The 57,671-nt window shown below is 54.3% G+C and carries 49 protein-coding genes, 10 tRNA genes and 1 rRNA gene; 53 read left to right on the plus strand and 7 right to left on the minus strand.

Annotated elements, in window-relative coordinates; genetic code table 11:
- Positions 1-10: 10 nt before the first annotated feature.
- The 11 genes from rrf (at position 11) to V3851_RS24115 (ending at position 1,089) form a co-directional block, all read left to right on the plus strand.
- Positions 11-127 (plus strand): 5S ribosomal RNA (rrf, locus tag V3851_RS24065).
- A gap of 7 nt (positions 128-134) precedes the next feature.
- Positions 135-210, plus strand: a tRNA-Asn gene (locus tag V3851_RS24070).
- A 4-nt stretch (positions 211-214) separates the two neighbouring features.
- Positions 215-286: transfer RNA gene (locus V3851_RS24075), tRNA-Glu, on the plus strand.
- A gap of 3 nt (positions 287-289) precedes the next feature.
- Positions 290-365 (plus strand) — tRNA-Val (locus V3851_RS24080).
- Positions 366-455: 90 nt separating this feature from the next.
- Positions 456-529: transfer RNA gene (locus V3851_RS24085), tRNA-Met, on the plus strand.
- 31 nt (positions 530-560) lie between these two features.
- Positions 561-637 (plus strand) — tRNA-Asp (locus V3851_RS24090).
- A 25-nt stretch (positions 638-662) separates the two neighbouring features.
- Positions 663-738: transfer RNA gene (locus tag V3851_RS24095), tRNA-Lys, on the plus strand.
- A gap of 17 nt (positions 739-755) precedes the next feature.
- Positions 756-830 (plus strand) — tRNA-Gly (locus V3851_RS24100).
- 6 nt (positions 831-836) lie between these two features.
- Positions 837-913, plus strand: a tRNA-Arg gene (locus V3851_RS24105).
- Positions 914-930: 17 nt separating this feature from the next.
- Positions 931-1,010 (plus strand) — tRNA-Leu (locus V3851_RS24110).
- Between the two features lie 5 nt (positions 1,011-1,015).
- Positions 1,016-1,089 (plus strand) — tRNA-Pro (locus V3851_RS24115).
- A gap of 126 nt (positions 1,090-1,215) precedes the next feature.
- Here the strand turns inward: V3851_RS24115 and V3851_RS24120 are convergent.
- Positions 1,216-2,070: a manganese catalase family protein gene (locus tag V3851_RS24120; protein ID WP_331848998.1), complete on the minus strand. Its 855-nt coding sequence runs from the start codon at positions 2,068-2,070 to the stop codon at positions 1,216-1,218.
- Between the two features lie 179 nt (positions 2,071-2,249).
- On the opposite strand from V3851_RS24120, the gene V3851_RS24125 reads away from it, so the two are divergent.
- The 8 genes from V3851_RS24125 to yajC all read left to right on the plus strand — a co-directional run bounded on the left by V3851_RS24125 (position 2,250) and on the right by yajC (position 10,014).
- Positions 2,250-2,939: a BofC C-terminal domain-containing protein gene (locus V3851_RS24125; protein ID WP_331848999.1), complete on the plus strand. Its 690-nt coding sequence runs from the start codon at positions 2,250-2,252 to the stop codon at positions 2,937-2,939.
- A gap of 205 nt (positions 2,940-3,144) precedes the next feature.
- Positions 3,145-3,648 (plus strand): crossover junction endodeoxyribonuclease RuvC, encoded by a 504-nt coding sequence (gene ruvC, locus V3851_RS24130; protein ID WP_331849000.1) that lies wholly within the window; start codon positions 3,145-3,147, stop codon positions 3,646-3,648.
- Positions 3,645-4,265 carry a Holliday junction branch migration protein RuvA gene (gene ruvA / locus V3851_RS24135; protein WP_331849001.1) on the plus strand — a complete coding sequence of 207 codons (621 nt, stop codon included), beginning with the start codon at positions 3,645-3,647 and terminating at the stop codon, positions 4,263-4,265. Before ruvC ends, ruvA begins: the two co-directional genes overlap by 4 nt.
- Positions 4,266-4,301: 36 nt before the next feature.
- Positions 4,302-5,309 carry a Holliday junction branch migration DNA helicase RuvB gene (gene ruvB / locus V3851_RS24140; protein WP_331849063.1) on the plus strand — a complete coding sequence of 336 codons (1,008 nt, stop codon included), beginning with the start codon at positions 4,302-4,304 and terminating at the stop codon, positions 5,307-5,309.
- 62 nt (positions 5,310-5,371) lie between these two features.
- A complete protein-coding gene (locus tag V3851_RS24145; protein WP_331849002.1) occupies positions 5,372-7,459 on the plus strand; it encodes a SpoIID/LytB domain-containing protein in 2,088 nt (695 codons plus the stop codon).
- Positions 7,460-7,470: 11 nt separating this feature from the next.
- Positions 7,471-8,499 (plus strand): tRNA preQ1(34) S-adenosylmethionine ribosyltransferase-isomerase QueA, encoded by a 1,029-nt coding sequence (gene queA, locus V3851_RS24150; RefSeq protein ID WP_331849003.1) that lies wholly within the window; start codon positions 7,471-7,473, stop codon positions 8,497-8,499.
- Between the two features lie 24 nt (positions 8,500-8,523).
- A complete protein-coding gene (gene tgt / locus V3851_RS24155) occupies positions 8,524-9,663 on the plus strand; it encodes a tRNA guanosine(34) transglycosylase Tgt (RefSeq protein WP_331849004.1) in 1,140 nt (379 codons plus the stop codon).
- 36 nt (positions 9,664-9,699) lie between these two features.
- On the plus strand, positions 9,700-10,014 hold the full coding sequence (gene yajC / locus V3851_RS24160) for a preprotein translocase subunit YajC (RefSeq protein ID WP_331849005.1): 315 nt from the start codon (positions 9,700-9,702) through the stop codon (positions 10,012-10,014).
- An 84-nt stretch (positions 10,015-10,098) separates the two neighbouring features.
- Here yajC and V3851_RS24165 read toward each other — a convergent pair whose 3' ends face one another.
- Entirely contained in the window at positions 10,099-10,491 is a 393-nt protein-coding gene (locus V3851_RS24165) for a TIGR04086 family membrane protein (protein ID WP_331849006.1), read from the minus strand.
- A gap of 196 nt (positions 10,492-10,687) precedes the next feature.
- On the opposite strand from V3851_RS24165, the gene V3851_RS24170 reads away from it, so the two are divergent.
- Positions 10,688-11,392 carry a YetF domain-containing protein gene (locus V3851_RS24170; RefSeq protein ID WP_414859354.1) on the plus strand — a complete coding sequence of 235 codons (705 nt, stop codon included), beginning with the start codon at positions 10,688-10,690 and terminating at the stop codon, positions 11,390-11,392.
- A gap of 15 nt (positions 11,393-11,407) precedes the next feature.
- Here the strand turns inward: V3851_RS24170 and spoVB are convergent, their stop codons facing one another.
- On the minus strand, positions 11,408-12,997 hold the full coding sequence (spoVB, locus tag V3851_RS24175) for a stage V sporulation protein B (protein WP_331849008.1): 1,590 nt from the start codon (positions 12,995-12,997) through the stop codon (positions 11,408-11,410).
- A 165-nt stretch (positions 12,998-13,162) separates the two neighbouring features.
- Between spoVB and V3851_RS24180 the strand changes: the two genes are divergently transcribed.
- From V3851_RS24180 to V3851_RS24205, 6 genes are all read left to right on the plus strand, one after another.
- The gene (locus tag V3851_RS24180; protein ID WP_331849064.1) at positions 13,163-13,420 is read left to right on the plus strand and encodes a post-transcriptional regulator; all 258 of its coding nucleotides are present in this window, start codon (positions 13,163-13,165) and stop codon (positions 13,418-13,420) included.
- A gap of 128 nt (positions 13,421-13,548) precedes the next feature.
- Positions 13,549-14,802 carry a protein translocase subunit SecD gene (gene secD / locus V3851_RS24185; protein ID WP_331849009.1) on the plus strand — a complete coding sequence of 418 codons (1,254 nt, stop codon included), beginning with the start codon at positions 13,549-13,551 and terminating at the stop codon, positions 14,800-14,802.
- Positions 14,792-15,691 (plus strand): protein translocase subunit SecF, encoded by a 900-nt coding sequence (gene secF, locus V3851_RS24190; RefSeq protein ID WP_331849010.1) that lies wholly within the window; start codon positions 14,792-14,794, stop codon positions 15,689-15,691. Before secD ends, secF begins: the two co-directional genes overlap by 11 nt.
- A 91-nt stretch (positions 15,692-15,782) precedes the next feature.
- Positions 15,783-16,739 (plus strand): cation diffusion facilitator family transporter, encoded by a 957-nt coding sequence (locus V3851_RS24195; RefSeq protein WP_331849011.1) that lies wholly within the window; start codon positions 15,783-15,785, stop codon positions 16,737-16,739.
- Positions 16,740-16,780: 41 nt separating this feature from the next.
- Entirely contained in the window at positions 16,781-19,174 is a 2,394-nt protein-coding gene (recJ, locus tag V3851_RS24200) for a single-stranded-DNA-specific exonuclease RecJ (protein WP_331849012.1), read from the plus strand.
- 65 nt (positions 19,175-19,239) lie between these two features.
- The gene (locus tag V3851_RS24205) at positions 19,240-19,758 is read left to right on the plus strand and encodes an adenine phosphoribosyltransferase (protein WP_331849013.1); all 519 of its coding nucleotides are present in this window, start codon (positions 19,240-19,242) and stop codon (positions 19,756-19,758) included.
- Positions 19,759-19,870: 112 nt separating this feature from the next.
- Here V3851_RS24205 and uraA read toward each other — a convergent pair whose 3' ends face one another.
- On the minus strand, positions 19,871-21,160 hold the full coding sequence (uraA, locus tag V3851_RS24210) for a uracil permease (protein WP_331849014.1): 1,290 nt from the start codon (positions 21,158-21,160) through the stop codon (positions 19,871-19,873).
- A gap of 286 nt (positions 21,161-21,446) precedes the next feature.
- Here uraA and V3851_RS24215 point away from each other — a divergent pair, with 286 nt between their 5' ends.
- The 16 genes from V3851_RS24215 (at position 21,447) to V3851_RS24290 (ending at position 42,485) form a co-directional block, all read left to right on the plus strand.
- The gene (locus V3851_RS24215; RefSeq protein ID WP_331849015.1) at positions 21,447-23,624 is read left to right on the plus strand and encodes a RelA/SpoT family protein; all 2,178 of its coding nucleotides are present in this window, start codon (positions 21,447-21,449) and stop codon (positions 23,622-23,624) included.
- Between the two features lie 45 nt (positions 23,625-23,669).
- On the plus strand, positions 23,670-24,116 hold the full coding sequence (gene dtd / locus V3851_RS24220) for a D-aminoacyl-tRNA deacylase (RefSeq protein WP_331849016.1): 447 nt from the start codon (positions 23,670-23,672) through the stop codon (positions 24,114-24,116).
- 114 nt (positions 24,117-24,230) lie between these two features.
- The gene (locus tag V3851_RS24225; protein WP_331849017.1) at positions 24,231-24,404 is read left to right on the plus strand and encodes a hypothetical protein; all 174 of its coding nucleotides are present in this window, start codon (positions 24,231-24,233) and stop codon (positions 24,402-24,404) included.
- Between the two features lie 148 nt (positions 24,405-24,552).
- Positions 24,553-25,059, plus strand: coding sequence for a type 1 glutamine amidotransferase domain-containing protein (locus V3851_RS24230; RefSeq protein WP_331849018.1), 507 nt, complete (start codon positions 24,553-24,555; stop codon positions 25,057-25,059).
- A 67-nt stretch (positions 25,060-25,126) separates the two neighbouring features.
- On the plus strand, positions 25,127-25,600 hold the full coding sequence (locus V3851_RS24235) for a hypothetical protein (protein WP_331849019.1): 474 nt from the start codon (positions 25,127-25,129) through the stop codon (positions 25,598-25,600).
- A 636-nt stretch (positions 25,601-26,236) separates the two neighbouring features.
- Entirely contained in the window at positions 26,237-27,481 is a 1,245-nt protein-coding gene (gene hisS, locus V3851_RS24240) for a histidine--tRNA ligase (RefSeq protein ID WP_331849020.1), read from the plus strand.
- 130 nt (positions 27,482-27,611) lie between these two features.
- Positions 27,612-29,390, plus strand: a complete 1,779-nt coding sequence (aspS, locus tag V3851_RS24245; protein WP_331849021.1) for an aspartate--tRNA ligase — start codon at positions 27,612-27,614, stop codon at positions 29,388-29,390.
- A 144-nt stretch (positions 29,391-29,534) separates the two neighbouring features.
- Complete coding sequence (locus V3851_RS24250; protein WP_331849022.1) at positions 29,535-30,557, plus strand: LacI family DNA-binding transcriptional regulator; 1,023 nt, start codon at positions 29,535-29,537, stop codon at positions 30,555-30,557.
- Positions 30,558-30,726: 169 nt separating this feature from the next.
- Positions 30,727-32,055, plus strand: coding sequence for a sugar ABC transporter substrate-binding protein (locus V3851_RS24255; RefSeq protein WP_331849023.1), 1,329 nt, complete (start codon positions 30,727-30,729; stop codon positions 32,053-32,055).
- 91 nt (positions 32,056-32,146) lie between these two features.
- On the plus strand, positions 32,147-33,457 hold the full coding sequence (locus V3851_RS24260) for a carbohydrate ABC transporter permease (RefSeq protein WP_331849024.1): 1,311 nt from the start codon (positions 32,147-32,149) through the stop codon (positions 33,455-33,457).
- The gene (locus V3851_RS24265) at positions 33,454-34,296 is read left to right on the plus strand and encodes a sugar ABC transporter permease (protein ID WP_331849025.1); all 843 of its coding nucleotides are present in this window, start codon (positions 33,454-33,456) and stop codon (positions 34,294-34,296) included. The genes V3851_RS24260 and V3851_RS24265 overlap by 4 nt, the downstream gene beginning before the upstream one ends.
- Before the next feature lie 54 nt (positions 34,297-34,350).
- On the plus strand, positions 34,351-36,114 hold the full coding sequence (locus tag V3851_RS24270) for an alpha-glycosidase (protein ID WP_331849026.1): 1,764 nt from the start codon (positions 34,351-34,353) through the stop codon (positions 36,112-36,114).
- 60 nt (positions 36,115-36,174) lie between these two features.
- Complete coding sequence (locus tag V3851_RS24275; protein WP_331849027.1) at positions 36,175-38,634, plus strand: glycoside hydrolase family 31 protein; 2,460 nt, start codon at positions 36,175-36,177, stop codon at positions 38,632-38,634.
- A 75-nt stretch (positions 38,635-38,709) separates the two neighbouring features.
- Positions 38,710-39,462, plus strand: a complete 753-nt coding sequence (locus V3851_RS24280) for a tRNA threonylcarbamoyladenosine dehydratase (RefSeq protein ID WP_331849028.1) — start codon at positions 38,710-38,712, stop codon at positions 39,460-39,462.
- A complete protein-coding gene (locus V3851_RS24285; RefSeq protein WP_331849029.1) occupies positions 39,459-40,112 on the plus strand; it encodes a YdeI/OmpD-associated family protein in 654 nt (217 codons plus the stop codon). Before V3851_RS24280 ends, V3851_RS24285 begins: the two co-directional genes overlap by 4 nt.
- 207 nt (positions 40,113-40,319) lie before the next feature.
- On the plus strand, positions 40,320-42,485 hold the full coding sequence (locus tag V3851_RS24290) for a HelD family protein (protein WP_331849030.1): 2,166 nt from the start codon (positions 40,320-40,322) through the stop codon (positions 42,483-42,485).
- Between the two features lie 33 nt (positions 42,486-42,518).
- Here V3851_RS24290 and V3851_RS24295 read toward each other — a convergent pair whose 3' ends face one another.
- Entirely contained in the window at positions 42,519-43,232 is a 714-nt protein-coding gene (locus V3851_RS24295; RefSeq protein WP_331849031.1) for an HNH endonuclease, read from the minus strand.
- A 206-nt stretch (positions 43,233-43,438) separates the two neighbouring features.
- Positions 43,439-43,738, minus strand: a complete 300-nt coding sequence (locus V3851_RS24300; RefSeq protein ID WP_331849032.1) for a CD3324 family protein — start codon at positions 43,736-43,738, stop codon at positions 43,439-43,441.
- A gap of 396 nt (positions 43,739-44,134) precedes the next feature.
- Here V3851_RS24300 and V3851_RS24305 point away from each other — a divergent pair, with 396 nt between their 5' ends.
- Positions 44,135-45,445: a replication-associated recombination protein A gene (locus V3851_RS24305; protein WP_331849033.1), complete on the plus strand. Its 1,311-nt coding sequence runs from the start codon at positions 44,135-44,137 to the stop codon at positions 45,443-45,445.
- A gap of 274 nt (positions 45,446-45,719) precedes the next feature.
- Here V3851_RS24305 and mnmA read toward each other — a convergent pair whose 3' ends face one another.
- Entirely contained in the window at positions 45,720-46,853 is a 1,134-nt protein-coding gene (gene mnmA, locus V3851_RS24310; RefSeq protein ID WP_331849034.1) for a tRNA 2-thiouridine(34) synthase MnmA, read from the minus strand.
- 294 nt (positions 46,854-47,147) lie between these two features.
- Here mnmA and cymR point away from each other — a divergent pair, with 294 nt between their 5' ends.
- The 10 genes from cymR (at position 47,148) to V3851_RS24360 (ending at position 57,569) form a co-directional block, all read left to right on the plus strand.
- Positions 47,148-47,567 carry a cysteine metabolism transcriptional regulator CymR gene (gene cymR / locus V3851_RS24315; RefSeq protein WP_331849035.1) on the plus strand — a complete coding sequence of 140 codons (420 nt, stop codon included), beginning with the start codon at positions 47,148-47,150 and terminating at the stop codon, positions 47,565-47,567.
- 150 nt (positions 47,568-47,717) lie between these two features.
- Complete coding sequence (locus V3851_RS24320) at positions 47,718-48,599, plus strand: glycosyltransferase family 2 protein (RefSeq protein WP_331849036.1); 882 nt, start codon at positions 47,718-47,720, stop codon at positions 48,597-48,599.
- A gap of 182 nt (positions 48,600-48,781) precedes the next feature.
- Entirely contained in the window at positions 48,782-49,933 is a 1,152-nt protein-coding gene (locus V3851_RS24325) for a cysteine desulfurase family protein (RefSeq protein ID WP_331849037.1), read from the plus strand.
- A gap of 82 nt (positions 49,934-50,015) precedes the next feature.
- Positions 50,016-50,549, plus strand: a complete 534-nt coding sequence (locus V3851_RS24330) for a PRC-barrel domain-containing protein (RefSeq protein WP_331849065.1) — start codon at positions 50,016-50,018, stop codon at positions 50,547-50,549.
- 6 nt (positions 50,550-50,555) lie between these two features.
- On the plus strand, positions 50,556-50,762 hold the full coding sequence (locus tag V3851_RS24335; protein WP_331849066.1) for a hypothetical protein: 207 nt from the start codon (positions 50,556-50,558) through the stop codon (positions 50,760-50,762).
- A 247-nt stretch (positions 50,763-51,009) separates the two neighbouring features.
- Complete coding sequence (locus tag V3851_RS24340; RefSeq protein WP_331849038.1) at positions 51,010-52,446, plus strand: PTS mannitol transporter subunit IICB; 1,437 nt, start codon at positions 51,010-51,012, stop codon at positions 52,444-52,446.
- Between the two features lie 117 nt (positions 52,447-52,563).
- The gene (locus tag V3851_RS24345) at positions 52,564-54,693 is read left to right on the plus strand and encodes a BglG family transcription antiterminator (RefSeq protein ID WP_331849039.1); all 2,130 of its coding nucleotides are present in this window, start codon (positions 52,564-52,566) and stop codon (positions 54,691-54,693) included.
- A gap of 33 nt (positions 54,694-54,726) precedes the next feature.
- On the plus strand, positions 54,727-55,164 hold the full coding sequence (locus tag V3851_RS24350) for a PTS sugar transporter subunit IIA (protein WP_331849040.1): 438 nt from the start codon (positions 54,727-54,729) through the stop codon (positions 55,162-55,164).
- Entirely contained in the window at positions 55,161-56,327 is a 1,167-nt protein-coding gene (locus tag V3851_RS24355; RefSeq protein ID WP_331849041.1) for a mannitol-1-phosphate 5-dehydrogenase, read from the plus strand. The genes V3851_RS24350 and V3851_RS24355 overlap by 4 nt, the downstream gene beginning before the upstream one ends.
- A gap of 174 nt (positions 56,328-56,501) precedes the next feature.
- Complete coding sequence (locus tag V3851_RS24360; protein WP_331849042.1) at positions 56,502-57,569, plus strand: AI-2E family transporter; 1,068 nt, start codon at positions 56,502-56,504, stop codon at positions 57,567-57,569.
- The last annotated feature ends 102 nt before the right edge of the window (positions 57,570-57,671 follow it).

Raw genomic sequence — 57,671 nt, forward strand, 5'->3', positions numbered from 1 at the left:
CTTGAATATGTTTGGTGGCGATGGCGGAGGGGTTCCACACGTACCCATCCCGAACACGACCGTTAAGCCCTCCAGCGCCGATGGTACTTGGACCGAAGGGTCCTGGGAGAGTAGGACGCCGCCAAGCGCAATATTCCCTGATAGCTCAGTTGGTAGAGCACTCGACTGTTAATCGAGTTGTCACAGGTTCGAGTCCTGTTCGGGGAGCCATTATGGCCCGTTGGTCAAGGGGTTAAGACACCTCCCTTTCACGGAGGTAACAGGGGTTCGAATCCCCTACGGGTCATACGGAGGCTTAGCTCAGCTGGGAGAGCATCTGCCTTACAAGCAGAGGGTCGGGGGTTCGATCCCCTCAGCCTCCACCATATACTTCACCCCAAAAAGTGAAGTTGAGTCTCTGAAGCTTAGTCCGATTACTTTTCAGGGACCCCATAACGAAATAACCTTTTTACTGACGCGGGGTGGAGCAGCCCGGTAGCTCGTCGGGCTCATAACCCGAAGGCCGCAGGTTCAAATCCTGCCCCCGCAATTATCCCTTAACCGGGATACAATCATAGTGTGGAGCCGTGGTGTAGAGGCCTAACATGCCTGCCTGTCACGCAGGAGACCGCGGGTTCGAATCCCGTCGGCTCCGCCATTTTCATCTTAGATTTAACTTATGAGAGCCATTAGCTCAGTTGGTAGAGCACCTGACTTTTAATCAGGGTGTCGAAGGTTCGAGTCCTTCATGGCTCACCAGTTATGTTTATCTTTTTGCGGACGTGGCTCAGCGGTAGAGCATCGCCTTGCCAAGGCGAGGGTCGCGGGTTCGATTCCCGTCGTCCGCTCCATCATTTGCGCCCTTAGCTCAGCTGGATAGAGCGTTTGACTACGAATCAAAAGGTCAGGAGTTCGAATCTCTTAGGGCGCGCCATTTTTTCAATTGAATATGCCGGTGTGGCGGAATTGGCAGACGCGCGCGACTCAAAATCGTGAGGGAAACCGTGGGGGTTCGAGTCCCTTCACCGGCATACATCGGGACGTAGCTCAGCTTGGTAGAGCACCTGGTTTGGGACCAGGGGGTCGCATGTTCGAATCGTGTCGTCCCGATAGAAACAGTCATCGTTAGATGGCTGTTTTTTCTTTTGTTTGTGAAAGTCCTTCTCGATCCCTTTAGCATGAAGCATGGAGAATGGAGAAATGAAGACTCCCTCAAATACGAGGGAGTCTTTTACCTTAAGCATTTAAATCGTGAAGGCCTGGGCTGTGCTCATTGGGCAATTCCGGCAAGACAGGAAGTGGGAAGCCTTCCGGCGGAGCCGTAACCTCCAGTGTTCCACCGTTCCGGCTTGGCGTGACTCCGCTAAAGATTTCGCCTATTCTGGTAGGGTCGAGTCTGAAATTGAATTGAGCGTTATGGAACCCTTGATCCACATATTTACGGCACTCCGGATATTTATTAATATCGTAATTGGGTACCGGGAACAACTTACTCCACTGTACGCCTAATGTTTCAAGCGCTTTGGCAAATGCGTTTTGATGCGCATTGTCCCGGACAATCAGGAACGCGAGCGTCTCCCGAAACGTTTTATTGGAGCTCATTTCGTAAATACGCGATTTTTGCAGCACTCCTGTAGATTCCAGCACAAGATTATCCAGCAGATCGCTGATTAGATTGCCATGGCTGTACACGTAATTCCCATTCCAAGGATTGCCCGCGGCATCAACCGGAAGCGAGCTTTGGGCGCCCATGATGAAATGGTGGGGATTGGCGAATTTGATCGCTTCGTCAAGAGGAGCCGAGTCGAGCCCGGCATTACCGGGCATAGGGTCGCCGGAACCGGTTAAAAGCTGGTTGATCGTATGCTGTACAAGCTCCACATGGCTGATTTCTTCCAAAAATACACCGCGGATCAGGTCGCGAAATTGTGTTGCATTTCCCCTAAAATTATTACTTTGGAAAAAAAACTGCATCATCGTACGCATTTCTCCGAATCGTCCGCCCAATGTTTCCTGCAATACTTTAGCGGCGGCCGGATCAGGCTTATCGGGAACTATTCTATTTATTAAATCCTCTTTATAGAAATACATACAGAACGCCTCCTACTTTTGGTTTATCGGTTTATAGGATGGCTGTTGGTCTGTTCTTTTATCCCATATTATTGATACTGTGAACTTTATAAATTCTTGACTTAACGACTTGGGATTTGTATATTTGCCGGCTTTGACGGTCACAATATTCATAAAACTCCGATAGAAGGGGATTCTTTGTGAATATATTCCGTACCAAGAAACAGCTTAGAAAACGGTTGAGACGATGGCGGAGAGCCATTTGGACGATCGGCGCTTGTGTCCTTGTCGCCTTAATGGCTTGGCTCGGTTTGTTATTATCGGACCAGATGGAAAAGCTGATGACGGAAGAACCGATGTCCATGGAAACGCTGGTTCATCTCCGAGAAGCGGAGTGGGCAGACGATACCGAGCAAGAATGGCTCGGGCAGCTTCAGAAGTCCGAACAGGTCCGAATCGTCCATTTGAATAGAATTTATACTTGCGGGGAAGAGAGCACGGTTCTCGGCCTGATGAAACCGCGGGAAATCGCCGAGCTGGCCAAAGAACATCCGGCATGGAAGGGAAGGCTGGCCGCGGGGGGCGATGTGTGGTTTGACGAGCATGTTCAAGGCTTGTCGGAAATTTGTCAGCGGGACGGATACGTGGGAATAGACAAAAACGGGAATCTAAGCCTTTTCGACGGGCCGCCGAAACAAGAGAAGGTGATCCGAACCTTTTTTCAATTGGATGTAGAAACGATGGAAAGCGCGCTTCCGTCCGAGGTGCTGAAAGAGCTGCAAAACGGTATCCGTGTCCAGGATGTGGAGGAGTATAACAGCGTTTTGTCCACATTCAGCGATTTTGCGGTGGAGGATTCGCAGAGAACAATGGGGCAGAATAAACAATAAAGTAAATTGGCCAAACAGGGACGTTAAATTTAACGTCTCTTTTTGTTGTCCTGACGAAATGCCGCTTTCCAAACTTTTTCCTCAACAATACCAATCTTTTGATATAATAAAGTGAATACATATGTTCGCTTCTGGGACATAGACCCGGGGTTCCGCAAAAATGCCGGATAACCGGAAGAATTGAGCAGGCTGGGAGAGTTGAACGGTGCGGATATTGGGAATCGACCCCGGAATCGCCATTGTCGGCTTCGGGTTCATTGATAAACAGGGCAGCAAATGCGTCCCCGTCCAATACGGTTGTATTCAGACGGAGGCTCATACGCCCGAAGAAGAACGTTTGCTTCATGTATATGAAGGCATGATTCAACTGATCGACAAATATAAACCGGATGCGGTGGCTTTCGAGAAGCTGTTTTTTAACCGTAATGTGACGACGGCCATGTCGGTTAGCCAAGCGAGGGGCGTTCTGGTTCTGGCTGCGGTACAAAAAGGACTGCCCGTAGCCGAATACACACCAATGCAGGTGAAACAGGCGATCGTCGGTTACGGAAAAGCAGAGAAGCGGCAGGTCCAGGAGATGACGAGGATGTTCCTGAAGCTTCAGGCGATCCCGAAGCCGGACGATGTGGCCGATGCGCTCGCCGTGGCGATTTGCCACGCCCATTCTTATACGTTAAATTCCAAATTAAATGAGGTATTGCGGTCATGATTGATTTTTTACGGGGCCAAGTTGCCCATCTTGAAAGCGAATATGTCGTCCTGGACGTGCAGGGCGTGGGGTACCGCGTGTTCTGTCCGAATCCTTATGCCTTTGCCGCCAAACATCAGGAAACTGTAACCATCTATACCCATCATCACGTTCGCGATGATGCGATATTGCTGTTCGGGTTTCCGACCCGGGAGGAGCAGAAGCTGTTCCGCAAGCTGATCGAGGTGTCGGGGATCGGCCCGCGCGTGGCGCTGGGCATCCTTAGCGGCGGCAATCCGGATACGGTGGTGGCTGCGATCCATCAGGAAAATATCTCGTTCTTGACGAAGCTTCCCGGCATCGGCAAGAAGACGGCTCAGCGGATGATCCTCGACTTGAAGGACAAGCTGGAGGGCATGGGAGGCACCGCATCCCTGTTTGATCCTGTGCCGGCTGCGGCCGCGGGGTTCGAGGACAGCGTTCCGGGCTGGCCGGAAGCGAGGGAAGGCCTCCGGGCGCTCGGTTATACCGACACCGAGCTCGATCGCGTATGGAACCAATTGAAGGATCAGGTAACCTATGACGAAGCGGTTGATTCGGTGATGAAAAAGGCGCTCAAGCTGCTGTATGCGGGTTGATAACAGGCTGGGAGAAAGAGGTGCTGGATAACGATGATGGAAGACCGGATTATCTCCGCGAATTTGATGATGGAAGACCAAGCCGTCGAATTGAGCCTGCGCCCCCGCTATTTGGCGGAGTACATCGGGCAGAATCAGATTAAAGAGAATTTGCAAATTTATATCGAAGCGGCAAAAATGCGCAAAGAGGCACTGGATCACGTCCTGCTTTACGGGCCGCCGGGGCTGGGGAAAACGACGCTCGCCAACATTATCGCCAACGAGCTTGGCGTTAATTTACGGACGACATCGGGACCGGCAATCGAGCGGCCGGGAGATCTCGCCGCCCTGCTGACAAATCTGCAGGAAGGCGATGTACTGTTTATCGACGAAATCCACCGGCTGCACCGGACGGTAGAGGAAGTGCTGTACCCGGCGATGGAGGATTTCGCGCTGGATATCATGATCGGCAAGGGACCGAGCGCCCGTTCCGTCCGGCTCGACCTGCCGCCGTTTACTTTGGTGGGGGCGACGACCCGGGCCGGGCTGCTCTCCGCGCCGCTGCGCGACCGGTTCGGCGTCGTCAGCCGCCTGGAGCTGTATACGAAGGAGGAACTCAGCTTCATCGTCTCCCGGGGGGCGGATATTTTGGGAATTCCAATCATCGGGGATGCCTCCGATGAAATCGCCCTGCGGTCAAGAGGGACGCCGCGGATCGCCAACCGTCTGCTGAAGCGGGTAAGGGATTTCGCCCAGGTGCGCGGTGACGGCATGATTACGCCGGAAATCGCCAGGGAATCGCTGCAGATGCTGCAGGTTGACCCGATGGGGCTGGATATGATCGACCATAAAATGCTGCGGGCGATGATCACGAGCTTCCGCGGCGGGCCTGTCGGACTGGATACGATCGCGGCGTCGATCGGTGAGGAGAGCCAGACCATCGAGGATGTATATGAACCGTACCTGCTGCAAATCGGATATTTGCAGCGTACGCCACGGGGCCGGATAGTAACGCCGGCGGCTTACCAGCATTTAGGGTTGCCGCTTCCCGATCAGGATAAGTAACAATCGGGACAATAGACGTATAAACGTGAACACCCTAGAAGCCTATAAGGAGGAACACCCAGATGAAAAGAATTATTCCGCGCATCATGCAAAGCAGGTGGGGCAAAGGGGTTATGGCCGGTCTGTTGCTGACCGGCGCCCTTCAGCTTCCGGCGTCCGCAGATTCGGCATCGTCCACCGATCTCAGGGTCGCCATGTATCTGGATCTCGGCAGCACTTATAAATCGACGGTTCCTGCGGTGACCTTAAAAGGAGATTCCGCCTGGGGAGCCGGACCGGAGGGTGAGGGCGACTGGGTCGATTTTTCGCCGGGACAGTCCGCCCGCTTCAGTGTGGACGGATATAAGGTGAAGGCGCTGGAAAGCTCCGACTGGAAAACGGCGGCGGCAGCGGTAAAAATCCTCAAAGATACGGCCGACAAGCCGGTAGCCTTCGTCCAAAACACCGCGGAAGGCAAAGTTTATCAGGTTTATACGGGTCCTTACGCCAGCGAGGCGGACGCCCAGTCTGCCGCGAATAGAGTTGCAGGGTCGATTTCGGCTCAGTTAAAGGGGCAGACCCCTGCCGTACGCGGCAATTATTACGTAGGAACGGGTACATACGGCAGTAAAGACGAAGCCGAGTCGGTGCGTTCCACGCTGAACGTGAACGGCGCGGAAGCTTCGGTCGTGATGACGGGCCCATGGGAATATGCCGTGTGGGTTGGCGGGGCCGCCAGCGAAGCCGAACAAGCTGCGTTGCTGGGGCAGCTTCTTCAGACGTATCCTTACATTTCATGGTCGATGGTAGCTTCCGACAGCGCCGCCCTGCTTATTCACAGCGACGTGACATTGAACCTCGATTCCCCTTCCCCTGTCGATCATTACGAGCTTAGCGGCGATGCCGCGCTGCTTATTCGTGATAGCGGGGACGCATTTATACAGCTCGCCGAGCGTTCGGGGCGCAAATACCGCGGTGACTTTGAAATCAGCCGTTACAACGGGCAGCTTGCCCTCGTCAATGAGGTTCCGCTGGAGCAGTATCTGTATTCGGTCGTTGGGGCCGAAATGTCCGCCTCCTGGCCTCAGGAGGCCTTGAAGGCGCAAGCGGTGGCCGCCCGGAGCTTCGCGCTTTATAACGCGGAACTCAATAAATTCAAAGTTGCCGGACTGGTGGACACTACGCTGAGCCAAGTATACAACGGCGCAGAACAAGAGGCCGACAGCGTGATCCGGGCCGTCGACAGTACGGCCGGGGAAGTACTTACGGCCAGCGGCAAAATCGTCGAAGGGATCTTCTCCTCGAATAGCGGCGGCGTAACGGCGGATTCCACGGAAGTATGGGGCAATGTGAATACCGTCTACTCCAGTGTGCCTAGTACGGAGGACGAGGTGACGCAAGCCTCGCTTAAATCGTGGTATCATGTGCTTCTGTCGAACGGGAAATCCGGCTATGTCCGGGAAGACAATATCGCGACGACGGGTAAAACGGCCGCCGGTTTGCAAAAAATGACCGTAACGACCAGCTCGGTCAACGTACGGCCTCTGCCGTTGATTCAGTCGGATGTGGAACCCGTTGCGAAGCTGAACCCGGGCGATGAAGCTGTCGTTCTGGAGATCGTGGACGAATCGAGCGCCTATTCCTGGATTCGCGGGCCCTACAGCTCCGCGGAGCTGCTGAAATCGCTAGACGGGAAAACGGCGACCCCGGTACCGTCACCGATTACGAATCTCGAAGTGACGCAAAGAGGGCCATCAGGCCGTGTAACCCAGATTAAAGCAAACGGGCAAACCGTTGACGTGAGATATCCGGATGCGTTCCGTTCCGCCTTGAACGGATTGCCAAGCACCCTGTTTGATATTGCCGCTACCGGAAGGTATACTGTACAGAGTGCGGGAGGCGCTCAGGCTACCGGCACGGCGGCTTCGGGAACATCGGTTCAGTCCGCATCGGGACTGAAAACCTGGAGCGGCGGCAATATGGTCGTGATGGGCGCGGACGGTACGGCGCGCGTGATCGACCAAAGCAATGAGTTTCTGTTTATAGGCAAAGGTTACGGCCATGGCCTGGGCATGTCCCAATGGGGCGCCAAAGGAATGGCGGAAGCCGGGTATGATTACCGGCAAATTCTGCAACACTACTATCAAAATGTGACAATTATCGAAGAATGAAGGCGTAAAATATGAATGTTGATCTGTATGATTTCGAGCTGCCCGAAGAGCTGATTGCCCAGACTCCCCTTGCGGATCGGAGCTCATCCCGGCTGCTGACTTTAAATAAAAGCGACGGAAGCATCGAGCATCATGTGTTTTCCGAGATTGTAAATTACCTGAACCCCGGGGATACGCTCGTGCTCAACGATACCCGGGTCATTCCGGCCCGTTTATTCGGCATGAAGGAAGATACCGGGGCAAAGGCGGAGGTGCTTCTGCTTAAGAGTTTGGGTGAGGACCGTTGGGAAGCGCTCGTTAAACCGGGCAAAAAGCTGAAGACCGGCTCGGTTATCGTGTTCAGTGAGGAGCTTCTAGCCACGATCGAAGAGGAAGGCGATATGGGCGGAAGAGTGCTGCGCTTTTCCTACCAAGGCATCTTCAACGAAATTCTCGATCGGTTGGGGCAAATGCCTTTGCCTCCTTATATCAAGGAGAAGCTGGATGACCGGGAGCGGTATCAGACCGTCTATTCCAAGCATGAAGGCTCGGCGGCGGCGCCGACGGCGGGCTTGCATTTCACCGAAGCCCTGCTGGAGGAAATCCGGGCCAAAGGAGTAAACATCGCTTTCGTCACCCTGCATGTCGGTCTGGGTACATTCCGGCCGATGTCCGTCGACCGCGTCGAAGATCATGTCATGCACGAGGAATATTATGTGCTTCCTCAGGAAACGGCGGATATCATTAATCAAACCAAAGCCAACGGCGGCCGCGTCGTCGCGGTGGGCACGACATCCTGCAGAACGCTGGAAACGGTAGCCCAGGCTTGCAAAGGCGGACAGGTGGTCAAAAGCAGCGGCTGGACAGGCATCTTCATTTATCCCGGATATGAGTTTGGACTCGTTGACGCGCTGATTACAAATTTTCATCTTCCGAAGTCGACGCTGGTAATGCTGGTAAGCGCGCTTGCGGGACGGGAAAATATTCTGGAGGCGTACCGGGTGGCGATTGAAGAACGGTACCGCTTTTTCAGCTTCGGCGATGCAATGTTTATTTATTAAGGCTATAAAGGATGGATGGATATCATGGCAGCAGCGGTAACTTATGAACATATCAAAACCTGCAAGCAGTCCGGAGCCAGATTGGGGCGGGTACATACCCCCCATGGCTCGTTCGATACGCCGGTGTTTATGCCGGTCGGAACGCTGGCCACGGTCAAAACGATGAGCCCGGAAGAGCTGAAGGAGATGGATGCGCGAATTATCCTCAGCAACACGTATCACCTGTTCCTGCGTCCCGGGCATGAACTTGTCCGCGAGGCAGGCGGGCTTCATAAGTTTATGAACTGGGATCGGGCGATTTTGACCGACAGCGGGGGTTTTCAAGTATTTTCGCTCAGCGAAATGCGGGACATTACGGAAGAAGGCGTCCATTTTCGATCTCATTTGAATGGGGATAAATTGTTCCTGTCGCCGGAAGTAGTGATGGAAATCGAAAATGCGCTCGGGCCGGATATTATGATGGCCTTTGACGAATGCGCCCCGTACCCCGCCGATTATAATTATGTGAAACAATCGATGGAGCGGACGACCCGCTGGGCGGAGCGCTGCCTGAAAAGCCATGCCAGACCGCATGATCAGGCGCTGTTCGGTATTGTTCAGGGCGGCATGTTCGAGGATTTGCGCAAGCAAAGCGCCAGAGATTTGACTTCCCTGGATTTTCCGGGGTATGCTATTGGTGGACTGAGTGTAGGCGAGCCTAAGCATCTAATGTATGAAATGTTGGAGCATACGCTGCCGCTTCTGCCTGCGGACAAGCCCCGCTATCTGATGGGGGTCGGTTCTCCCGACGCGTTGATCGAAGGATCGATCCGGGGAATCGATATGTTTGACTGCGTATTGCCGACACGAATTGCCCGGAACGGGACTACGATGACCAGTCAAGGCAGATTGGTTGTCCGCAACGCTCAGTATGCCAAAGATTTTGGGCCATTGGATCCGGAGTGCGGATGCTATACCTGCCGGAACTACTCCCGTGCGTACCTCCGCCATCTTATCAAAGCGGATGAAACGTTTGGTCTTCGGTTGACTACATACCACAATCTGTATTTCCTGATCAATCTGATGGGTAAGGTCCGCCAGGCTATTATGGATGACAGACTGCTGGACTTCCGGGACGAGTTTTTTGAGCAGTATGGTCTGATTGGCAATGAAAAAGGATTTTAATGGGACCAGCCTATAAAACGAAAGGAGGAAAAAGGAATGTTTCCATTAGCAGCATCAGGCGGTGCAGCGGCAGGAACCGGCGGGTTGATTTCGTTTCTCGTTCCGCTTATCATCATGTTTGCCGTATTCTACTTCCTGTTGATTCGTCCTCAGAAGAAGAAACAGCAAACCCGCAATAATATGCTCAATGCGCTTCAAAAAGGCGACAAGATCGTCACGATCGGCGGCTTGCACGGCAAAATCGTCGAATTGGCCGACGATACCGTGGTTCTGCTCGTCAACGACGCCACCAAGCTGACATTTGACCGGAGCGCCATTAGCCATCGCGTTGAAGCGGAGGCTCAAAGCTAGAAAATAGAGAGCTTCCTTAATTTAAAGGCTGTCCGAAAGCGGTGATATCTGCTGACGGGCGGCTTTTTTGCGCTAAAGGCATTGCTACCTTCTCTTTAAATTTACCCCGAAAACACCGCCGATCGCCCCCAGAAGCAGCGCGGGCAGCACCAGAGCCACCTCGGTGAGTCCCAGCGAATTGTCCAATGCCAGGAAGCTGATTACCAGCAGCAATATCCCATAGAAAAGGCCGGTTAATGACCCTTGGTACAGGCCCTTTTGCCCGGCCCTTTTGCCCGAAACGAGCCCCCCTGCCAGCAGCGACACGCTATGGACCAGATACGTATACAGCGTCAGGTTTTCCTCGTCCATAACGCCGGATTGCAGCAGCAGGGACAGAATCAAAGCGCCGATCATCATCCAGAGAAACGCATACCACAAACCTGAAAAGGTGGGATGGGAAAGCCGGAAAGAAAACAAACGGCGGATAAAATGCATAACCGAGACCTCCAATCGGGTTATCGTTATCTCATTTTATGGTCAAGCCCGTACGGTTATGACAGGAATATCGGTAAATCAGGAATATATTGTGCCGCATGCAACGGGGGGGCCGTGGTCAGAATACCAGATACACCCTTGACATTGTGAACTTTACCTGCGGGAGGGAATTGCCGTGGTGGCTCATCTATCCGTCATGATTTTTCGTACGGTGCTCATGTATATCATGGTATTTGCGGTTATGCGAATTATGGGGAAAAGAGAAATCGGCCAGCTCTCGATCTTCGATCTGGTCATTTCCATCATGGTTGCCGAGATCGCCGTTTTGGTCCTGGAGGACTCCAAGCGGCCGTTGTACGACGGTATCGTGCCGATGCTTACTCTGCTGCTGATACAGATCGGCATCGCCGTATTGTCGCTGCGTTACCGGAAGCTGCGGCTCTGGTTCGACGGGAAACCAAGCGTCATTATTCGCGACGGAAATATCGATCAGGAAGAGATGAAGAAACAGCGTTATAATATGGACGATCTGTTGATGCAGCTTCGCTCGCAAAAGGTCGACAGCGTAGGTGATGTGGAATTTGCCGTGCTTGAAACGAGCGGTCAACTCAGCGTCTTCCCGAAGGAAAAAAGCGGAGCCCCAAAAGGCGATGCCAAGGAGATGAGAAGGAGGGAGGCTCCGTTCTCTTCCGTTGTTTCGAAAGTAAGATACGAGCCGCTGCCCCTGCCGCTCATCGTGGACGGGAAGGTTGAGGATAACAATTTGAAGCAGATCGGCAAAACGAGATTTTGGCTCAAAAACCAAATCCAAGCCAAAGGGGTCGGCGACTTCAAGGATATTTTCTTCTGTTCGATCGACCATAAGGGCAAACTGTACATTATTCCCAAAAAAATAAAATGATGAAAAAGGCAAAGCTTATCCTCTGAACCATCTGCGGACAAACGGGATCCGTTTCAGGTCATGCAGATCGATTAAACCCATGATTCCGATGAGCAGAAGATATAGAGCTCCCGAAAGCGCGGCTGCGGATAAGAACTGAATCCATATGCTGCCGCCGAACGAAATTTCATGATATAAGTAGCTGGCCGTGCCGGCCATAATGATCATGCCGCAGCATACTTTGACGAGATCAAACAACGGCATCCGGTAGTTTAGCGCTTTGGTTACGCTGTATCCGTGCAGGAAAGTGACGATCACAAAATTGGCAATGATCGCGAGGACGGCGCCGTAAATTCCGAACTGCGGATTGGATGCCAGGTAGAAGATCAGAACGATCTTGACGATAGCACCGGTCAATGTATTGATTAAAGCACGCCCCGGTTTATCCAGCGCCTGCAATGTCGCCTGGAGCGGGGACTGTACATAGAGGAACAGGGCGAAGGGGGCCATGATTCTCAGCATTCCGGCGATCTCGCCGTTATTGTAAATCAACACGCAAAGGGGCTCGGCCAATACATACATAATCGCGGCAAACGGCGCGCCTGTGACCAAGGCAAGCCGGATCGACTGGTGCAGCCGGAGATGGATCGTTCTTTCGTCGCCTCTGGCCTGAGCTTCCGCCAGCGAAGGAACGAGCGAAACGGCCAGCGAGGTGGTCAGCGCGCCCGGCAGCGTGAGGAGCGGGATGATCATCCCTTGCAGCGCTCCATATTGCGCGGTTGCAACGGCGGTGGCGATCCCCGCGATCGCGAGACTTCTGGCCGTTGTGATCGATTCCAGTAAGTAGGATAAGGAGCCGACCAGCCGGCCTCCTGTTACGGGAATTGCGATCGTTAAAATGTTGCGCAGGGTGGGTAGAAACGTTTTTCGCGGGGAATCCGGAGGGGACTTCTCAGCTACAGCGGGCAAATCTGTGTTTAGGCCCTCATCCCGCTTCCGCAGCCGGCGATATTGCCACAGCAAAACCGCAAGCCCCGCGATTTCGCCGGCGAGAACTCCCAGCATCGCTCCGGCGGCCGCATATTCGATCCCGAAAGGGAGCAGCAAATAGGAAAACCACAGTACGCAAATGATCCGCGCTACCGTTTCCAAAATGGAGGACAGCGCCGAGGGAATCATGTCCTGTTTACCTTGGAAATAACCGCGGTAAACGGAGGACACGGCGACGACGGCGATCATCGGGCTCATGGCGACAAAAGTCTGATAAACCCGGGCGTCAGTGAGAATATAGCGGCTGGCCCAGGGGGCACCGATTATACATATTACGGTAAACAGCAAGCCGGCAAGGATAGCGAAAATAAGGCTCGTCCGAAGTACGGCCTTGGAGCGTTCCGGTCTACCCGCGGACTCCGCTTCCGCGACAAGCTTGGCGATGGCCAGCGGCAGACCGCCCGTAATGATGGTAACGAGTACGAGAAAAAAAGGATAGCCAAGCTGATACAGCCCCACGCCTTCCGCTCCGATGACCCGGGGCAAGAGAATTCGCGGAATAAAGCCGAGGATGCGGTTGATGATGCCTGCGGCGAGCAAGATCATGGTGCCCTGGATAAAGGTTTGCTTGTTCAAAATGGTCCCCTCTTCCCCGAATGAGCGATGGTTGTTACTAAAGATATGCAGGACCTGTCCCGCTTCATGACTTGTCTTTTTTAAGAGATCATTCTTATGGCGGTGCAGGAATCGTAAAAATAAGGTAGAATACAATAAGACGGGGAGATGGAAGGAGGCATCATGATGGCCGAAGACGAATTGGGCGAGAAACAGTTGAACGAGGCGATCGAAAATTTGTGCCTGAGCAAAGCGGAGGAGTTCCGGCTGATCGGTTACGAGCATGTCACGGGGCCGGAAATTTGGGAGTGCGTCAGTCAGAAGTATGAGAAGGACGGCTACCCGCCTTTGTATCAACTGGTGAATGATATCCTTTCATTAAAAGCAACCCAATTTATGAACTATATGACGATTTCCGCATTTCGTGGATCCCGTTTCGATTGAAAGGGGTCTTTTTTGTGACCGGATGAAACGCAGCCGTTAATAAACCGACAATATTTGATAAATTGACGCTCAATTCTCGCATGGCTATAATAGGACTATTGAGAACTGAAAGGGGAAGTAAGTACGGGATGAAAAGAATCTTCGCATTCATAACCGTCGTGGTAGTCATGTCAGGCATTATGGTCTGGACAACCCCCGGTCTGCTGAACAATGTACATCTCGGCCTTGATTTAAAAGGCGGATTTGAGATTTTGTACGAAGCAACACCGCTGGAAGGCGGGGCTAAAGTAACCAAGGAATCGCTGCTTCAGACGGCAAAAAGTCTCGAAGACCGGGCGAACAAGCTGGGAACCAGCGAACCGGAGGTAACGACCGAAGGAACGAACCGCATCCGCCTCAAACTGGCGGGCGTGACGGACGAAGCCGAGGTCCGCAAGCAAATGAAGGAGCCGGCCTCCTTGACCTTCCGCAGTAAGGACGGTACGGAGAAATCGGCCGACGAGTACAACAAAATCGAAATGATCGGCACGGACTTTGCCGAAAACGGAGCCAAGCTCGAATTCAACCAGATGAACGAGCCGTTGGTCAGCATCAAGGTCAAGAGCAAGGAGAAATTTGCCGAGGTGACCAAACGTCTGCTTGGTCAACCGCTGGCGATTTATATGAATGACCAATTGATTTCCGATCCTGTCGTACAAGCCGTTCTGACCGACGGAACCGCTTCGATCAGCGTCGGCGGGGATCTTAACAAGGCCAAGGAATTGCGCGACACGATCAATTTGGGCGCTCTGCCGCTCAAACTGACCGAGAAATATTCGCAAAGCGTCGGCGCAACGCTCGGGAAGCAATCGCTGAACCAAACGATCGAAGCCGGTCTGATCGCTTCCGTATTTATTCTGATCTTTATGATCGGCTTATATCGGGTTCCCGGCCTGGTAGCCTCGTTTACGCTGATCATTCATACCTGGCTCCTGATCCTGGTCTTTGTCTGGGCGGACTTCACCTTGACATTGCCGGGGATCGCGGCGTTCATTCTCGGGATCGGGATGGCCGTGGACGCCAACATTATTACAAACGAACGGATTCATGAAGAAATGCGGAGCGGCAAAAGCGTCATGTCCGCCGTCAAAGCGGGCGACAAGCACTCGCTGCGCACCGTATTGGACTCGAATATTACCACCATCATCGTCGCCGCCGTTATGTACTGGTTCGGGACCGGCGCGGTCAAAGGCTTCGCGCTGGTACTCATCGTGGAAATCGTGCTCAGTATCGCTACGAATGTTTACCTCTCCCGCTGGCTGCTGAACTTGCTGCTTAAAGCCGGCAAGCTGCTGAAGCCGAAGTACTTCGGTGTAAAGGAGAGTGAAATCCGTGAGCTTTAAGAAAAAAAACATTGACTTTGTTCATATAAGCAAATACTTCTACATTGCTTCCATCGCGCTCACGATTATCGGGATCATCTGCCTATCCTTTTTGGGATTGAATTACAGCGTCGATTTCAGAGCGGGTTCCAATGTGGATATTACACTGTCCAAGAGCCTTACCGCGGATGAAATCAAACCGGTGCTTGATAAGCTTGGCGTCGCAGAAGGAACAACGGTAAATCCCGGGGCCGACCGCATGACGATTCGCTTTACCAATGTACTGAATGAAGACCAGGAATTGCAATTGAAGCAGGAAATTGCGAAGCTGGACGAGAAGGCCTCGTTCGAAGTCAACACCGTCGATCCGGAAATGGCTAAAGAGTTGGCCCAAAACGCGATTAAAGCCGTATTGATTTCGTGCCTGGGTATCATTATTTATGTCAGCATTCGGTTCGAATGGCGGTTTGCCGTTGCGGCCATTGTCTCGTTGCTGCACGATGCTTTTCTGGTTATCGCGGTATTCTCCATCTTCCGCCTGGAAGTGGATTTAACATTTATTACGGCAGTCCTAACGATTATCGGTTATTCCATTAACGACACGATCGTTATTTTTGACCGGATTCGCGAGAATTTGCGGTTCAGCAAGCTGAAGACCCGGGAGGATTTGGCCGAACTGGTCAACCGAAGCATCTCCCAGACGATCAAGCGGTCCATCTATACCGCGGTCACGGTCTTCGTTGCCGCATTCTTCCTGTTCCTGCTCGGCGGGGAGTCGATCCGGATGTTCTCGCTGGCGATGGTCATCGGTCTCTTATTCGGGGCCTATTCCACGATCTTTATTGCCAGCCCGCTGTGGTATGTTCTTAAGGGAGATCCCAAAAAGAAAAAGCCGGCCAAAGCGTCTTAAAAGAGCGAACGCCTTTGTTTGGAGATAGAGCCGCGTCAATATGTGACGCGGCTCTACCGCTCTATATGTTTGTTTTTCAGGAGGATTTGCTATGTCGCGCAAACATGACATTACAACCGATTCCGCAGCCTGGCTAGGCATCGCCAGCCATATCGTTTTGGCCGCGTTCAAGGGCGCTATAGGCTTACTGTTCGACAGCCGGGCATTGCTGGCCGACGCTTTGTACTCGGCCGCGGACGGTGCTGCCATGATTCCGGATAAGTTCAAATTCCGCCGGCAGCCCAGAATGACAACGACCCAGGCACTGCCTGTTCCCGGGAAGGTTGGAGAATCGCTTGCGGTTATTTTCTTATCCGTATTTTTGCTGATGGGAAGCTTCCAGATGGGAATTTCCTCGATCACCGCCGTATCGACGGGGGAGATCGACCCGCCGGGTTATTGGGCCGGGGTGGCGATCGTCATTTCCATAGCTTTGAAAGAGGCCGTATTCCAGGTTCAATACCGCAAGTACCGCGTAGGGCGAAGGGAGCGGCTCCAATCGCTGATCGAAGCTCACCGCAATTCGCTGTACTCTTCGATCGCCGTTCTGATCGGCGTGTTCGGCGCCATGACAGGTCAAGCGATGGATGTTCCGGCATTGCTCTACCTGGATCCGGCCGCGGCGCTGGTCGTAGCGCTCCTGGTGCTCTGGCGGATATATCGTCTCGTGCGGAATTCCGTCTACGGTTCCCTGATTTCCGAAATCGAAGAAGAGGATACCGCCCGATTTATCGAAACCGTTCAGCGAGTGCACGGCATCATTACCGTAGATGAATTAAAAGCGCATGAGAACGGCCATTATGTGACCATTACTGCGAGAATCAGCGTTAATCCGCGGATTACGGTCATGGAGGCGAATGAAATCGCCGCCAGGGCGAAAGTTTTGCTTATGAACCGCTTTTCTCATGTCAGCGAAGTCAGCATTCAGGTTTTGCCGTATGATCCCGGGTACCCTTATAAAAGCAATTACGAAAGTTCCGGCGACGACCACCCGACTTTGATCCAATAGTCACCAAGGAAACAAATTCGCCGGGAAAGAAGGTGTTATTTTTGCTTCGTCCGAAATATGAGTGGCAGACTCCCCCGTACAACAGGGAAGCCGCTGACGCGCTGTCGCGGCAACTGGGCATCCACCCGGTTCTGGCCTCCCTGATGGTTACAAGAGGCATCGACAGCCCCCAGAAGGCTGCGCCGTTTCTGGACGGCTCCGGGGAAGAGCTTCATGATCCGTATCTCCTTAGCGGAATGAAAGAGGCGGTCCCGCGCATCAAGCGGGCCCTCGAAGCCGGGGAGCGCATTTTGATTTACGGGGATTACGATGCGGACGGGGTTTCTTCCACGTCCTTGATGATTCATCTGATGCGGCGGCTAGGCGCCGATTTCGAGTATTATATTCCGCATCGCTCCAAAGAAGGCTATGGACTACATATTCCGGCGCTGGAGCAGGCCCGGGAACGGGGAATTACCCTCATCGTCACGGTGGATACCGGGATCAGCGCCGTCGAACAGATCGCTTACGCCGCCTCGGCGGGCATGGATGTGATCGTGACCGATCACCATGAACCGCCTCCCGTCCTGCCTGAAGCGTTCGCGCTGATCAATCCCAAGCTTCCTTTCTGCCCTTATCCGTTCAAAGGTTTGGCCGGAGTCGGGGTGGCTTACAAGCTCGCGGTCGCTTTGCTCGGCGACGAAGTTCCGCCGGAATGGACCGAGCTGGTCGCGCTCGGCACGATCGCGGACCTCATGCCGCTGATCGGGGAAAACCGCGCCATTGTCCGCCGCGGCCTTGCACATATGGCGGATTCCGCTTTTCCCGGCATGACCGCCCTGCTTCGTACCGCCGGCTGGAAATCCGGCGAGGTGACGGCGACGAACGTCGCCTTCGGCCTCGCTCCGCGAATTAATGCCAGCGGCCGGATGAGCCATGCTCAGGAGGCGGTAGAGCTTCTGACGGCGCAGAATATGGAGGTAGCCGAAGCCGCGGCTCTGGAGCTGGATCTATTGAACAGAGAGCGGCAGGGACTGGTGGACGACATCGTTCAGGAGGCGATGCTTCAACTGGAGGCGAAGGAGGCCGCCGGTAAGCTGCCGGATGTGCTCGTCGTTGCCGGTGAAGGCTGGAATGTCGGGGTCGTCGGGATTGTCGCCTCCAAAATATTGGAGCGGTATTACCGGCCGACGCTCGTGCTCGGCATTCACCCGGACAGCGGCGAATGCAAAGGCTCGGCCCGCTCGATCCCGGGCTTGGACATCTACGAGGCGCTGACGCACTGCGCGGATTTGCTGGATCACTTCGGCGGCCATCCGGCGGCGGCTGGCATGTCTCTGCACAAGGACAAGCTGGCCGAGTTTGACCGGCGCTTGAACGAGTTTGCCGCGGGGGTGCTGAAGCCGGAGCATTTTATGCCGGTCATGCAAACCGATCTGGAGTGCACTTTGGGGGACATCACGCTGCCGGTTATCGAACAGCTGGAATCGATGGCGCCGTTCGGGATGGGCAATCCTTGCCCGCGTCTTTTGATCCGCGGCGCCAAGCTGCTGGAATGCCGTCAGATGGGCAAGGACGGCAAACATATGCGGCTGACGCTCCGGCAAAACGGCAAAACGGCGGAAGCGGTCGCCTTCGGCAAAGGCGATCTAGCCTTTCTTCTCACGGAAGAAACGGAACTGGATATCGTCGCGGAGGCCGGCATCAACGAATGGAACGGTTCGCGGCGGCCGCAGCTTCTGATCCAGGATCTCGCCGTTCCGCACCTTCAGGTGTACGATTATCGCGGCGACGCGAGCCCTGCGGCCAAACTGTCCGAGCTGAAGTCGAACCTGGCGGCGTATCCGTTCTGCGGCCCCGGAACAGTGGCCGGTCTGATCAACGCCGACTCGAAACTTTTAAATGATTATGAATTGAATGAAACCTCGCTTTGGGTATATGATAGGAGAGTCGGCGCACGGCCTGCGGACTCCGCATCGGAACAGGCGGGAACGGATGGAATAGGCACGCTGTTTATCCTTGAACTGCCGGAGACCCCCGTGGAATGGAACAGCCTATTGACCCGGTTTGGAGCGCTGGAGCGAATATTCCTGCTGCATCCGAAGCCGGCGGCGCAGGAGCGGCTCGAGCCGCCATCCCGCGAACAGTTCAAGCGGGTTTATGTGCTGTTGAGAAGCCTGGTATCCGAGGCTCTGCCCGAAGAGGAGCTGCTCGCGGGATTGAAGGCGCGCACGCCTATGTCGAAGCGGATGCTCAGCTTGGCGCTGGACGTTTTTGAGGAGCTTGGCTTTATCGCGAGATCCTCGGGAATCGTAACCGTGAATCCCGCCCCCGCGAAGCGGCCGCTGGAATCTTCAACGCGGTACAGGGAGCTTGGACGGCTGGCCGAAATGGAGCAGATGCTGTTGTACGGCCGGGTTCCGCAAATCACGGAATGGCTGCAGACCGCAACTTAGAGGATTCATTACTTATATATTTCATCAGGAAATCAGCTTCGCATATTTTCTAGGAGGAGATTTTATTGGATTTCAAAGACTATATCCGGGTGATTCCGGATTTCCCGCAACCCGGCATCAGCTTTAAAGATATTACCACTTTGCTGAACGACGGGGAAAAATACCGGCTGGCGATCGACGAGCTGAAACGTAGGGTGGCCGATCTGAAGATCGATCTGATCGCAGGCCCCGAGGCCCGCGGCTTTGTCGTCGGGGCACCGCTGGCTTATGCTCTCGGTGTCGGGTTCGTGCCGATTCGCAAAAGCGGCAAGCTGCCTTATGAAACGATCGAAGCGGGCTATGATCTCGAATACGGCAAGGATAAGCTGGCAATGCACAAGGATGCCATCAAACCGGGACAAAACGTGCTGATCGCCGACGATCTTCTCGCCACGGGCGGCACGATTTCGACCTCGGTAAATCTTGTCCGTCAGCTCGGAGGGAATGTAGTCGGCACCGCCTTTCTGATTGAACTCGGCGAATTGAACGGGCGCGCGAAGCTGCCGGGGATCGAAGTAATCTCCCTGGTTCATTACGATTTCTAAAGTTCTAATCAGACTTGCAATAAAGACAAAGAGCCGCCTCCCGGCCATCTTGACCTTGGGAGGCGGCTCTTTGGTTATAGATTATAAGTCTTCGGCGGATAAACGCGAAAGCCTAGTGGGAGGCTTCCTCATTGTCGTTGGACCAGCCGAGCACCTGAATCAGCTTGAAGAACAGGCTTAGCAGAATGCCGACGATCGTGGCCAGAGCCATCCCTTTCAATTCCACATGGCCCATCGTCAATTTGGTGCCGCTGAGGCCGATAACCAGAACGACGGTGGCGAGCAGCATATTGGTAGGCTTGGAGAAATCGACCTTCTGCTCCACGAAAATCCGCAGACCGGACGCGGCAATGACGCCGAACAGCAGCAGGGAGACGCCGCCCATGACGGGCGAAGGAATATAGGCGATAATCGCCGAGAATTTACCGGAGAAAGACAGCAGGATGGCAAAGATCGCAGCCCCGCCGATGACGAAGATGGAGTACACTTTCGTCAACGCCATAACGCCGATGTTCTCGCCGTAGGTCGTGTTCGGCGTCGATCCGACGAAGCCGGACAGGATCGTGGATATCCCGTTACCGAGCAGCGAACGGTGCAGACCCGGGTCTTTCGATAAATCTTTGCCGACAATATTGCCGGTAACCAGCAGGTGTCCGATATGCTCCACGATCACGACCAGAGCTACGGGAACGATGGTGATGATCGCCGAAACGTCCCATTGCGGAGTGGTGACCGTCGGCATGGAGAACCATTTGGCCTCGGCAATCGCCGCCGTGTTGACTACCCCCATGAAATAAGCCAGGACATAGCCGACGACGATCCCGATCAGGATGTGAATGATCTTGGGAAATCCGCGGAACAACACGGCCCCGAGCACGGTGACACCGAGCGTAACGAGCGACAGCGTGATGCTTGTCGAATCCGGTACAAAAGGTTGAGAAGCGTCGGATGAAATCCAGCCTGCCATCCCGGCTGCCACCGGAATCAGTTCCAGACCGATCAAGGCGACGATGGCACCCATCGCGGCCGGCGGGAATACGATATCGATCCATTTGGTGCCCGCATATTTGACGATCAAACCGACGGCGACAAAGATAATACCGGTGACGATAAATGCGCCAAGGGCGAGAGCGTAGCCGTTGCCCGGATGCGAAGCCAGAACCATGGTTACCGGGGAAATGAAGGCGAAGCTGGAACCGAGGTATGCGGGGATTTTGCCCTTACAGATCAAAATGTAGAGTAAGGTTCCGATCCCGTTCATGAGGAGAATCATACCGGGGTCGACCCCGAACAGATTCGGTACGAGCACGGTGCTGCCGAACATGGCGAACAGGTGCTGCAGACTCAGCAGTATGCCGGGTCCGAATGGAACTTTTTCATTCACTTGAATTTCGCGCTGCAAGCAAGGTCACTCCTCTATTATTAACGCTTATTGATGGCTATCCTTAATAGAGTAAATAGATTGAAGACATTTTTCAACAAGAAAATTAGGCAAAATTGGCTCTTTTTCAGATTTTCCTGAAACAATACCCCACATACGTGAAATCAGCGGGCAAGGCGATCCTCCGATTAGACAAGCCCGTTTTAGAGCGGCTGGAAACCGTCAATAGTTGACGGAAAGAGGTGCAAGAGTCATAATTATAGGAAATCCAAAATTGCGGATATAGAAAGGAATCGAGCAGCATTCAATGGGCATAGAGCGATTACTTGAAAAGGCGTCGGCCTATATCAAAGAACCGGACCTTCAGCGTATCCGCGAAGCGTATAATTTCGCGGAGCAGGCCCATCACGGGCAATTGCGGAAATCCGGCGAACCATATATTTTGCATCCTTTGGCGGTTGCGGAAATTGTCGTGAATATGCAAATGGATGTCCTGTCCATTATTGCAGCGTTGCTTCACGATGTCGTAGAGGATACGACCGTCTCCCTGAAGGAAATTGAAGAGCATTTCGGCCGGGACTGCGCCATGCTTGTGGACGGCTTGACCAAGCTGGAACGGATCAAATTCCAGTCAAAGGAAGAGCAGCAAAACGAAAATTACCGCAAAATGTTTATTGCCATGGCGCAGGATATCCGCGTCATTGTCATTAAACTGGCGGACCGTCTGCACAATATGCGCACTTTGAAATATCAATCGGAAGAAAGCCAGCGGCGCATCGCGTACGAAACGCTGGAGATTTTTTGTCCGATTGCGAACCGGCTGGGGATTTCGGCGATCAAATGGGAAATGGAGGATATTGCCCTGCGGTACTTGAACCCGCAGCAGTATTACCGGATCGCCAATTTGATGCGCAAAAAAAGAGCGGAACGCGAGGAATACATCGAGAGCGTCATTTCCCGCATATCCGAGAAGCTGGATGAGATGGGGATCGAAGCCGACCTGTCGGGGCGACCTAAACATATCTACAGCGTATATAAGAAAATGACGACGAAAAACAAACAGTTCAACGAAATTTATGATCTGCTTGCGATTCGGATCATCGTCGACAATATCAAGGACTGCTATGCGACCCTGGGCATCATCCATACCTTGTGGAAGCCGATGCCGGGCCGCTTTAAGGATTATATTGCAATGCCCAAGGCCAATATGTACCAGTCGCTGCATACGACGGTCGTAGGGCCGAACGGCGAGCCTACCGAAGTGCAGATCCGCACCTGGGAGATGCACCGGACGGCGGAATACGGGATCGCCGCGCATTGGGCCTACAAGGAAGGCTCGGACAGCGGCGGCCCCGAGAAACGAATGACGTTTTTCAACGAAATACTGGAGCTTCAGCATGAGGCCAAGGATGCCTCGGAATTTGTGGAATCGCTCAAAATGGACTTTTTTACGGATTTGGTATTCGTATTTACGCCTTCCGGCGAGGTCATCGAATTGCCTTCGGGTTCGGTGCCGCTGGATTTTGCTTACCGGATTCATACCGAGGTCGGGAACCGTACGATCGGAGCCAAGGTCAACGGCCGCATCGTGCCATTGGATCACCGGTTAAAGACCGGGGATATCGTGGAGATTCTGACGTCCAAGCATTCCTATGGCCCTAGTCAGGATTGGCTTAAAATCGCCCAGTCCTCCCATGCGCGCAGCAAAATCAAACAATGGTTCAAAAAGGAAAAACGCGAAGAGAACGTCGAGAAAGGCCGCGAGGCGATCGAGCGCGAGCTGAAGCGGGCAGGCATCGACCCGTCGGGCTGGATGACGGACGACAAGCTGATGGAAGCCTGCAAGAAGTTCGCCTTCAACGATATCGACGATATGCTGTCCGCCGTCGGCTTCGGCGGAATTACCGCCGCCCAGATCGCTACCAAACTGACGGAGAAGCTCAGAAAAGAGCAGGAAGAGAGCAATTCGATCGAGCTCACTTCCGAGATCAAAGAAGTCAAGGCTCCTCCGGAGGAACGGAGACACCGTCCGACAAACGGAGTTGTCGTCAAAGGCATCGACAACCTGCTTGTCCGGTTTGCGAGATGCTGCAATCCGGTTCCGGGCGACGATATCGTCGGGTACATTACGCGCGGACGCGGCGTCTCCGTCCACCGCAGCGACTGTCCGAATATTCCGAACGGTAATGACGGCAATGAAGCCGCACGCGTGATCGACGTGGAGTGGGAGGACGCCATCGAGGCCAACTACAGCGTCGATATCGAGATCACCGGCCACGACCGGCGCAACTTCCTCAACGAGGTGCTGCAGGCCGTATCGGAAAGCAAAACGAATATTTCGGCGGTGTCCGGACGGTCGGACAAAAACAAAATGGCGCTTGTGCATATGACGATTCTGATCCGGAATACGGATCATTTGCAGTCCGTCGTGGAAAAGATCAAGCGGGTGAAGGATGTTTATACGGTGCACCGGATTATGCAATAAATAAACCGGTGCATCCTTTATTTTGGAGCAAGAGGAGCGGGAAGCATGAGGATCGTCGTTCAACGCTGTAAACAGGCGAAGGTAACGATTTCGGGAGACACCGTCGGGTCCATCGAGCAGGGACTTGTCCTGCTTGTCGGTATTACACACGAGGATGCGGAGAGGGACGCCGCATACCTTGCCGACAAAATCGCCGGGCTGCGTATTTTTGAAGACGGGGAAGGCAAGATGAATCTCAGCATCGCGGACATCGGCGGCGCCGTCTTGTCGGTTTCGCAATTCACGCTTTACGGAGATTGCCGTAAGGGCAAGCGCCCGAGCTTCACGAACGCGGCTAGACCGGAAGTTGCTGAGCCGCTGTATGACCGGTTCAATGAACTGCTGCGTCAGAAAGGCCTGGTCGTCGAGACCGGCCGGTTCGGTGCCGATATGGATGTGGAGTTTACAAACTGGGGGCCGGTCACCCTCATTGTCGAGCATCCCTTCGCATAAGTTTTTCATGACGCGGGGCCGATAAGCAAAAGGGATAAGAGCCCCGGTATTTGGACAACCTGATGGCAAAGAAATCAGGCGGGCGAACGCTTACGCTTCCGCCGGAGGGAGTCCATGATACTTATGCGCCAATCGACGAAATCGCGGGTCTGGCAAAGCCTTCCGCTGCTGTCTCCCGGCGGTCGCGGCGAAGCCCAGGCGCTGGCCCGCACCGAGCAGGCCGATGAAATACAAGCGATTCGGGAAATCAGACCATCCGGAGAATATAATCCCCGGCCGGGAAGCTGATATCGCCCAAAATAAGAGCGTAGCAATACGGCTGAAAGCCGGGTCGCTGCGCTTTTTTCTATGAAGCAAGCCAAGTGCGCTTTTTGTTATAAAGCCGGGCCTTTCGGGTAATAACAAGCGAAGGAAACTTCGAAAGGAGAATGCAATCATGAGCAAAGTCGCTTTTTTACTTGCGAACCAGTTCGAGGATTCGGAAATGCAGGTTCCGTACGAAGCGGTCAAAAATGCCGGCCATCAGGCCGATATCATCGGGCTTAAAGCCGGGGAAACCCTGAAGGGCAAACAAGGCAAAACCGAATATACGGCGGACAAAGGGATATCCGAGGTCAAAGCGGACGACTACGATGCCGTCGTAATTCCCGGCGGATCCTCCCCGGAAAATCTGCGGCTGGACAAAGGCGTGCTGGAGTTCGTAACCCGGGCCGATTCCCAAGGCAAGCCGATCGCGGCGATTTGCCACGGTCCGCAAATTCTGATCAGCGCCGGGCTGCTGAAAGGCAGAACGATCACCAGCTATCCGCCGTTAAAGGATGACATGGTGAATGCGGGGGCTGCATTCCGCGACGAGGAAGTCGTTGTCGACGGCAACTACGTGACCTCGCGCACCCCGAAGGATGAGCCCGCCTTTGTGCGGGAGCTGCTGAAGAAGCTGTAATTTTGCGGATATGGATGATCTCGAGAAGGTTGAATAAACTAAATGCGACTCCAAAGGAGGGTTCGACATGACCAAGCATATTCAAGCGTATTTTCAAAATGAAGATCAGGCGGAGAGCGCAAGAACCAGCTTGCTTCCGTTTGAGATGGATCTGGTGGAGGTCAGTTCGCTGGACCATTCGATCGGCAGAAATCACAATCTCCTCGTTCCGCTGCTTCCGCTTAATAACGGCTACAGCACGGCCAACGGAGTCGGAGTCGTAGGAATGCCCAACACGATCTCCGCGCAGGGGGTCATCCCGGTAGCGGCGCTGGGAGACTCGGACGACGAAGAGCGGATGATCAACGGAGAACGCGCCGATACGGAAAAGGATCGGCCCGATTTTGACTCCGAGCTGAGCCCGGTTGTGGATGTGACTGCGGCGGACGATGATTATGAAAACTTGAAATATGTATTGACCGCGAAGGTGAAAGATGCCGAATATGACGATATCGTCCATAAACTCCGCACGCATGGGGCGTATGTGGAACATTTGGATTAAGCAGGGCGACCGGTGGGATTTTGTAACATCGGCCCAAGCTCTGTAATGTAACTGTAACATTAGATTCATGTTCCTTTAACATAGCCTGTTTATAATAACAACATGACCCCCTTTTTAATATATTAACTTTTGGACCTGTGCCCCGTTGGTGCAGGTTTTTTTCTTTGCCTTCCCACTTGACTTTGTTACTGCAATTCCTTAAAATCAACAAATATACAGTTTCATACCGATTCGATGAAGGGACAAAGTAATTCAGCCCCACACCCGCAGAGAGGAATCCCTGCCTTTACGGTTTTGCAATGTGATTAGCGATGCTGACGATTGCAGCCCGGACTAGGTTGGCTGGAAGGATTCCGGTGATGATTGAACGAAAGACTTCCCCGAGAACCTGCGTCAAAATGACCGGAGACCTGCCTTTATCGTCCCGGGCCAAAGTAGACGTAAGGCGCGGGCGGGCGTTACACCGCTTAGAGCGAATGCCTATGGCATTCGGAATGTGGGTGGCACCGCGGGTAAATTGGACAACCAATCTCTCGTCCCTGTTTAAGTTGAAACAGGGACGGGAGTTTTTTTATTTTCCGGGGCGTTATGAAATGAAAGCACAAGAATGAATCTACAGAGACGGAGGAGACGAATATGACGTTTCAGAAACCGACGGGTACGCAGGACTTGCTGCCGGGTACGGTCGAAAAATGGCAGCTGATCGAGGAAAAGGCCCGCGATTTGTGCCGGCGTTTCAATTACCGGGAAATCCGGACGCCGATCTTTGAACAGACCTCGCTGTTTGAGCGCGGGGTGGGCGAAACGACGGATATCGTGGAGAAGGAGATGTACACCTTCATAGACAAAGGCGAACGGTCGATGACGCTGCGTCCGGAAGGGACGGCCGGGGTTGTCCGTTCTTATGTGGAGAACAAATTGTACGGCGAGCCCGATGTAACCAAGCTCTATTATATCGGACCGATGTTCCGGTATGAGCGGCCGCAGGCGGGGCGCCAGCGCCAGTTCCATCAATTCGGCGTCGAGGCGTTCGGCGCGACCGATCCGGCGATCGATGCGGAGGTTGTGGCGCTGGGCTTCCAATTCTGCCGCGAGCTGGGCCTCAAGGAAGTCAAGGTGGAGATCAACTCGGTAGGCAATCCGGCCAGCCGGGCCGCCTACCGGGAGAAGCTGCTGGAGTTTCTGCTGCCGATGAAGGAGACCTTGTGCAAGGACTGCCAGTCGCGGATGGAACGCAATCCGCTGCGTGTGCTCGACTGCAAGGTCGATCAGGACAAATTCGGCGGCGCGCCGTCGATCCTGGACAGCCTCGATGAAGAATGCACGGCGCATTTCGCCAAGGTGCAGGAATTGCTGACGGCAATGGAGGTCGACTACGTCATCAACCACCGGCTCGTCCGCGGACTTGATTATTACACGCACACCGCGTTCGAATATAAAGCCCAAGGAATCGGCGCCATCGATACGATCGGCGGAGGCGGACGCTACAACGGCCTCGTCGCCGAGGTGGGCGGCCCGGATCAGCCGGGCATCGGGATGGCGCTCGGTCTGGAGCGGATCGCGCTCATTCTGGAGAAGCAGGAAATCGGCCTCAGCGGAATAAAACCGCTTGATGTGTATTTTGTCGCTCTGGGAGAAGCCGCGGACAAAGAGATCACACCTCTGATGTTCAAGCTGCGCCAAGCCGGGTTCTCCGCCGAGCGGGATTATCTCGGCCGCAAGATGAAGGCTCAGATGAAATCCGCGGACCGTATGCAGGCGCGCTACACGGCCATTCTCGGCGACGATGAGCTGGAGCGCGGGGAAATCGCCCTGAAGTCCATGGAAACGGGCGAGCAGCGCACCGTAAAGCTTGTGAATCTGGCGGATGAACTGAAGTAGAGGCGATTTTGTTTTTTAAATCGCGTGCTGCCGAGCGGCGGCCGATTGTGCAGTGGCACGGCCATGAAATGAAGCGACTCAAGGCATATACGCCAAAAAATACATTGTTATGAAGGAGTTATGTATTACCATGAAACGTACTCATCAATGCGGCGCGCTCAGCACCGCCAACATCGGAGAGACCGTAACCCTGAACGGCTGGGTGCAAACCCGCCGCGACCTTGGAGGCGTCCTGTTTATCGATCTTCGCGATCGCAGCGGGCTGGTGCAAATCGTGTTCAACCCGGCTTATTCCGGAGATGCACTAAAAATTGCGGATAGAGTCCGCAGCGAATATGTGCTGGCCGTCAGCGGTAAAGTAGTCAAACGGGATGCCGAAACCATCAATCCGAATTTGCCGACAGGCGAAATCGAAGTGCAGATTACCGAAATCGACGTGCTGAACGGAGCGAAAACGCCGCCGTTCTTCATCGAAGACGGCATCGAAGTGGACGAGTCGCTTCGGTTGAAATACCGCTATCTGGACCTGCGCCGTCCGGAAATGCAAAAAACGTTGTGGCTCCGCTCCAAAGCGGCTAAAGTATTCCGCGATTTCCTGGACGGTGAAGGCTTTATCGAAGTGGAAACGCCGATTCTGACCGCGAGCTCTCCGGAGGGCGCGCGCGACTATCTCGTACCGAGCCGCGTGCATCCGGGCGAATTTTTCGCCCTGCCGCAGTCTCCGCAGCTCTACAAGCAGCTGCTGATGGTCAGCGGCATCGAGCGCTATTATCAAATCGCCCGCTGCTTCCGCGACGAGGACTTGCGCGCCGACCGTCAGCCGGAATTCACCCAGGTCGACATCGAGACCTCCTTCTTGAGCCGGGACGAGCTTCTGGACATGATGGAAAAATTGGTCGTCCGCCTGTTCAAGGAAACGAAGGGCATCGACATTCCTACGCCGTTCCAGCGGATCAGCTATGCGGATGCGATGGGTAAATACGGCTCCGACAAACCGGACCTGCGCTTCGGGCTGGAATTGATCAACGTCAGCGATCTGGTGGCCGAAAGCGGCGTGAAGGTGTTCGCCTCCGTCATCGAAAAAGGCGGCGAAGTCAAAGTGCTGAACGCCAAAGGCTGCGGCACCTGGAGCCGGAAGGAGATCGACGATCTCGGTCCTTATGCGGCCCGCTACGGTGCCAAGGGGCTGGCCTGGATCCAAGTGAAGGAAGGCGAATTCCGCGGACCGATCGTCAAATTCTTCACGGAGCAGGAGATTGAAGCGCTGAAAGAGCGCACGGGCGCGGAAGAAGGAGACCTGCTGCTGTTCTCGGCGGACAACAAAAAGGTTGTAGCCGACGTGCTGGGCGCGCTGCGTCTGAAGATCGGCCGCCAGCTCGGCCTGATCGACGACAGCGTCTACAAGTTCGCCTGGGTTGTCGACTTCCCGCTGCTCGGCTGGGACGAAGAGCAAAAACGCTATGTGGCGGAACATCATCCGTTCACCCGTCCGCGCGAAGAAGACCTGCCGCTGTTCGACACCGATCCGGGACAAATTCTGGCGCAGGCATATGACCTTGTTCTGAACGGCTACGAAGTGGGTGGCGGTTCCATGCGGATTTACAAGCGCGAAGTGCAGGAGAAAATGTTTAAAGCGATCGGCTTGTCACTGGAAGAAGCCCAGGAGAAATTCGGCTTCCTGCTGGATGCGTTCGACTACGGCACGCCTCCGCACGGCGGTATCGCCTTCGGCTTCGACCGTCTGGTCATGCTGCTGGCGGGCCGTTCGAACCTGCGCGAGACGATCGCCTTCCCGAAAACGGCGAGCGCGACGGACCTGCTGATGAACGCGCCGTCCGAAGTGGACATGGCTCAACTGGATCAGCTTCATATCAAGCTGGCCAAGAAGCCGGCCGACGAGAAAAAATAAAGTTATTTTGCGCCTTAGCATAAAAGTTAGGCTGAATAACCACCGGACCCGAGGGTCCGGTGGTTATTTTTGTATTGACAAAATTTAACGCCGATGATTTAATCAAACTAAAAAGATGTAACGTTTAATCATATGGAGAGTACAATGTCGAATAAGGTTTCAATTAAGGATATCGCCAAAATCGCCAACGTATCCATCGCTACGGTGTCCAACGTGATCAACGGGACCGGCAGAGTATCCGCGGATACGAAAAACAAGGTCAATAAGGTGATTCAAGAGCTGCAATTTGTCCCCAGCGCTTCGGCAAGAAGCTTAAAGGATAAAAATTCCCACCTTATCGCCGTCGTCGTTCCTTTTGTCGAAAAAGGCATCCTTCAGGACAACCCGTTCTATTGGGAACTTGTCCGCGGGGTGGAGAACGGGGCACGCAATCACGAAGTGCAGGTCATATTGCTGGGGATTGACGAGCACGAGGATTTTTCGTTCGTGAGAGGCCGCCATCTGGACGGGCTCATCGTGGTCGGTGTATACGAGCAGTCGCCGGCCTACCGGAAAATTTTATCCCTCGGCGTTCCATGCGTATTTCTTGACAGCTATTTGTCGGACCCTGCTCTGTACCAAGTGGACCTGGATGATGAAGCCGGAGGTTATTTGGGAACGAAGCACCTCATTGGCTTGGGTCATCGGGCGATCGCCGTTCTAACCGGCAGGTTGGAGCAGGGCGGAGTCAACTATTTCCGGTATCAGGGCTATTTGCGGGCGCTGAGAGAATCGGGAATTCCGGAGAATCCGGACCTGGTGCTGGAGATCGATTCGTCCATTCAGGGCGGATATCAGGCGGCCCAAAGGCTCGGCCACCATAAGGACGGAATAACCGGAGTGTTCGCTTTTTCGGATGTGTCCGCGATGGGCTTGATCCGGGGGATGCACGATATCGGGATGCGCGTCCCGGAGGATGTCTCGGTGGTGGGGTTTGACGATATTTTTTATACCCAATATATGATTCCTTCGCTGACGACGATCCGGCAGGATATTGTGAGCAAAGGGCAGGCCGCCGTAACCATGCTGCTCGATCAGATCAACGGAACCGCTACAACCAGCAGGAGAGTAACCGTTCCGGTCAGCTTGATCGTCCGTCAAAGCACGAATTCTTTTAGAAAAATATAGTTAATAAACTATATTTTTTTGACCGTTGATTAAACGTTTAATCTATTTAATAGATTTAAGGAGGTGATTCTCAAAAAAACCGTTTGTTTGGCTAAACATTTGAATGGGAATTTGATTAAAAGTTTCATTGAAAGCGGTTTAATTATTTGTCGAAGGGTGGTTTTATTGCATGCGATTGAAAAAATGGGCTCTTTTGATGCTCGCCTTTGTTCTGGTGTTGAGTATGGCGGCTTGCTCCCCGAGTAAAGGAAACGTGACAAATGCCGGTCAACAACCAAACACGGAGAATAAAGCCGGTGAAAATGGGGGAACGAACGTTGCCGGTGCAAATGCGGTTACCGACGAACTGACTCCGGAGCCCGGGGCGCAGTTGATCGTTTGGGACGGAAAGGACGGACTGCCGTTCCTGGCGGAGATCGCCAAGAAGTTTTCGGAGGAGTACAACATCCCGGTCGAGGTGCAGGAACAAGGGGCGCCGGAGCAAATGCAGAAGATGAAGACCGACGGTCCGGCCGGACTGGCCGCCGACGTACTCGTTCTGCCGCATGATAACTTGAGCGAGGCCGTGGCCGGAGGGTTCGTCCTGCCGAACGACTATTTCGAAGAAGAAACGAAGGTCGAGTTTCAGGAGACGGCGGTGCAAGCCGTTACCAAGGACGGTATTCTTTACGGCTATCCGCGAAATATGGAGACTTACGCCCTGTTTTATAACAAAGAATTGGTTCAAGAAAGCGACCTAGCGAGCTGGGACGATATTATCGCTTTCTCCAGAGGGTTCAACGATATCGACAAGAAGCAATACGGGTTCATGATGCAATTGAATAATTTCTATTTCGCCTATCCGTTCTTCTCCGGCTACCACGGTTACGTATTCGGCAGCAATAACACGGATCCGAACGATATCGGGCTCAACAATGAAGGCTCGGTGGAAGCGATGAAATACTTCCAGTCGATGCGCGAAATCCTGCCGATGGAGGCTGCCGACGCCACGACGGATGTCAAGACGGCGCTGTTCCAGGAAGGGAAGCTGGCGATCAATCTGGACGGCGTATGGAATATCGGCAACTTCTCGTCACTGCCTTTCGAGGCCGGCATGGTTCCGCTGCCGAAGTTTCCGAACGGGGAGGTTCCGAATACGTTTGCCGGCGTCAAGGCCTATTATGTAAGCGCCTACTCCAAATACCCGAACGCGGCCAAGCTGTTTGCCAGATACGTGACGACGCAGGAGGCGCTGCTGCAAAACTTTGAAATGACCGGATTTATTCCGGCCCGGAAAGGGATGGAGAACGAGCCCGCGATCAAGGATAACCCGATGGTAAGCGGCGCGATACAGCAATTCGAGCATTCCGTCGCGATGCCGTCCATCTTCGAAATGCAGCAGGTATGGGCTCCGATGGCCAACGCCCTGGAACTGATCTGGAAAGGCGAGGATCCGCAGCGGACATTGGACAGCGCGGTAAGCAGTATCCGGGAAGGCATTGAAACTCTGCATAAATAGGTGATCTTCCCTATGCATTCAACGGCGTCGTCCGCCGGTAACAGATGAGCGGATGGCGCCCCACTTCTGACTTATGGGAGATGATTCGCATATGATCCAGCATCGGAAGCGGGCGGCCGTCTTGTCGCTGCTCGCGATGGGCTTCGGTCAGCTTTATAACCGCCAGTTCGCGAAGGGAATTTTATTTTTTCTGCTGCATCTTGCCGGCATCGGGCTGGCCACGCTACTCCCCAAAGCGGTATGGGGCATCGTAACCTTGGGCGAACAGGCGGATCGTTTGGAGCGGGTCGGAAAGGTATATGTCAACGTCCGCGGCGACCATTCGATCTTCTTGCTGATCGAGGGCATGATCGTGATTTTGGCGATGATCATTATGATCGGCCTGTACGCCGCCAATGTCCGGGATGCCTATTCGACCGGAAGACGGCGGGAGCAAGGATACCCGGTTCCAACCTTTAAAGATACGCTTCATCGTCTTGCGGACGCCAATTTTCCGAAGATGGTCATCTCCGTACCCGTGCTGCTGGTCGTGTTTTTTACGGTGATGCCGATCTTGTTCATGATTCTGCTGGCGTTCACGAACTATTCCGCGCCCAATTATTTGCCGCCCGCCAAACTGGTCGATTGGATCGGCTTCGGCGGCTTTAAGGACATCTTCACGATCAAAGCCTGGAATCAGACCTTCTTCGGTGTGGCGTTCTGGACGCTGGTCTGGACGGTTTGCGCCACGCTGACCACATTTGCCGTTGGCTTCGCGGTCGCCCTGATGGTGCAGAAACAAGGGATTCGCTTCAAGGGCTTCTGGCGCACGCTGTTTATTATCCCGTACGCCATTCCGCAATTTATTTCTTTGTTGATTATGCGCAACATGTTTAACGGCGAATTCGGTCCGATCAACCAATATCTCGGGTACTTCGGCCTCGGCGGGCTGCCTTGGCTGACCGATCCGTTCTGGGCGAAATTTACGGTCATTGTCGTCAATATCTGGATCGGCTTTCCGATCACGATGCTGATGATTATCGGCATTCTCTCCACAATATCGCGGGATCTTTACGAAGCGGCGCAAATCGACGGAGCGAGTCCGTTTCAGCAGTTCCAATCAATCACTTTCCCGTCCGTCATGTTTTCGTTCGGGCCGCTGCTGGTCATGTCCTTCGCCGGAAACATCAACAACTTTAACCTGATTTATTTGTTGACGAACGGCAACCCGGCGAATCCTTCTTACCAGTCGGCCGGGAGCACGGACATATTGATCACCTGGCTGTACAAATTGACCATGGATAGCGGCAAATACAATTTTGCGTCCATTATCGGCATCTTTATCTTTATCATTGTCGCTTCCTTCGCCGTATTCAACGTCCGCCGAACGAAGGCGTTCAAAGAGGAGGATTTAAGCAGATGAGGAATCGGGGCGCAAGCTTAAGATTGAATTTGGGTAATTTCTTTTGTTACGCGGGGCTGGCTATGATCGGGTTAATATGCATTTATCCCGCCTTATGGGTCGTGATGTCTTCTTTCCGGCCGGGAAACGCCTTGTACAGCGAGCATCTGATTCCGTCCTCGTTCACGCTTGAGCATTACAAAGATTTGTTCAGGACGTACCCGTTCGGCAAATGGTTTATAAATACGTTCAAGGTTGCCTTCTTTACGATGATTTTCAGCACGCTTCTCGTGACTCTCACCGGATACGTGTTTTCGCGGTTCCGGTTCAGGGGCCGGAAAAAGCTGATGCTCGGCCTTCTGGTGATCGGCATGTTTCCGGGGTTCATGAGCATGATCGCCGTATATATTTTGCTGCTGCAGTTGCAGCTTCTGGACACGCATCTGTCGCTGATTCTGGTTTACTCCGCCGGCGCCCCGATGGGTTATCTATATGTGAAAAGCTATTTTGACACGATTCCGCAAAGCCTGGTGGATGCCGCCCGGATCGACGGAGCCGGACATTTTACCGTCTTCCGCCGCATCATGCTGCCGCTCTCCAAGCCGATGATTGTCTATGTTGCCCTTACTTCGTTCAGCGGCGGGTTCGTCGATTTTATTTTCGCCAATATGGTATTAAGCACGCCGGAGAAACAAACGTTAGCCGTCGGCCTGTTCAAAATTGTACAAGGCAAATTCGCCACGGAATTCACCCTGTTTGCCGCCGGCTGCGTATTGGTCGCCGTTCCTTTGACCCTGCTCTTCATTCTCTTGCAGCGTTATCTGGTCGAAGGGCTTATGGCCGGAGCGGATAAAGGGTGAAGCGGAGTTTGCCTTGGGGGAATTTATAACGATTTGCATGGAGGTTGAGAAATTGTGAAGATTACGCGGGAAGCGGTATACCATAGGCCGAATGATTGCTGGGCGTACGGATACGACGATCGTACCGTCCATCTGCGCATCCGGACCAAACGCGGGGAGAGCCCGTGGATTAAGGTGCTGTTCGGAGACAAATGCAGACCATGGAACGAGATGGATTTAAAGCATATGGATCGTCTGGCAAGCGATGAATTGTTCGATTATTGGCAAGCCGAGGCGGAGCCACCTTATGGCCGGCTGGCTTACGGATTTCTTGTGTCCGGAGGAGGAGAAGAACTTTGGTATACGGAAAAAGGGTTTAATGCGGCGCCGCCTGCGGAGCATTTGGGCTTGTTCGAATTTCCCTATCTTCATCCGGCCGATAATCACACCCCGCCGGGATGGGTCAAGGAGTCGGTATTTTATCAAATTTTCCCCGAGCGGTTCGCAAACGGGAATCGGGCCAATGATCCGGAATCCACGGCTCCATGGGGAGATAATCCGTCATACGGCAATTTCTTCGGCGGAGACCTGCAAGGAGTAATGGATCATCTTGACTATTTAAGCGATTTGGGGATCAATGCCATCTATTTCACACCTTTATTTTCGGCGCCGTCAAATCATAAATACGATACGGAGGATTATTACCGCGTCGACCCTCATTTCGGAACGAAAGAGACGCTGCGGCAGGTGGTGGAGGCTTGCCATGCGCGGGGAATTCGAGTCATCCTCGACGGTGTGTTCAATCACTCCGGCATTTCCTTCCCTTATTTTCAGGACGTGATCGACAAAGGGAAGGAATCGGTTTATTACGATTGGTTCCATATTGATTCCTGGCCGCTGGAAGTTAAGGCGAACGGAGTTCCCACTTACAAAACCTTTGCTTTCGAAAGAACGATGCCCAAGCTGAACACGGCAAATCCGGAAGTGAGAAATTACTTCTGCGCGCTTGGTCGATATTGGATCGTGGAAACGGGCATCGACGGCTGGCGTCTCGATGTGGCCAACGAGCCCGATCACGCGTTTTGGCGAGAATTTCGCAAGGCTGTGAAGGAAGTGAAGCCGGACGCCTATATTCTGGGCGAGGTTTGGCATGACGGAATGAAATGGCTTAGGGGGGACCAGTTCGACGGGGTCATGAATTATCCGCTGGCTAACGCGATGCTGGACTTCTTCGTATTCGGGCAGGATGATTCATTTGCATTTGCGAATAAAATCGGCGGTTTTCTCGCCCGCTATCCGAAACAGGTCAATGAAGCCTGCTTCAATCATCTGGACACGCACGATACGGTCCGGCTCTTGACGCTCTGCGGGGGCGACAAGCGCAAGCTGAAGCTGGCCGCGGCCTTCCAGTTTACTTTTATCGGTACTCCCAGCATTTATTACGGCGATGAAATCGGCTTAAGCGGCCAATTTGATCCCGAAAACCGGCGCTGCATGATCTGGGACCCCGCACGGCAGGACTTGGAGCTATACTCGTTTTACCGAAGGCTGATCGGACTGCGCAAAAGCCATCCGGCGTTGACTTCCGGCGCTTTCGTGCTCCGTTTTGCGGACAAAAGCTCCCGCTTGCTTGTCTATGAACGCAGCTCGGGCGGCGAAACGCTTCTGGTGGCGATGAACTCGGGAGCCGAGATCGTGTCCGTACGGGTTCAAGAAAGCCGGGGAGACTGGGAGGATGTATTCACCGGGGAAAGGCTGCGGTTCCAAGACGGTACGTATGTGGATCAACTGGGGCCGTATGCATTCCGGATCCTAAAATCGACCATGCGACGAAATTGAACGTTGAACGGTCATTCCTTATATCGAACCAGAGAGGACAAAACGGAGAGGAGAGCGGCCATGCAAACGAGTGAAACCATTCATCCCAATCAGATCGGTGAAGTCTCGGGCGTTGTGTTCCGGGAGATTGGCCCTTATTTAAATTTGAGACAAGGTGAACGGTATATCAGCATCCGGGGAGAGGAGGGAAACTTAACGATGTGGCGGGTGCTTCCCGGCGTCTTGCGGATCGCCTGTTCGCTTGACGGGGATTCCGCGGCGCTGCCTCCGACGCCGGCGTTGCTGCCGCACGAACCGCTAACCGGCTGGAAAATAGAAGAAGGAGAAGATCGGGTGGAGGTCCAAAGCGGAGAATTCAGCCTATGTCTGGACAAGACGAAGCTGAGCATAGACATCGCACATGCCGGCGGAATAGGGTGCGGCAGCTACGCATTGGTCCATGCCGGCTCTCGCTTGCGCTGTGTCGGCAAGATGCGGGACCGAGCGGCCGTGTACGGTCTGGGCGAAACGACCGGTTATCTGGACAAGCGCGGAGAGCGGTACGCGATGTGGAATTCAGACGTATTCGATCCGCACGTGCCGGACATGGAGTCGCTGTATCAGTCGATCCCTCTTTTGATCCAGCATTCGGAGCAAGGCAGCTTCGGCTTGTTCATCGACCATCCCGGGAGGCTGGAGGTCGATTTACGGGAAGAGCCGGACTCCTTCTACGCCGAGACCGCGGGCGGGACGATCGATCTTTACGTCATTGCCGGGCCGGGGATGAAGGAGGTCGTCTCGGCCTATACGGAGCTGACCGGGCGGATGGAGATGCCTCCCCTGTGGGCGTTGGGGTATCACCAGTCGCGATTCAGTTATATGAATCAGGAAGAGGTTCAGCGGCTGGCGCAGACGTTCCGGGACAAAGAGATTCCGTGCGACGCGATTTATCTGGATATTCATTATATGGACGAATACAAGGTGTTTACCTTCGACCCGGAGCGATTTCCCGATCCGAAGCAAATGGTCGCCGATCTTAAGGCGATGGGCATCCGCGTCGTCCCCGTGGTCGATCCCGGGGTAAAGGCGGAGGAGGGCTACGCGATCTATGCGGAAGGCGCCCAATCCGGTTATTTTTGCTTGACGCCGGAAGGGGAGCGATTTGTAGGCGATGTGTGGCCGGGAGCCAGCGTGTTTCCCGATTTCACGGACGAGGCCGTAAGGGATTGGTGGGGGGCGCTTCACCGATTCTATGTGGAGCACGGCATCAGCGGAATATGGAACGATATGAACGAGCCGAGCGTCTTCAATACGGCAACGAAAACGATCGATCCGCAGGTGCTTCACCGCAACGGCGGCGTTCCGAAGACGCATGAAGAACTGCATAATCTTTACGGTCTGCTGATGTGTCAAGCGACGCGCCGGGGCCTGGAGCGGTTGTTGCAGGGAGAAAGACCGTTTGTGCTTACCCGGGCCGGATATGCGGGAATTCAGCGCTATGCGGCCGTTTGGACCGGCGATAACCGCAGTTATTGGGAGCATATGGAGCTGTTCATGGCCATGGGCATGAATCTGGGGTTGTCGGGCGTGGCCTTTTGCGGCGCCGATACCGGCGGGTTTATGCATCATGCCTCGGGCGAACTGCTGGCAAGATGGACTCAGCTCGGGGCGCTGACCCCTTTCTTCAGAAACCATAGCGCCATCGATACCCGCAAACAGGAGCCCTGGTCGTTCGGGGAAGAGGTGGAGCGGATTTGCCGGGAATACATTGAGCTGCGTTACCGTCTGATGCCTTATTTGTATTCACTGTTCTACGAGTCGTCCAACAGCGGCCTGCCGGTCATGCGGCCGCTCGTACTGGAATATCCGCAGGACAGACGGACGTTTAACCTGTCCGACCAGTTTCTGCTCGGAAACGCGCTGCTTGTGGCGCCGGTCTGTCGTCCGGGGCGCGAACACCGCACCGTCTATTTGCCGGAAGGCATTTGGTACGATTTCCGGACCGGCGCCCGCTATGAAGGCGGACAGCATATTATCGCCCATGCTCCGCTGGATACCTTGCCTCTTTACGTCAAAGCCGGCGGGATCCTTCCGCTGACGGTTCCCGCACAGCATACCCGCCGCGCCGAATGGGCCGATTTGAATATCCATCTCTACGGACGAGGCGGGTCCGAAGCGGCGGGAGGCCAAATCGCCGGAGATTTCGCCCTCTATGAGGACGACGGGATTAGCGGCGATTACAAGCACGGGAAGTCCAATTTGATGAATTTACGTTTTGAAGAAACGGAAAACCGGTTTACGTTCGGCTGCCGATGCGAACCGAAGCTTCAGGTTGGTTCCCGTGGCGGAAGAACTCTGCTGATAACCGTTCATGCTTTGTCCTTTATTCCGGTAGGAATTTCGGGGATTTCTCCGCTTCCAAGCCTGCACCATCTTGAGGAAGAACCGACGGGATGGTATTATGACAAACAGGACAATCATCTGTATGTCAAGCTTCGGTTGGCGGATCGCGAAGAAGCGGGGTTTGTGGTCGAAGGTTAAGCCGTACGGATGAAGTCAAACCATGAGCGGCATTATCCATGGATATGCCAAACCTACTGGGAGGTTAAGCAGACCATGCTTCATCAATTTTCACGGACAGAGCTTGCGATCGGAGCCGAAGGGCTGGATATTCTGAAAAAGAGTACGGTAGCCGTGCTCGGCGTCGGCGGCGTCGGAGCGATGGCGGTCGAAGGATTGGCCAGAACCGGCGTCGGCCGGATCATCATGATCGATAAAGACGTTGTCGATATTACCAATATCAACCGGCAAATTCATGCGTTGACCACGACGATCGGCCAGAAAAAGGCGGATCTGATGTGCGATCGGGTCAAGCTGATCAACCCCGAGTGCGAGACGATCGCGCTCAATATGTTCTATACGGAAGAAACGTACGAGGAGCTGTTCAAGTACGATATCGATTATATCCTGGACGCTTCGGATACGATCATGTACAAAATCCATTTGATCAAAGAGTGCCGCAAGCGCGGAATTCCGATTCTCTCCAGCATGGGCGCGGCTAATAAGATGGACCCGACGAAATTCCAGGTGGCCGACATTTCCAAAACGCATATGGACCCGATGGCCCGGGTGATCCGGACCAAGCTGCGCGAGGACGGCATCAAAAAAGGCGTCAAGGTCGTGTTCTCGACGGAGCCGCCGGTCAAACCGCGGCAGGATGTCACGGAGAAGATCGCTCCGGCCGGGGCGAAGATCCGCAAAGCCAAGCAGCCGCCGGCCAGCAATTCGTTCGTGCCGCCCGTGGTCGGCCTGATCATGGTCAGCGTCGCGGTGCGCGAACTGCTCGAAAAAGGCGGGGTCACGGTATGAACCCGAACCCGCAGTTGATCAAGAAGCTGCGCCTGCCCGAAAACGGGGAAATCCTGGTTCTGAACGCCCCGGACGGGTATTTGGCACAGCTCGGCTTGTCCGCCGAATCCGCGGTATACCGGCAAGAGAAAGAACATGGCTATGATTATGTGCAAATGTTCTTCTCCTCCGTGAAGGATGTCGAGGAACGTGCGGAGGAGGCGCTGAAGGCGATCAAGCCCGAGGGGCTGCTCTGGCTCTGCTATCCGAAGGGCGGGGTGAAAGCCGGGACCGATCTAAACCGCGATCACGGCTGGGAGACCGTGCGCAAAGCCGGATACGAAGGCGTGGCGCTCGTGTCGATCGACGAGACATGGTCGGCGATGCGCTACCGCCCGGCCGGGGCCGTGAAGCCGCGCGCCACCTCCTCCGGGCGGACGCCTAAGACTAGTACCCCGGCGGCCGTAAAGGAAACGCCGGAAGACCTGGCGAAGGCGCTTCAGGGCCATTCGGAGGCGGAGCGGTTTTTCGCGGGCTTGGCCCCTTCCCACCGCAAGGCCTACATCGATTGGATCGAAGACGCCAAACGGGAGGAAACGCGGCGAAACCGGGTGGCGAAATCGGTGGAGAAGCTGGAGATGAAGTTAAAGCGGCCGCAAGACAAAGCATAGATTTTCGCCGATCAATAACGCAGATTCGAATCCATTTCGGGTCTGCGTTTTTCGTGCCGGCATCGCGTCACTTTGTGGGGTATGTATTTATTCGCTTTTTTTGGAAACGAGTGATATAATTAAACTCCTTTTGATTTCGGAGTCATTTCTCGTTCACATGATCGCCGAAGACCAGATGGAAAAATCAATCTTAGGAGGTAACTGAAAGTGGAAGATTTTCAAAGTGCCTATCAAGAAGAGCAGGAGCGGCTGGACCGCGCCCTTCGCGACATCGATCGCCAGCTTAACGAGCTCAGAAGCATTCCGGTTTACACCGGACACGACTTTACGGAGCAGGTGCTCGAAGCGGGAAGGGAAGCGCATAGACAGCAGCTCGAACGGTCGATCCGTGAACCTTACTTCGGCAGGCTGGATTTCGAGGAGCGGGGAAAACAGGTTGAGCCGCTCTATATCGGCAAAGTGGGCGTAGGCGACAAGGACGGCGGCAAGCCGATGGTCATCGATTGGCGCGCTCCGGTGGCCAGCTTGTTTTATTCCTTTACCGGCGGCGATACGGCATCGTACGAAGCCCCGGAAGGCCTGATTGAAGGCATGGTATATCTGAAGCGGAATATCGTAATTCGGAAGGGAATTTTGGAACGGGTGGCGGACACCTATAACAAGGACAGCGAAGGTCCGGCGGTGTCGGACGAATTCCTCGTCTACCGGCTCGGTGAGAACAAGGACAACCGGCTGCGCGACATCGTTTCCACGATTCAGGCGGAGCAGGATCTCATTATCCGGGCCGCCAAAAATACGGCGCTGATCATACAAGGCGTGGCCGGCAGCGGAAAAACCACCGTGGCGCTGCATCGGCTCGCTTTTTTGCTGTATCAGTACAAGGAGCAGATCAAGGCGGAGAAAATGGTCATTTTCGCTCCCAACCATATGTTTATCGATTATATATCCGAGGTGCTGCCGGAACTCGGCGTGGGCGACATCCAGCAAAGCACATTCGGCGATTGGGCGGCCGGGGTGCTCGGGCTGGAACAGGCCCCGCAGGACGATTCGGAGACGCTGGCCCGCTGGTTTGACGGCGAGGATCCGCGCAAGAGCGGCATGAACGATAAGAATCTTCCGGGAAGATTCAAAGGTGCGATGGCGTTCAAAACGATAATGGACGGCTATCTTGAACAGGTAAAGCGAAGCTGTGTACCGGATGCCGATTTTGAGCCCTGGGAAGGGGCGAGGCTGTCCCGGAACACCATTAGGGACTGGTTCGAAGGGGAATACAAGCATTACCCGATCGCGCGGCGCAAGGAGCGCGTGCTGGCCCGGATTCACCGCTGGGTGGAGATGGAGCTGAAAAAGTCGCCCTCGGCGGCCGCGTTGAAGGAACGAAAAAAGAAAGCGCAGCAGCGGGAGAAATCGTTCGCCAAAAAATGGCCCGCGCTGGAACCGGCAGCCTTGTACAAAGGACTGTTCCAAACCGCTTCCTCCGCCGCGAAAGGCAAAGATTCCGCCGGCGAAGCCGGAGGGGCGGAGCCTCGCATCCCGGGGCCAATTGTCAAAGAGACACTCGGCTATCTGAAAAAAGGGATGATCAAAGAGGAAGACTTGGCCGCCCTGCTTTATCTGTATTCCCAAATTCATGAAATCGACGGCAAGCTGAGCTTCGACCACGTCGTCATCGATGAGGCGCAGGATTTCAGCCCGCTGCAAATCGCCGTGTTGGACCGGTTCGTGAAGGGACATTCCTTTACGATTCTCGGAGATTTGTCGCAAGGGATTCACTATTACAAAGGAGTCCGGAGCTGGGGAGAGATGCAGGAGCTGTTCGCGCCGGAGGAAACGGCATATTTTGCCCTGATGCGAAGCTACCGCTCGACAATGGAGATCATCGATTTTGCCAACGAAATTTTGCGGCGGGGCGTTGGAACCGACCTGTTGGCGGTGCCCGTGTTCCGCAGCGGGGAGCCGGTGCGGATCAAGCCCGCAGCCGGAGCCGGAAGGCTCGCGGCGATCTCCGCCGCGATGAAGCAGGCGCTGTCCGGCAGTCACCGGACTTTGGCCGTATTGACCCGCACGATGCGGGAAGCGGAGGAGCTGCACCGCTCATTGGCCGACGCTGGTGTGGAAGCCAATTTGATCAGCGGCGGACAAAGGCAGTATGCCGGCGGGATATCCGTGCTGCCCGTTTATCTCTCCAAGGGGCTTGAATTCGACGCCGTCATCGTGACGGATGTCGACCGGGAGCATTACGCTCCGTCCGACGCCCGCCTGTTGTATGTCGGCTGTACCCGGGCTTTGCACGAATTGTGGCTGATGCATGGGCCGGAGCTGCCGGATTATGTGCCGGGACCGGAGGAAGACGCGGAGGTTCGCGGGGCGTAAGGCGGGGTCTTGCGTAAGTTTACGGAAGGACCGCTACCGGTCCTCCATGAAATCCTCCAGGCTGCGGTCGGCTTTGCTCTGGTTGCATTCATTGCAGGCGCAGACGCAATTCATCGGCGTCGTATGGCCGCCTTTGGCCTTCGGCAGCAGATGGTCGATCGTATCGCCGTAGCGGCCGCAGAAAAAGCAGGTATGATGATCCCGCGTCAATATATAGCGGCGGAACGCCTTGTTGCTGTACAGCCGGCGGATCGTGTTCCGGTTGACGACGACCGCCGCGCGCTCTCTTACCAGGGTGACAGCCAAGTCCAGGTCGATTTCCTGATGCCAGCGCGTGCCCTTGTCGGTGCGTCCGCGCATGCGGATCTTGCCGTTCCGGTTCGGGCGCAGCACCGAAGCGTCGGGCCCCTCCGCCGGCGGGGGAGCCGGCAAGGTCCGCGTCGCCGGCCGGCGCGGGCGCTTCGGAAGCGGGGCGGCCGGGAAGACATGCTCCGGCGGCTGACGCGAAGGCAGCTCCAGGGCCGGAACGGATTCGGCGCTGACGGTAGGCGACCCGGACGCGGCTTTAAGCACGGCGCGGCAAGCGCGGCATGTGCCGCGGCGCGAGCCCTTGCCCGACCGCTTGCCGGTTCTTCTGAGGAAATCGGACACCGGTTTGATTTCCCCGCAGCGGGCGCAGCGCTTAAAGCCGCTCTTAATGTTGCCGCCGCCGGGTTGCTGTTCGGTTTTGTCATGGTTGGTCTGCATGGTCCGGACACCTCGAGTCTTGGGGAATATTACGCCGTTTTAAACTTCTACTTCTATAAGATCTATTATACCTGCCCCGGGCCATAACTCCTACAACTAAGGAACATAATCCAAATAACCCCGTAATGCGCATTAGATTCCGCTAAAGCGCATTACGGGGTTATATGTAAAGACCGCCCGTCATTTGGCCTGGGCGGCCGCATGGCTTATTCAGTAACCGTCGCCGCTTCTCTTTGCGAGGAGCGCATTTTGCATACGATTTTGCGGATGCTTTCGTCGGATAAGAAAAATCGTTCCGCCAAATCGCTGACGGAATGCCCTGTGCGGTACAAGCGGTAAATTTCTTCGTTTCTTTTGGCCATTGATGTGCGGGTTCCGCTGAGTTCCCCCCATAGCGCTCTGGCGCGTTCCGGTTTGGGGATATAGAGCAGCTCGCCTTGAATATAGTCTTGAAGCTCCTTCAGCAGCCTAGGGGGAAGCACATCCTTCCCGTTTTTGTAATTCACGATCATGTTCCTCCTTGATCCGTTGTTTCTGTAATGATGGCTCTTGGAATGCTTGAGTTTGCATGGTCGTAATCCCCCTTTCGGCATATTTTGGGTGCAATGCTTGCTTTTTTCGTTGCGTATATCTTAACACAGATGGATTTAAACGGAAATAGAGGGGCTAAAAGCCCCTCGCTGTAATGAGCTTTCGCTTTACGCGAAAGCCACCTCACTCACTGAATACACTTCGATCAGCCCCCTTTCCAGTGATTCGTCGGCCCGACATCTATATTAACTCATAACCGATGAGCGAAAGGAAGCTAAAGAACGTTTATAAATGTTTTTTACCAGTCATGGACCGGTCATGTGCTAGAATAGAGATCAGTGGAAGTACAACGATTTCAAGGAAGTGAAAGCATGGATTTATTCTCATACGGCCAGGAAAATAATCCCGCCGGACGGCTGCTGGCCGACCGGATGCGGCCGACCACCCTGGATGAATATATCGGACAAGAGCATATCGTCGGTCCCGGCAAACTGCTGCGCCGGGCGATCGAAGCGGACCAGGTGTCCTCGATTTTGCTGTACGGGCCGCCGGGCTGCGGCAAGACGACGCTGGCGCATATCATCTCGAACCATACGAAGGCGGAATTCGTCCGCCTTAATGCGGTCGACGCGTCCGTCAAGGATGTCCGTGAGGTGATCGAGAAGGCGCAGAACGACAAGGCGTTTTACGGCACGAAAACGATTCTGTTCCTCGATGAAGTACACCGCTTCAACAGCTCGCGGCAGGACGCCCTGCTTCCGGCGGTGGAGAAGGGAACGATCATCTTTATCGGCGCGACGACGGAGAACCCGTTTCACTACGTAAACGGGGCCCTGCTCAGCCGCTCGACGCTGTTCCAGCTGGAGGCGCTGACGAAGGAGCACTCGCTGATCGCGATGCGGCGGGCGCTCGCCGACAAGGAGAAGGGCCTCGGCTTTATGAAGCTCGAGGCCACGGAAGAGGCGCTCCGGCACATCGCGGAGATGGCCAACGGCGATATCCGCCGGGCTCTGAACGCGCTGGAGCTGGCGGCGATGACGACGCCGCCGGACGCGGGCGGCACCGTCCGCATCACGCTGGAGGTGGCGGAGGAGTCGATCCGCCGCCCGCTCGTCAAGGCGGACGAGTCGACGCAGTACGACGTGCTCTCCGCGTTCCACAAGAGCATCCGCGGCTCCAGCGACGCCGCGCTGTTCTGGTTTCTCTACGCCGTAGAGAAACTGGGCATGGACCCGATGACGTTCATCCGGCGGCTGATCGCCGCCGCGAGCGAGGACATCGGGCTGGCTAACCCGCAGGCCATGGTGCAGGCGGTCAGCGCCCTGGACGCTTACCGCAACAACGGCTGGCCCGAAGCGAAGCTGAACATCGCGCAGGCGATCCTGTTCGCGGTGGAAAGTCCGAAATCTAACGCCGTGGTCGCGGCGATTTCGAAGGCGATGGCGGCCATGGACGAGGTCAAGTCCGCGGAAGTGCCGCTGCATTTGCGCGACGCCCACTATAAAGGGGCGGTCAAGCTCGGGCACGTCGGCTACAAGTATCCTCACGATTATCCCGGCCATTACGTGAAGCAGGATTACCTGCCGCCGAATCTGGCCGGCCGGACTTTCTACGAAGCGACCGAGCAGGGCAACGAGAGCAAAATCCGCCACAATCAGCAATTGCGGCGGAGGGGGGATTAACTGGATTTTCTCCAGCTAATTTGCCGGTCTGACCTCATTCGCAGAAAATAACTGGAAAACCTCCATCTATTTCGGAGGTTTTCCGCAAAGGGCAGGGTATTCGGCCAAAATAACTGTAGGTTTTGCAGTTATATTGCGCGAATTGTCGATTTCCTGATAATTAGCTGTAGGTTATCCAGTTATTTAGGCTCTTTTAATTTCGAGCGGCAAAAAAGCACCCGCGCAATCCGGGTAACTTACCGGATAGGCGGGTGCTTCATCTTTTTTCTTGAAATTATCGATGCCGGCCCAGCTCCGGTACCGGCATCTTCTCCGGCACTTCGATGATGCCGCCGCCGAGGCAAACATCACCGTCGTAGAACACGACGGCCTGGCCCGGCGTAATCGCCTTTTGCGGCTCGTCAAACGCCACGAACAAGGTGCCGTCTTCACGCGCCGTTACCGTCACGCCTTGATCCGGCTGGCGGTAGCGGAATTTGGCGGTGCATTGGAACGGCCCTTGCGGCAGCTTGTCCGCTCCGGCGATCCAGTTGATGTCGGAGGCGGTGAGGCCGGTCGAGTACAGGCTCGGATGCTTATCGCCTTGAACGACATAGAGAATGTTGTTGTCCAAGTCTTTCTCGGCGACGAACCACGGTTCGCCCGTGCCAGAGCCGCCGATGCCGAGGCCTTGCCGTTGCCCGAGCGTGTAGTACATCAAGCCGTCATGCCGGCCCTTGACCTCGCCGGTGACGATATCGACCATATCGCCCGACTTCGCGGGCAGGTAATGGCTCAAAAATTCGCGGAAATTGCGTTCGCCGATGAAGCAGACGCCGGTGCTGTCTTTTTTCTTGGCGGTGTACAACCCGGCTTCCTCCGCGATCCGCCGCACCTCCGGCTTTGGAAGATGCCCGATCGGAAACATCGCCTTGGACAACTGCTCCTGGTTCAGCGCGTTCAGGAAATAGGTTTGGTCTTTATTCCCGTCGACACCGCGCAGCAGCTTATAGGTTCCGGCTTCTTCCACGACGCGGGCGTAATGCCCGGTCGCCACGTAATCGGCGCCGAGATCAAGCGCCTTGTTCAGGAATTCGCCGAATTTGATCTCCCGGTTGCACATGACATCCGGATTCGGGGTGCGGCCCCGCTTATATTCTTCAAGGAAATAGGCAAATACTTTATCGTAGTATTCTTTCTCGAAATTGACGGTATAGTACGGGATATCGATTTGCTCGCAAACGCGGCGCACGTCTTCGGCGTCCGCTTCCGCCGTGCAGTAGCCGAATTCGTCGGTATCGTCCCAGTTTTTCATGAATATGCCGATGACGTCGTATCCTTGCTGTTTCAGCAGGAGCGCGGTTACCGAAGAATCGACACCGCCGGACATGCCGACAACGACGCGGGTATCTTGTATGGTTTTTGTCATGTTATCACTCCTTTAGGCGCCTTGGCCTGACGTTATTTTACCACAGGAACAGGCAACGTTCGAACCGTGGGTCGAAACGGCACAAACTTTTTGAACTTCCGTTCCATATTGTCCGCGCCTGACGAACAATTTATAAAAATCTCCACCGATTTGTTTTCCAAAACGGGATGGGATATGGTACGATAAACAAAGGTTAATGATAGGAATACGTTGTATTGGATTCCCCTCATTCTCCTTAATTGATCAAAGTTCAATTATATAAAGATTATTTGAAAATTGAAAGAGGTGGCTTCTTTGAAGATTTCCACGAAAGGACGCTATGGCCTGACGATTATGATGGAGTTGGCCGCTAAATTCGGTGAAGGGCCGACATCCCTCAAAAGCATTGCCGAAAAAAATCAGTTATCCGAGCATTATCTCGAACAACTGATCGCACCGCTGCGCAATGCCGGTCTGGTCAAAAGCGTTCGCGGCGCTTACGGCGGGTATATATTATCCCGTGAAGCAAGCGAAATCACCGCCGGCGATATAATCCGCGTGCTGGAGGGGCCGATTTCCCCGGTGGATTTCACGGAGGAAGACGATCCGGCCAAGCGCGATTTGTGGCTGCGGATTCGCGACAGTATCGCCGAAGTGTTGGATTCGACCACACTCGAAGATCTGATTTCCTTCCACGAGGAAGGTTCGAAGGAAAGTTACATGTTCTATATTTAAATACACTCAAGGCTCCTTTAGGGAGCCTTTTATTTATGCAGGCCCGAATTTCTATCCCTGGGAGATTAAAAGAAAATATGGTAGAGAGTCCAAGCGTGACAGGCTCAATTGCCATACTTTATGATGAGCGATCTTTTGGGAGGTGATTTTGTGCCTAAAGCTTCCGTTATTATGCCGGTTTATAATAATGCTCCCTATGTTCTGGAAGCGATTCACAGTATGCTGACTCAGACTTACAGGGACTTTGAGCTGATTGTCATAGACGACGGCTCGGCGGACGGGTCGGCCGATCTGATCTCGCAAATCGGCGATCCAAGAGTGAAGAAGGTTTTTCATTCTCAAAATAAAGGCGTTGTAGCCTCACTCAATGAAGGGCTTAGCCTGGCGACCGGGGAATATATCGTCCGGATGGACGGCGATGATATATCTACTCCAAACCGGTTGGAGGTTCAAATCTCGTTTATGGACGCCTATCCCGAAATCGGTTTAAGCGCCGCCGCGTTCACCAGCACCACCTCGGATAGGCCTAAAGTCAATCCGGCGCACCATGAAGAGATTCAAACCTGGCTTCTGTTTCATTGCTGCATATGCCATCCATTAGTCATTATGCGCAACGATCTGGTTCAACGTTTGGGAATCCGATACGACAGCAATTATCCTCACGCCGAGGACTACGAGCTTTGGAACCGGCTGGCGTTCCAAACCCGGATGGCTAACCTTCCTATTAATCTGCTATATTATCGTCAACATGGCGGACAAGTATCCCATATGCATAAAGCCATTCAAGACGAATCCGCCCGGAGGGTCCGGCAGCGGCAATTTACACAGCTCGGGTTGGAGCTGTCTCCGGAAGAAAACCAAATCATGCTCGATTTTATGTTTTTCCGTATCAATCCGTGGGACGCTCAAAGCTATTCCAGAGCCGCCGGCTTCGCGAATTGGGTGCTCGGGCAAAATGCGAAATATCATGTTTATGATCAACAAATGTTAAATTTGGCCTTTTCCCGGTGCATTTCCGTTCAGGCTTACTAATGTCGATATTTGCGATAATTATTATTATATTTAATAAGCTGTACAAAATCAGGTTTAATAAGCTGTACAAAATCAGGGAATACGATTAATATGTATAAGCACAGATCAGCCTACAACACGATTGCCGTCCCCTTAGGGGACGGTGATTCGTTTAAATACAGCATAAAAAAGGTGATGCCAAGATGAAAAACATATATATGGACCACGCCGCCTCGACGCCGATCCACCCGGAAGTGGCCGAAGCGATGTTCGCCGTCATGCGCGAGCAATACGGCAACGCTTCGAGCGTCCATTCTTTCGGACGAGCCGCCAAGCGGCTGGTCAACGGGGCGAGAGACCGCGTCGGCGAACTAGTCGGATGTCATCCCGACGAATTGGTGTTCACGGGCGGTGGGACCGAAAGCGACAATCTGGCGCTGTTCGGAGCGGCGGAAGCCCGCTCTGACCGCGGGCGGCATATCATTACGACGCAGGTCGAGCACCATGCCGTTCTACATACATGCCGCAAGCTGGAGGAACAGGGGTTCGAGGTGACTTATCTGCCGGTCGACCGGTATGGACAAGTTCATGCGGAGCAGGTGGCCGAAGCGATTCGCCCGGATACGATTCTGGTCAGTGTCATGTACGCCAACAACGAAGTCGGCACGATTCAGCCGATTGCCGAAATCGGGGAAATTACGTCGTCCAGGGATATCGTCTTCCACGTCGACGCCGTCCAGGCGCTCGGGGCGCTACCGATCGACTGCGACGGGCTTCCCGTCGATTTAATGAGCTTCTCCTCCCACAAGATTAACGGACCGCAAGGGATCGGGGCGCTCTATATCCGCCGCGAGCTGCCGATTGAGCCGATTCTATACGGCGGACTTCAAGAGCGCAAGCGGCGGGCCGGAACGGAAAATATGGCCGGCATCGCCGGCTTCGCCAAAGCGGCGGAGCTTGCGGCGGGGTCGCTTCCAGGGCGCGCCGCCCGCGATGAAGAGCTGCGCGGGGTACTGATTTCCGCGCTGGAGCGGGAGGTCGGCGGAAGCCATTTTCACGTCAACGGACATCCTTCGCTGCGGCTTCCGCATATCGTCAATATCAGCTTTCCGGAATGCGATACGGAGACGATGCTGATGAATCTCGACATGGAGGGCATCGCGGTGGCGAGCGGCTCGGCGTGCTCCTCGGGATCGCTCGAACCGTCGCATGTGCTGGAAGCGATGCACCTGCCGCAAAATCTTTTGCGGTCGGCGATTCGATTCAGCTTTGGTTTGGGTAATACTACTGAAGATATGGAAACTGCCGCCGAAAAAGTTGGAACCATTTTAACGCGTCTTCGTAAGAGAAGATAATGGGCGTCTTTTGTAGTTTTTTCGGAGGGAGGTTGTATCGTTTTTGGTGCGAAAGAATGCCGTATAGGAGGCTCCAAAGTTGATGAAACTTCAGGAGATGGTGGGTTTAGCCGTATTTGACCTGGAAAGCGGCAAGCAGATCGGGAAGGTCCTCGATATCCTGCTGAACGAAAGCTGGAATATCACCGGGATTCAACTGGAAGGTAAAGCCTTGTTTACCTCGAGTGTCAAGGTGGTGTTCTGGGAAGATATTGTCGCATACGGCGAAGATGCCGTAATGATTCGCAATCAACAGGCGATCCGTAAAGAGGAAGCCGAGCATATAGAGATTACTTTCGCAACGGGCGGCGGCAAGCTCAAGGAGCTTCCGGTGCTTACCGAGGATGGAACTTTGATAGGCCATGTAGCAGATGTTTATTTTGACCAGGAATTGGGAAATACAATTACAGGAATAGAAATCAGTGACGGGTTCATCTCCGATCTGATGGAAGGGCGAAAAGTGCTGCCTTTTATCCCCGGCATTGCCAAAGGTGAAAATGCGATCATCGTGCCTCCAAACAGTGAGCAGCGGCTGGAGGGCGCGGTGAATTCTGTCGAACGGATAGGTGATAATTGAATGACGATGAAATGTCCAAACTGCAGTTCCAAAGATATCGGCAAAATCGGTTCCCACCAGTTTTATTGCTGGGGTTGTTTTATCGAACTGACGGTAAACGGGGACAAGATGTCGGTGTATCAGGTGGAAGAAGACGGGACGCTCAGCTCTTTGGATGATTTGTTCTTCGGAGAAGAGGTTCCTCAAGATTACCCGCAAATGCATTTGTCGTAACTTGTAGATATCAGAATAATCATTTTATTCTAAAATAAGGCTCTCGTCCTGAAATCAGGAGGGGGCTTTTTTGTCGTTTCGCAAAGGCATTTCCGGGCAATAAAAAAATGGCAACATCGATCATGACGAAACCCTGTTATCAATTGATTGAGGATGAAAGCGCTTTGCTCTAGGATAAAATTAAGGAACCGGTAAGTTTGTCGCAAGCCGGCTCCGACACAGTTTATCCAAGGAGGTATCCTCATAAATGGAGTTACAGACAAGACAGCCTAATACCCAAGGCGCTAGAGTCAAGCTTCAACAATTCGGTCGGCTGCTCAGCGGGATGGTCATGCCGAACATCGGCGCGTTCATCGCCTGGGGGCTAATTACCGCTATGTTTATTTCGACGGGTTGGATTCCGAACGAGAAACTGGCCAGCCTGGTCGACCCGATGATCAATTACTTGCTGCCGCTGCTGATCGGCTATACCGGAGGCCAAATGGTCCACGGCAAACGCGGCGCCGTCATCGGGGCGGTGGCGACGATCGGCGTGATCGTCGGCGCCGATATTCCGATGTTCCTCGGCGCGATGATCGCGGGACCGCTTGCCGCATGGATATTGAAGCAATTCGATAAATTGATCGACGGCAAAATCAAATCCGGCTTCGAAATGCTCGTCAACAACTTTTCTCTGGGCATTATCGGCGGACTTCTGGCGATCGGAGCGTTTACGGGCATCGGCCCGGTCGTTCAGGCGATCACCAAAGCGTTATCCGCGGGAGTGGACTTCCTGGTCAACGCCCACCTGCTGCCGCTGGTCAATATCATTATCGAGCCGGCCAAAGTCCTCTTCCTGAACAATGCGATCAATCATGGCGTACTGAGCCCGATCGCGGCGGAAGAGGCATCAAGATTAGGCAAATCGCTGATCTTCATGCTGGAATCGAACCCGGGGCCGGGGCTCGGCATTCTGCTCGCGTATTGGCTCGTAGGGCGCGGCTCCGCGAAGCAATCGGCTCCCGGCGCGGTGATCATTCATTTCTTGGGCGGCATACACGAAATTTATTTCCCGTATATTCTGATGAATCCGCGTCTGATTTTGGCGGTCATCGCGGGCGGGGTTACGGGCACGTTCACGTTCCAGCTGTTCAATGCGGGTCTGGTCGCGCCTCCTTCGCCGGGCAGTATTTTTGCCTACATCGCCATGGCGCCGAAAGGCGGGTTGTTCCCGGTATTCACCGGCGTGATTACGGCGGCGGTCGTATCCTTCCTCATTGCGGCATTGCTGCTTAAAACGGGCAAAAAAGATCAGGAAGAGCAAGATCTCCAACAGGCGTCCGAGAAAATGCGGGAAATGAAGGCGGCTGGAACAAAAAATACAGTGCCTGGAGCCGTCAGTGAGAGCGTATCTAGCGTCCGCAAAACTACTGTGAAGAAAATCGTGTTTGCCTGCGATGCCGGGATGGGTTCCAGCGCGATGGGCGCATCCATTCTCCGCAAGAAGATGCAGGAGGCCGGCATCGACGTGACGGTCGTGAACGCGGCCGTTAGCGAGATTCCGGGAGACGCCGACATTGTCATCACCCAGAAGCAATTAACCGAACGTGCAAAGTCGAACCGACCGGACGCGGAGCACATTTCGATCGATAATTTTTTGAAGAGTCCGCATTATGATGAACTGGTTGAAAGATTGCGGGGATGACTCATCCGCATATTTAAAATTTTAAAAACCAAAAATATTGAAGACTAGCTCCGCTGCTAGTTTAACAAGCTGATTCATCTTTATAAGGGATTATCTTATTTCAAGCGAGGGATGAATATGAGGAAGTTTACCGCACGGCAGCGACAAATTCTCATGTTCCTCCTTAATCGGAAGAACGGGGTCACGGCGGCGGAAATCGCCGCCGAAATCAAGGTGAGCGTTCGAACGGTACATCGCGAATTGGATGAAATGGACCGGGGGCTGCGCACCTTCGGACTGGAATTGTACCGGAAATCCGGAACGGGAATCTCCATCCGCAAGGCGGGCGGAGATTTGCCCGCTGATGACGATATGGAGCGGTTCCGCAAACAGATCTTATCTGAGAAGCAGATTGATTTTTCCGGCGAGGAACGGAAGATCATGTTGCTGTGCGAGCTGCTCGAGGCGAAAGAGCCGATCAAAATGTTCGCGCTGGCCCACAACCTGAAGGTGACGGCGGCCACGGTAAGCAATGATCTGGATGAAATGGAGCGCGATGTGAACAGGCTGAACCTGCGGATGATCCGCCGCCGCGGTTACGGGGTCGAGCTCGAAGGAGCGGAGGAGCACAAGCGGGCGGCGATCGCCCGCATGGTCTCCGAGGAACTGAATTATTCCGAGCTCGTCGGCCCTTCCCCCTTCCACGAGCGGGAAGGGATCCGCAGGCTGCTCGAGCTGGCGGGGAAAGCCGATCTGCTCACAGTTGAGAACTGCCTGTGGGATATGAATTGGAATTGGACGGAGGAGCTGAGCGAGGGAGCCTACACCGGGCTGCTCATCGCTCTTTCCGTCACTGTCAGCCGGATTCGCAAGGGATGGCATGCCGAAGGCGGCTTGTCGGCGGCCGCTGTCGGCCCGGGATCGGGCTGGCTGAAAATGGCCGGGCAGATGGCCGAGCATTTGGCGGAAGTCTTTGCCATCCCCTTCTCGGAGAAGGAAGTGATTTACATCGCCGACTTGTTCCACCGGGCGAGACGCGAATCGCCTGAATTGGCACAGGCAGATATGGAATTGGCGGATATCGTCGGCCGTTTAATCGATGGGATCGAGAAGCGGACGGGCATTCCTTTTCAAGAGGACCGGCTGCTTAGGGAAGGGCTGCTGGAGCACATCAATCCGGCGCTGAAGCGTATCCGGGAAGGGACGAGAATCCGCAATCCCTTGCTTGGCGCGATTCGTAAGGATTACGAGGAATTGTTCGCCGTCGTCCGTGAATCGGTCGCGGATATCGGCGGAAATCTCGACATTCCCGATGAAGAAATCGGCTTTCTGGTCATGCATTTCGGCGCGTCCGTCGAAAGGCTCGGCCAGCTCGGCCGCCATGTGCGGGCGATTCTCGTCTGCTCCAGCGGCCTGAGTTCCTCCAGGCTGCTCGCAACGCGGCTTGCCAAGGAGATGCCGCAGATCGAGGTGCTCGGCAACGCCTCTTGGTATGAAGCGGCCCGGCTGCCGGAAGAGGATTACGATCTGATCATTTCCACGATCGAGCTGCCGCTTCCGAAGGACCGGTATGTACGGCTAAGCCCGCTGCTGACGCCCGAGGACAGCGAAAAATTGCTGTCCCATATTCAAACCGTGACGCTGCAAAAGCGCAAGCTTAGCGCTTCCGAGCCGGCCTATCGAAAGGAAGGCGCAATCGCCCGGCTAGGGACGCTCGGGGCGACGCTGAGCGAAATTATCTCATTGCTGGAAGGCTTTTCAATCTATGAATTGGACAATACGGACTGCGCGTTGCAGGAAATCGTCGTCAAGGCGCTGGAGCTCGTGAACGGGGCGGAAGACGACGGCAAATCCGGGGCAACGCCTGCTTCAAGTTCGACCGTCGCGTTGCCGCGGCATGCCGAACCTTCGATAGCCGACATTCCCGCGGTCGCCGAGCGATTGCTGGAACGCGAGCGCCTGGCGAGCCAGATCATTCCCGGCACGTCGCTCGCTCTGTTCCATACGAGAAGCCGTTTCGTCAACGCGCGGTCCCTTTCCTTGTTCAGGCTCAAACACCCGCTCCCCCTCGAACAAGGGGCGGAGGTCACGGTCATTTTGCTCATGCTCGCCTCCCGGGAGCTGTCCAAAGAAAGCCTGGAAGTGCTGAGCGAAATCAGCGCCCTGCTGTTAAAGCCGGAGCTGGTGACCCTGCTCGAATCGGGGGGAGAAGGCGAGATCCGTAATTTTTTGGCCGAGGAGCTGCTCGCTTTTTTCGAAAACAATTAACCGACTATGATACGACAAGGGAGAGAATGGACGATGAGCATACTGTCTATCGAAAAAATCGAATTGAACGCCAAGGTGAAAGATAAATACGATGCGATCCGACTTGCCGGACAATTGCTGGTGAAGGCGGGGCATGTCACCGAGGAATACGTGGATAAAATGGTGGAGCGTGAAAATATCGTTTCCACTTATATGGGCGGCGGTCTGGCGATTCCGCACGGCACCAAGGAGGCGAAAGCGATGGTCTTGTCCACGGGCATGTCGATCGTCCGGGTTCCCGAGGGGGTCGATTTCGGCGGGGATGAGCCCGCGTTTGTCGTCATCGGAATCGCCGGGGCCGGGGGAGAGCACCTGGGGATATTGACCAATGTAGCGACGATTTTCTCCGCGGACGAAAGCCTCGAACGGGTGATGGATGCGGGCACCAAGGAGGAAATTCTCGAAATCTTCGCCGGAGGTGAAGAGGCATGAAGGCGGTCCATTTCGGCGCGGGAAATATCGGCAGGGGCTTTATCGGACTCCTGCTGTCCCAGGCCGGCTATGACATCGTGTTCGCCGACGTGAATAAAGCCGTCGTCGATGCTCTTATTGAACGCGGGAAATATACGGTCGTACTGGCCGGAGAAGAGCGGGAAACGGTGCAGGTCGATGGAGTTACTGCACTGAACAGCGATGCGGACAGACAGGCACTCATCCAAGCTATCGCGGAGGCCGATCTAGTAACGACGGCCGTGGGGGTGTCCGTGCTGAAGCATATAGCGGGCGCGATTGCCGGCGGAATAGAGCGGCGTATCCGCGAGCTTCGTTCATCCCGCCCGCTGCATATTATCGCGTGCGAAAATGCGATCGGCGCCAGTACGCAGCTTAGAGACTTTGTATATGCGCAGCTTGATGAGGAGCTTAAACAAGACGCCGACAAGCTGATCGCTTTCCCCGACGCGGCGGTGGACCGGATCGTCCCGGGGCAGTCGCATAAGGATATTCTCAAGGTCACGGTAGAGCCATTCTACGAATGGGTCGTCGACGCTTCGCAAATGTTTCAAGGGTATATTCCGATACCCGGAGTTAAATACGTGCCTCGTCTGCAGCCTTACATTGAACGCAAGCTGTTTACCGTAAATACGGGGCATTGCTCCGTGGCTTATTTCGGCAATCTGCATGAGTATGACACGATCCACGCCGCGATGGACGATCCGGAAGTAGCGCGGCATGTCGCCAACGTTCTAAAGGAGACGGGGGCGGTGCTGGTGGCCGAGCACGGCTTCGATGAGGAGGAGCATCTGGCCTACATCGTCAGAATATTGCAGCGGTTCCGCAATCCCGCGTTGCGCGATGAAGTCGTCCGGGTGGGCCGCTCGCCGATCCGCAAGTTGTCACCGGGTGACCGGCTGGCCCTGCCCGCCGCCAAGGCCTTTGACGGCGGCCGAAGCAATCTGCATCTGGCCCGTACGATGGCCGCGGCTTTGCTGTTCCGGTCGCCGGACGATCCGGAAGCGCAGCGTCTTACGGCGATGGTGGAAACAAGCGGACCCGAGCGGACCGTCACGGAGATATGCGGGTTTCCCCAAGATCATCCGGTTCAGCTTGAAATATTGAACCAGTACGAATTGCTGCAAAGCCGTTTTTTTAAGTAAAATCATTCAAGTTCATTTATACAATTCCGGCTATTATTCTTATCATTTCATTTCCAACAAGTATCGCCGTCTTTCGGAATTTATCCGGAGGACGGCGATTATTTTCTTCCTTCCGGGCATATACTTTCTTCATAGCTGGTCCGACTCCAAGGTATGGGAGGAGGTAAATCGAAAGTGGAGCCGTTCAATAAAAGCAAGGCGTTCCGTTACGGGGTTTGGCTGCTGCTGGGGCTTGTCATCCTCTACTTCGTATGGCTGCTTCGGCCGATGTTCGCCGTCGTTTACGGCTTTTTGAAAGCCATTTTCTCCCCGTTTATCATCGCGGTCATCATCTCTTATGTGCTTAATCCCGTCGTGAAAATGCTGGGCGGGCGAAAGGTGCCGCGCACGGCGGCTGTGCTGCTCATTTACGCGGTATTCCTGACCAGCCTGGCGGTCATTTTGATGAATGTCATTCCGATGTTTATAGAGCAGTTGGAGGAACTTGGAGAGCATTTGCCGGAACTGACCTTACATACCCAGCAGCTGATGAACCGCTGGGACAATACCCTACTTCCCGGCAGTATCCGCATGGGGATGAACAACTGGTTTTTTCAATTCGAAAACAGGCTGGCCGCGGCAATTTCCAGCTTTTTGAACAATATCGGGACGACGATCGGCGTCGTGTTCAACGCGTTCATTATTCCTTTCCTGATATTCTATATGCTGAAGGATTTTGAAGTCTTCGAGCGGATGATCCTGAAATATTTGCCCCGCTCCCGCCGCAAGTCGATCGTAAGCCTGTTGAAAGACATCGACGAGGCGCTGGGCAATTACGTTCGCGGACAACTGCTGGTATGCGTCATTATCGGCGTGCTGGCCTACATCGGCTACATGATCATCGGCATGCCGTTTGCGCTTATATTCGCCGGGGTTGTCGCCGTCTGCAACGTCATCCCGTACCTCGGACCGTTTCTCGGCGCGGCCCCGGCCATGCTGATGGCGACGACGATCTCCTGGAAAATGGTGCTGATGGTTCTGCTAGTCAACATGCTGTGCCAGATGGTCGAAAGCAACGTCATTTCTCCCCAGGTCGTCGGACGGTCGCTTCACCTTCACCCGCTACTGATTATTTTTGCCCTTTTGGTCGGCGGTGAAGTCGGCGGGGTGGTCGGACTTGTTCTGGCCGTGCCGTTCTTTGCGGTCGGCAAGGTCGTCATTCAGCATTTCTATGCCTACTATGTCAGAAGGAAGACGGTATGACCGGCCGGATTGACAAGCGGCATTTCCGCCTTATATACTAAAAATAATTTGTTGAAACGATAGCTCCATAATTACAAAGCGTTGAAGAAATAAAGTATGTCC

It is taken from the genome of Paenibacillus haidiansis (assembly GCF_036553665.1).
GTDB lineage: Bacteria > Bacillota > Bacilli > Paenibacillales > Paenibacillaceae > Fontibacillus > Fontibacillus haidiansis.

Excerpts from the sequence above, each read along its gene's own strand:
- V3851_RS24120 (WP_331848998.1), bottom strand. The coding sequence starts at position 2,070 with ATGTATTTCTATAAAGAGGATTTAATAAATAGAATAGTTCCCGATAAG.
- ruvA (WP_331849001.1), top strand. The coding sequence starts at position 3,645 with ATGATTGATTTTTTACGGGGCCAAGTTGCCCATCTTGAAAGCGAATAT.
- ruvB (WP_331849063.1), top strand. The coding sequence starts at position 4,302 with ATGGAAGACCGGATTATCTCCGCGAATTTGATGATGGAAGACCAAGCC.
- V3851_RS24145 (WP_331849002.1), top strand. The coding sequence starts at position 5,372 with ATGAAAAGAATTATTCCGCGCATCATGCAAAGCAGGTGGGGCAAAGGG.
- queA (WP_331849003.1), top strand. The coding sequence starts at position 7,471 with ATGAATGTTGATCTGTATGATTTCGAGCTGCCCGAAGAGCTGATTGCC.
- tgt (WP_331849004.1), top strand. The coding sequence starts at position 8,524 with ATGGCAGCAGCGGTAACTTATGAACATATCAAAACCTGCAAGCAGTCC.
- yajC (WP_331849005.1), top strand. The coding sequence starts at position 9,700 with ATGTTTCCATTAGCAGCATCAGGCGGTGCAGCGGCAGGAACCGGCGGG.
- V3851_RS24165 (WP_331849006.1), bottom strand. The coding sequence starts at position 10,491 with ATGCATTTTATCCGCCGTTTGTTTTCTTTCCGGCTTTCCCATCCCACC.
- V3851_RS24170 (WP_414859354.1), top strand. The coding sequence starts at position 10,688 with ATGATTTTTCGTACGGTGCTCATGTATATCATGGTATTTGCGGTTATG.
- V3851_RS24180 (WP_331849064.1), top strand. The coding sequence starts at position 13,163 with ATGGCCGAAGACGAATTGGGCGAGAAACAGTTGAACGAGGCGATCGAA.
- secD (WP_331849009.1), top strand. The coding sequence starts at position 13,549 with ATGAAAAGAATCTTCGCATTCATAACCGTCGTGGTAGTCATGTCAGGC.
- V3851_RS24195 (WP_331849011.1), top strand. The coding sequence starts at position 15,783 with ATGTCGCGCAAACATGACATTACAACCGATTCCGCAGCCTGGCTAGGC.
- V3851_RS24215 (WP_331849015.1), top strand. The coding sequence starts at position 21,447 with ATGGGCATAGAGCGATTACTTGAAAAGGCGTCGGCCTATATCAAAGAA.
- dtd (WP_331849016.1), top strand. The coding sequence starts at position 23,670 with ATGAGGATCGTCGTTCAACGCTGTAAACAGGCGAAGGTAACGATTTCG.
- V3851_RS24225 (WP_331849017.1), top strand. The coding sequence starts at position 24,231 with ATGATACTTATGCGCCAATCGACGAAATCGCGGGTCTGGCAAAGCCTT.
- V3851_RS24230 (WP_331849018.1), top strand. The coding sequence starts at position 24,553 with ATGAGCAAAGTCGCTTTTTTACTTGCGAACCAGTTCGAGGATTCGGAA.
- V3851_RS24235 (WP_331849019.1), top strand. The coding sequence starts at position 25,127 with ATGACCAAGCATATTCAAGCGTATTTTCAAAATGAAGATCAGGCGGAG.
- hisS (WP_331849020.1), top strand. The coding sequence starts at position 26,237 with ATGACGTTTCAGAAACCGACGGGTACGCAGGACTTGCTGCCGGGTACG.
- aspS (WP_331849021.1), top strand. The coding sequence starts at position 27,612 with ATGAAACGTACTCATCAATGCGGCGCGCTCAGCACCGCCAACATCGGA.
- V3851_RS24250 (WP_331849022.1), top strand. The coding sequence starts at position 29,535 with ATGTCGAATAAGGTTTCAATTAAGGATATCGCCAAAATCGCCAACGTA.
- V3851_RS24255 (WP_331849023.1), top strand. The coding sequence starts at position 30,727 with ATGCGATTGAAAAAATGGGCTCTTTTGATGCTCGCCTTTGTTCTGGTG.
- V3851_RS24260 (WP_331849024.1), top strand. The coding sequence starts at position 32,147 with ATGATCCAGCATCGGAAGCGGGCGGCCGTCTTGTCGCTGCTCGCGATG.
- V3851_RS24265 (WP_331849025.1), top strand. The coding sequence starts at position 33,454 with ATGAGGAATCGGGGCGCAAGCTTAAGATTGAATTTGGGTAATTTCTTT.
- V3851_RS24275 (WP_331849027.1), top strand. The coding sequence starts at position 36,175 with ATGCAAACGAGTGAAACCATTCATCCCAATCAGATCGGTGAAGTCTCG.
- V3851_RS24280 (WP_331849028.1), top strand. The coding sequence starts at position 38,710 with ATGCTTCATCAATTTTCACGGACAGAGCTTGCGATCGGAGCCGAAGGG.
- V3851_RS24285 (WP_331849029.1), top strand. The coding sequence starts at position 39,459 with ATGAACCCGAACCCGCAGTTGATCAAGAAGCTGCGCCTGCCCGAAAAC.
- V3851_RS24295 (WP_331849031.1), bottom strand. The coding sequence starts at position 43,232 with ATGCAGACCAACCATGACAAAACCGAACAGCAACCCGGCGGCGGCAAC.
- V3851_RS24305 (WP_331849033.1), top strand. The coding sequence starts at position 44,135 with ATGGATTTATTCTCATACGGCCAGGAAAATAATCCCGCCGGACGGCTG.
- mnmA (WP_331849034.1), bottom strand. The coding sequence starts at position 46,853 with ATGACAAAAACCATACAAGATACCCGCGTCGTTGTCGGCATGTCCGGC.
- V3851_RS24325 (WP_331849037.1), top strand. The coding sequence starts at position 48,782 with ATGAAAAACATATATATGGACCACGCCGCCTCGACGCCGATCCACCCG.
- V3851_RS24330 (WP_331849065.1), top strand. The coding sequence starts at position 50,016 with ATGAAACTTCAGGAGATGGTGGGTTTAGCCGTATTTGACCTGGAAAGC.
- V3851_RS24335 (WP_331849066.1), top strand. The coding sequence starts at position 50,556 with ATGAAATGTCCAAACTGCAGTTCCAAAGATATCGGCAAAATCGGTTCC.
- V3851_RS24340 (WP_331849038.1), top strand. The coding sequence starts at position 51,010 with ATGGAGTTACAGACAAGACAGCCTAATACCCAAGGCGCTAGAGTCAAG.
- V3851_RS24345 (WP_331849039.1), top strand. The coding sequence starts at position 52,564 with ATGAGGAAGTTTACCGCACGGCAGCGACAAATTCTCATGTTCCTCCTT.
- V3851_RS24350 (WP_331849040.1), top strand. The coding sequence starts at position 54,727 with ATGAGCATACTGTCTATCGAAAAAATCGAATTGAACGCCAAGGTGAAA.
- V3851_RS24355 (WP_331849041.1), top strand. The coding sequence starts at position 55,161 with ATGAAGGCGGTCCATTTCGGCGCGGGAAATATCGGCAGGGGCTTTATC.